Origin of the sequence: uncultured Hymenobacter sp. (assembly GCF_964242765.1) — a bacterium.
Taxonomy (GTDB): Bacteria; Bacteroidota; Bacteroidia; order Cytophagales; family Hymenobacteraceae; genus Hymenobacter.
Genome location: NZ_CAXTBM010000009.1, coordinates 1 through 57,671 on the forward strand (window position 1 = coordinate 1; position 57,671 = coordinate 57,671).

General features: G+C 54.3%; 46 protein-coding genes (1 of these 46 running past the window's edge). 29 read left to right on the top strand and 17 right to left on the bottom strand.

What is annotated here, in order from left to right; all coding sequences use genetic code 11:
* Positions 1-227: 227 nt before the first annotated feature.
* Together ACFE7X_RS05275 and dusB are read right to left on the bottom strand one after the other, a co-directional pair.
* Positions 228-1,187 (bottom strand): DMT family transporter, encoded by a 960-nt coding sequence (locus ACFE7X_RS05275; RefSeq protein ID WP_375434618.1) that lies wholly within the window; start codon positions 1,185-1,187, stop codon positions 228-230.
* A gap of 148 nt (positions 1,188-1,335) precedes the next feature.
* A complete protein-coding gene (gene dusB, locus ACFE7X_RS05280) occupies positions 1,336-2,325 on the bottom strand; it encodes a tRNA dihydrouridine synthase DusB (RefSeq protein WP_375434619.1) in 990 nt (329 codons plus the stop codon).
* 149 nt (positions 2,326-2,474) lie between these two features.
* Between dusB and ACFE7X_RS05285 the strand changes: the two genes are divergently transcribed.
* The 6 genes from ACFE7X_RS05285 (at position 2,475) to ACFE7X_RS05310 (ending at position 12,649) form a co-directional block, all read left to right on the top strand.
* Positions 2,475-3,524, top strand: coding sequence for a lysostaphin resistance A-like protein (locus ACFE7X_RS05285; protein WP_375434620.1), 1,050 nt, complete (start codon positions 2,475-2,477; stop codon positions 3,522-3,524).
* 151 nt (positions 3,525-3,675) lie between these two features.
* The gene (locus ACFE7X_RS05290) at positions 3,676-4,608 is read left to right on the top strand and encodes a phosphatidate cytidylyltransferase (protein ID WP_375434621.1); all 933 of its coding nucleotides are present in this window, start codon (positions 3,676-3,678) and stop codon (positions 4,606-4,608) included.
* A 271-nt stretch (positions 4,609-4,879) separates the two neighbouring features.
* On the top strand, positions 4,880-6,169 hold the full coding sequence (locus ACFE7X_RS05295) for a Glu/Leu/Phe/Val dehydrogenase (protein ID WP_375434622.1): 1,290 nt from the start codon (positions 4,880-4,882) through the stop codon (positions 6,167-6,169).
* Positions 6,170-6,452: 283 nt separating this feature from the next.
* Positions 6,453-7,133 carry a phosphatidylserine decarboxylase family protein gene (locus ACFE7X_RS05300; protein ID WP_375434623.1) on the top strand — a complete coding sequence of 227 codons (681 nt, stop codon included), beginning with the start codon at positions 6,453-6,455 and terminating at the stop codon, positions 7,131-7,133.
* A 757-nt stretch (positions 7,134-7,890) separates the two neighbouring features.
* Positions 7,891-11,112 (top strand): SusC/RagA family TonB-linked outer membrane protein, encoded by a 3,222-nt coding sequence (locus ACFE7X_RS05305; protein ID WP_375434624.1) that lies wholly within the window; start codon positions 7,891-7,893, stop codon positions 11,110-11,112.
* Between the two features lie 19 nt (positions 11,113-11,131).
* Complete coding sequence (locus ACFE7X_RS05310; RefSeq protein ID WP_375434625.1) at positions 11,132-12,649, top strand: RagB/SusD family nutrient uptake outer membrane protein; 1,518 nt, start codon at positions 11,132-11,134, stop codon at positions 12,647-12,649.
* A gap of 179 nt (positions 12,650-12,828) precedes the next feature.
* Here the strand turns inward: ACFE7X_RS05310 and ACFE7X_RS05315 are convergent, their stop codons facing one another.
* The 3 genes from ACFE7X_RS05315 to ribD all read right to left on the bottom strand — a co-directional run bounded on the left by ACFE7X_RS05315 (position 12,829) and on the right by ribD (position 15,130).
* Positions 12,829-13,353, bottom strand: coding sequence for a dihydrofolate reductase family protein (locus ACFE7X_RS05315; protein WP_375434626.1), 525 nt, complete (start codon positions 13,351-13,353; stop codon positions 12,829-12,831).
* Positions 13,354-13,382: 29 nt separating this feature from the next.
* On the bottom strand, positions 13,383-13,865 hold the full coding sequence (locus ACFE7X_RS05320; protein WP_375434627.1) for a GAF domain-containing protein: 483 nt from the start codon (positions 13,863-13,865) through the stop codon (positions 13,383-13,385).
* 227 nt (positions 13,866-14,092) lie between these two features.
* Entirely contained in the window at positions 14,093-15,130 is a 1,038-nt protein-coding gene (gene ribD / locus ACFE7X_RS05325; RefSeq protein ID WP_375434628.1) for a bifunctional diaminohydroxyphosphoribosylaminopyrimidine deaminase/5-amino-6-(5-phosphoribosylamino)uracil reductase RibD, read from the bottom strand.
* Between the two features lie 183 nt (positions 15,131-15,313).
* On the opposite strand from ribD, the gene prmC reads away from it, so the two are divergent.
* The 7 genes from prmC (at position 15,314) to rfbA (ending at position 22,734) form a co-directional block, all read left to right on the top strand.
* Positions 15,314-16,171: a peptide chain release factor N(5)-glutamine methyltransferase gene (gene prmC / locus ACFE7X_RS05330; protein ID WP_375434629.1), complete on the top strand. Its 858-nt coding sequence runs from the start codon at positions 15,314-15,316 to the stop codon at positions 16,169-16,171.
* Positions 16,172-16,480: 309 nt separating this feature from the next.
* Positions 16,481-17,074 carry an acyltransferase gene (locus ACFE7X_RS05335; RefSeq protein WP_375434630.1) on the top strand — a complete coding sequence of 198 codons (594 nt, stop codon included), beginning with the start codon at positions 16,481-16,483 and terminating at the stop codon, positions 17,072-17,074.
* A gap of 46 nt (positions 17,075-17,120) precedes the next feature.
* The gene (locus tag ACFE7X_RS05340) at positions 17,121-18,416 is read left to right on the top strand and encodes a nucleotide sugar dehydrogenase (protein ID WP_375434631.1); all 1,296 of its coding nucleotides are present in this window, start codon (positions 17,121-17,123) and stop codon (positions 18,414-18,416) included.
* 86 nt (positions 18,417-18,502) lie between these two features.
* Positions 18,503-19,525 (top strand): UDP-glucose 4-epimerase GalE, encoded by a 1,023-nt coding sequence (galE, locus tag ACFE7X_RS05345; protein ID WP_375434632.1) that lies wholly within the window; start codon positions 18,503-18,505, stop codon positions 19,523-19,525.
* Between the two features lie 71 nt (positions 19,526-19,596).
* On the top strand, positions 19,597-20,649 hold the full coding sequence (gene rfbB / locus ACFE7X_RS05350; RefSeq protein ID WP_375434633.1) for a dTDP-glucose 4,6-dehydratase: 1,053 nt from the start codon (positions 19,597-19,599) through the stop codon (positions 20,647-20,649).
* 108 nt (positions 20,650-20,757) lie between these two features.
* The gene (locus ACFE7X_RS05355) at positions 20,758-21,765 is read left to right on the top strand and encodes an SDR family oxidoreductase (protein ID WP_375434634.1); all 1,008 of its coding nucleotides are present in this window, start codon (positions 20,758-20,760) and stop codon (positions 21,763-21,765) included.
* A gap of 90 nt (positions 21,766-21,855) precedes the next feature.
* Positions 21,856-22,734, top strand: coding sequence for a glucose-1-phosphate thymidylyltransferase RfbA (gene rfbA, locus ACFE7X_RS05360; protein WP_375434635.1), 879 nt, complete (start codon positions 21,856-21,858; stop codon positions 22,732-22,734).
* Between the two features lie 89 nt (positions 22,735-22,823).
* Here rfbA and chrA read toward each other — a convergent pair whose 3' ends face one another.
* The gene (gene chrA, locus ACFE7X_RS05365) at positions 22,824-24,071 is read right to left on the bottom strand and encodes a chromate efflux transporter (protein WP_375434636.1); all 1,248 of its coding nucleotides are present in this window, start codon (positions 24,069-24,071) and stop codon (positions 22,824-22,826) included.
* A gap of 367 nt (positions 24,072-24,438) precedes the next feature.
* The gene (locus tag ACFE7X_RS05370; RefSeq protein ID WP_375434637.1) at positions 24,439-25,416 is read right to left on the bottom strand and encodes an isopenicillin N synthase family dioxygenase; all 978 of its coding nucleotides are present in this window, start codon (positions 25,414-25,416) and stop codon (positions 24,439-24,441) included.
* A gap of 145 nt (positions 25,417-25,561) precedes the next feature.
* Between ACFE7X_RS05370 and ACFE7X_RS05375 the strand changes: the two genes are divergently transcribed.
* From ACFE7X_RS05375 to ACFE7X_RS05400, 6 genes are all read left to right on the top strand, one after another.
* The gene (locus ACFE7X_RS05375; RefSeq protein WP_375434638.1) at positions 25,562-26,392 is read left to right on the top strand and encodes a hypothetical protein; all 831 of its coding nucleotides are present in this window, start codon (positions 25,562-25,564) and stop codon (positions 26,390-26,392) included.
* Positions 26,393-26,619: 227 nt separating this feature from the next.
* Positions 26,620-28,353, top strand: coding sequence for a circadian clock protein KaiC (gene kaiC, locus ACFE7X_RS05380; protein WP_375434639.1), 1,734 nt, complete (start codon positions 26,620-26,622; stop codon positions 28,351-28,353).
* 7 nt (positions 28,354-28,360) lie between these two features.
* Positions 28,361-28,693, top strand: a complete 333-nt coding sequence (locus ACFE7X_RS05385) for a circadian clock KaiB family protein (protein ID WP_375434640.1) — start codon at positions 28,361-28,363, stop codon at positions 28,691-28,693.
* Between the two features lies 1 nt (position 28,694).
* Complete coding sequence (locus tag ACFE7X_RS05390) at positions 28,695-29,021, top strand: circadian clock KaiB family protein (RefSeq protein WP_375434641.1); 327 nt, start codon at positions 28,695-28,697, stop codon at positions 29,019-29,021.
* Positions 29,014-30,720: an ATP-binding protein gene (locus ACFE7X_RS05395; RefSeq protein ID WP_375434642.1), complete on the top strand. Its 1,707-nt coding sequence runs from the start codon at positions 29,014-29,016 to the stop codon at positions 30,718-30,720. Before ACFE7X_RS05390 ends, ACFE7X_RS05395 begins: the two co-directional genes overlap by 8 nt.
* A gap of 145 nt (positions 30,721-30,865) precedes the next feature.
* The gene (locus ACFE7X_RS05400) at positions 30,866-31,288 is read left to right on the top strand and encodes a response regulator (RefSeq protein WP_375434643.1); all 423 of its coding nucleotides are present in this window, start codon (positions 30,866-30,868) and stop codon (positions 31,286-31,288) included.
* 135 nt (positions 31,289-31,423) lie between these two features.
* Here the strand turns inward: ACFE7X_RS05400 and ACFE7X_RS05405 are convergent, their stop codons facing one another.
* A complete protein-coding gene (locus tag ACFE7X_RS05405; protein ID WP_375434644.1) occupies positions 31,424-33,430 on the bottom strand; it encodes a hypothetical protein in 2,007 nt (668 codons plus the stop codon).
* A gap of 366 nt (positions 33,431-33,796) precedes the next feature.
* Here ACFE7X_RS05405 and ACFE7X_RS05410 point away from each other — a divergent pair, with 366 nt between their 5' ends.
* Positions 33,797-35,839, top strand: a complete 2,043-nt coding sequence (locus tag ACFE7X_RS05410) for an OmpA family protein (RefSeq protein WP_375434645.1) — start codon at positions 33,797-33,799, stop codon at positions 35,837-35,839.
* A 106-nt stretch (positions 35,840-35,945) separates the two neighbouring features.
* Here the strand turns inward: ACFE7X_RS05410 and floA are convergent, their stop codons facing one another.
* A complete protein-coding gene (floA, locus tag ACFE7X_RS05415) occupies positions 35,946-36,950 on the bottom strand; it encodes a flotillin-like protein FloA (protein ID WP_375434646.1) in 1,005 nt (334 codons plus the stop codon).
* 145 nt (positions 36,951-37,095) lie between these two features.
* Positions 37,096-37,602, bottom strand: coding sequence for an NfeD family protein (locus ACFE7X_RS05420; protein WP_375434647.1), 507 nt, complete (start codon positions 37,600-37,602; stop codon positions 37,096-37,098).
* A gap of 237 nt (positions 37,603-37,839) precedes the next feature.
* On the opposite strand from ACFE7X_RS05420, the gene ACFE7X_RS05425 reads away from it, so the two are divergent.
* Positions 37,840-38,085, top strand: a complete 246-nt coding sequence (locus ACFE7X_RS05425) for a hypothetical protein (protein ID WP_375434648.1) — start codon at positions 37,840-37,842, stop codon at positions 38,083-38,085.
* 78 nt (positions 38,086-38,163) lie between these two features.
* On the opposite strand, the gene proS is transcribed toward ACFE7X_RS05425, so the two are convergent.
* On the bottom strand, positions 38,164-39,639 hold the full coding sequence (gene proS, locus ACFE7X_RS05430; RefSeq protein ID WP_375434649.1) for a proline--tRNA ligase: 1,476 nt from the start codon (positions 39,637-39,639) through the stop codon (positions 38,164-38,166).
* Positions 39,640-39,840: 201 nt separating this feature from the next.
* Between proS and ACFE7X_RS05435 the strand changes: the two genes are divergently transcribed.
* Positions 39,841-41,217: a hypothetical protein gene (locus tag ACFE7X_RS05435; protein WP_375434650.1), complete on the top strand. Its 1,377-nt coding sequence runs from the start codon at positions 39,841-39,843 to the stop codon at positions 41,215-41,217.
* 59 nt (positions 41,218-41,276) lie between these two features.
* A complete protein-coding gene (locus tag ACFE7X_RS05440) occupies positions 41,277-42,812 on the top strand; it encodes an OmpP1/FadL family transporter (protein ID WP_375434651.1) in 1,536 nt (511 codons plus the stop codon).
* A gap of 119 nt (positions 42,813-42,931) precedes the next feature.
* Here ACFE7X_RS05440 and ACFE7X_RS05445 read toward each other — a convergent pair whose 3' ends face one another.
* Entirely contained in the window at positions 42,932-43,885 is a 954-nt protein-coding gene (locus ACFE7X_RS05445) for a hypothetical protein (protein WP_375434652.1), read from the bottom strand.
* A 534-nt stretch (positions 43,886-44,419) separates the two neighbouring features.
* Between ACFE7X_RS05445 and ACFE7X_RS05450 the strand changes: the two genes are divergently transcribed.
* On the top strand, positions 44,420-45,904 hold the full coding sequence (locus tag ACFE7X_RS05450) for an energy transducer TonB (RefSeq protein ID WP_375434653.1): 1,485 nt from the start codon (positions 44,420-44,422) through the stop codon (positions 45,902-45,904).
* Between the two features lie 82 nt (positions 45,905-45,986).
* Here ACFE7X_RS05450 and ACFE7X_RS05455 read toward each other — a convergent pair whose 3' ends face one another.
* On the bottom strand, positions 45,987-47,429 hold the full coding sequence (locus ACFE7X_RS05455) for an aldehyde dehydrogenase (protein WP_375434654.1): 1,443 nt from the start codon (positions 47,427-47,429) through the stop codon (positions 45,987-45,989).
* A gap of 120 nt (positions 47,430-47,549) precedes the next feature.
* On the opposite strand from ACFE7X_RS05455, the gene ACFE7X_RS05460 reads away from it, so the two are divergent.
* Complete coding sequence (locus tag ACFE7X_RS05460) at positions 47,550-49,295, top strand: hypothetical protein (protein ID WP_375434655.1); 1,746 nt, start codon at positions 47,550-47,552, stop codon at positions 49,293-49,295.
* Between the two features lie 31 nt (positions 49,296-49,326).
* Here ACFE7X_RS05460 and ACFE7X_RS05465 read toward each other — a convergent pair whose 3' ends face one another.
* The 4 genes from ACFE7X_RS05465 to ACFE7X_RS05480 all read right to left on the bottom strand — a co-directional run bounded on the left by ACFE7X_RS05465 (position 49,327) and on the right by ACFE7X_RS05480 (position 54,271).
* Positions 49,327-50,283 (bottom strand): glycosyltransferase family 2 protein, encoded by a 957-nt coding sequence (locus ACFE7X_RS05465; RefSeq protein ID WP_375434656.1) that lies wholly within the window; start codon positions 50,281-50,283, stop codon positions 49,327-49,329.
* A gap of 360 nt (positions 50,284-50,643) precedes the next feature.
* On the bottom strand, positions 50,644-51,384 hold the full coding sequence (locus ACFE7X_RS05470) for a class I SAM-dependent methyltransferase (protein WP_375434657.1): 741 nt from the start codon (positions 51,382-51,384) through the stop codon (positions 50,644-50,646).
* Positions 51,385-51,529: 145 nt separating this feature from the next.
* Positions 51,530-52,990, bottom strand: coding sequence for a hypothetical protein (locus ACFE7X_RS05475; protein WP_375434658.1), 1,461 nt, complete (start codon positions 52,988-52,990; stop codon positions 51,530-51,532).
* A gap of 744 nt (positions 52,991-53,734) precedes the next feature.
* The gene (locus tag ACFE7X_RS05480) at positions 53,735-54,271 is read right to left on the bottom strand and encodes a hypothetical protein (protein ID WP_375434659.1); all 537 of its coding nucleotides are present in this window, start codon (positions 54,269-54,271) and stop codon (positions 53,735-53,737) included.
* Between the two features lie 363 nt (positions 54,272-54,634).
* Between ACFE7X_RS05480 and ACFE7X_RS05485 the strand changes: the two genes are divergently transcribed.
* The 4 genes from ACFE7X_RS05485 to ACFE7X_RS05500 form a co-directional block, all read left to right on the top strand.
* Entirely contained in the window at positions 54,635-55,174 is a 540-nt protein-coding gene (locus tag ACFE7X_RS05485; protein ID WP_375434660.1) for a carbohydrate binding domain-containing protein, read from the top strand.
* 360 nt (positions 55,175-55,534) lie between these two features.
* Positions 55,535-56,038: a carbohydrate binding domain-containing protein gene (locus ACFE7X_RS05490; RefSeq protein ID WP_375434661.1), complete on the top strand. Its 504-nt coding sequence runs from the start codon at positions 55,535-55,537 to the stop codon at positions 56,036-56,038.
* A gap of 35 nt (positions 56,039-56,073) precedes the next feature.
* Entirely contained in the window at positions 56,074-57,390 is a 1,317-nt protein-coding gene (locus ACFE7X_RS05495) for a hypothetical protein (RefSeq protein WP_375434662.1), read from the top strand.
* A 29-nt stretch (positions 57,391-57,419) separates the two neighbouring features.
* Positions 57,420-57,671, top strand: the 5' end (the start) of a protein-coding gene (locus ACFE7X_RS05500) for a hypothetical protein (RefSeq protein ID WP_375434663.1). Its footprint extends 1,617 nt past the window's final position; only the first 252 of its 1,869 coding nucleotides appear in the window; the start codon lies at positions 57,420-57,422; its stop codon lies beyond the right edge, outside the window.

Consider the following 57,671-nt stretch of genomic DNA (forward strand, 5'->3'; position numbering starts at 1 on the left):
TGGCTACCGAAAGGCGCCATCGAGCACAACCAGAACGCTTACCTGCACAAGAAGAACGGCGCCGCTTTGACGGCGTAGCTCATGTAAAGGCCTGCTATGCTATAAAAAGACCGTCATGCGGAGGCGCAGCCGCAGCATCTTGCTAGAGTGGTAAATAACATTACTACACGAGCGAGATGCTGCAGCTGCGCCTCTGCATGACGGTCTTTTTCCTCGCAACCAACAACTTACTTAGCCCGGTGGATGATGGCCACGCTGACTAGAATAATCACCATGCCAAGTAGATGCCAGAGGTTGAAGTCCTCACCGTCGAGCAGGCCCCAACCTAGAGCGACTACCGGAATTAGATAGGTATTGGAGGATGCAAACAGGGCAGTGGAGCTTTGAATGAGCTTGTTGAAGAGCACCATTGCCACGGCTGTGCTCATGGTGGCTAGCAAGGCAATGTAGCCGAAGGCTGGCCAAGCACCCGGCACAGAAGCTAGCTTATGCAAGAAGCCAGTGCCGAATAGTAGGAATGCCAACGCCGGCCCACCAATGAAGAGCAGCAGCAAACTCGTGACGGCCAGCGCCGGAATACCGTGGAAGTGTTGCTTGATGATGTTCACACTCACGCCATAGCCCAGGGTAGCCAACACAATGTAGAGGCCGTACCACGCATTGCCTTCGCCGGTAGGCGTGGCCTCACCGCCGCTGCCGCCTAGCAGCATCAACACCACGGTGCCCACCAAGCCAAGCACAATGCCCAGCACCCGCAACCCCGTTAGTTTCTGCCCAAAAAAGGCCGCTCCTACTACCAGCGTAAACACTACGGTAAGCGCATTAAGCACGCCTGCTAATCCCGAGGCAAGCCGGGTTTCGGCGTAAGCAAACAGAAAAGCTGGAATCAGAGTGCCTACCACACCGCTGAGCAGCAGCCACTTAAAACGGCCTCGGTCTACTTTGCTGAGGTGCTTCAAGGCAAAAGGTAGCAACAGCAATGCGGCCACACTCACGCGGGCGGCCCCCAATTCCAGCGCCGAAAATACCACCAAGCCTTTCTTCATCAAGATGAAAGACGTGCCCCAAATGCTGGCCAGCACCACCAACAACCCCCAAGCCGAAGCTGGAATTCGGTGGGGTGGGGGAAGAGAAACGGTCGGCGAAGTAGGCGCCGTGGTAACGGCTGGGGCGGGAGAGGTGGGCATAGGGGAAGGGGAGGAACCTACAGGACGACCTGCTGAAGGTGCCGAAGCATCTGGCGTGCTATTGTCTGATCGGTAACTCAGCATCAGTACAGCAGATGCTTCGGCACCTTCAGCAGGTCGTTCCTTTATACTGATAGAAGACAATGACTTACCCCACCAAGACAGGCTCGGCAGCAATAATTTCATCGAGAATGGCGTGAACTTCTTCCACGGAGTCGGTTTCGACGAGGCGCATGCGCCAGCTTTTGGCGCCTTCGAGGCCGCGGAAGTATTGGGCATAGTGGCGGCGCATCTCGAAGATGCCCACCCGCTGGCCTTTCCACTCGATGCTTTTAGCGAAGTGCATACGGCACATATTCACGCGTTCCTCCACCGTGGGCGGAGCCAGCAACTCGCCGGTTGCCACGTAGTGCTTCACTTCCCGAAATATCCAAGGATAGCCAATGCTGGCCCGACCAATCATGACGCCGTCCACACCGTAGCGGTTTTTATACTCCACGGCCTTTTGGGGCGAGTCGATGTCGCCGTTGCCGAAGATAGGAATGCGGATGCGCGGATTTTCCTTGATTTTGGCAATCAGGCGCCAGTCGGCATCACCCTTGTACATCTGCACGCGGGTGCGGCCGTGTACAGTAAGCGCCTCGATGCCAATATCTTGCAACCGTTCGGCTACGTCTTCCACGTTCTTGGTCGAATCGTCCCAGCCAAGGCGTGTTTTCACCGTCACGGGTAAGTGCGTGGCGCGTACCACGGCCGAAGTCATTTCCACCATCTTCGGAATATCGCGCAGCAAGGCGGCACCAGCGCCGCGGCAGGCCACTTGCTTAACGGGGCAGCCATAATTGATGTCGATGAGGTCGGGGCCGGCCAGGGTGCTGATGCGGGCGCACTCGCCCATCGTCGCCACGTCGGAGCCGAATAGCTGAATCCCAATGGGCCGCTCGTAATCGAACACGTCAAGTTTTTTGCGGCTCTTGGCGGCGTCGCGGATCAGGCCTTCCGAGGAAATAAACTCGGTGTACATTAAATCGGCCCCGTTGGCTTTGCACACGGCCCGGAAGGGCGGGTCCGACACGTCCTCCATGGGCGCGAGCAACAACGGGAAATCGGGCAGAGCAAGGTCGCGGATGTGTACCACGGATAAAAAAGGTTAGCGGATTTTGCGCAAATTTACGACATATACACTGCGCAGAACTCAGGTCGTTTTTCGAGTAGTATCTAAACCGGACTCACGCAGCAGGCACTACCGGCGGCGTACCGAGCACAACGCACTAAGCACTAATAAAGATGAAAGGTTTCGTGTCCAGCCGTTTGCACCCCTTTGCCAACTTGCTGCTGCTAGTTGGGCTGATGCTGCTGGCCGCGTGTGTGGCAGGCTTTCTGATGGCGGTGTTCAGCAATCTGCTGTTCGGCGTGGGGCTGCTGGAAATTGGCAACGTAACCAACAAACCCGATACGTACGCCAATGGCTGGGGTGTTTCAATGCTTACGCAGGGCGTGTTCCTGTTTGTCTGTTTTGGCGGCGCGGCCTTGGCGCTGCCACTCCTAACGGGCTATTCCTGGAAGGATTATTTTGCGCCGCGCCGTCCGGTGCCATCTAAGTGGCTGTTGCTGGCAGCCGGTATCATCCTGCTGAGTGTACCGTTCATGTCGGGGCTGGTGGAATGGAATGCGAAAGCGCATTTTCCGGGCTTTTTACAGAGCTTCGAGAAAGATGCCCGCGAGTTAGAAGACCGGGCGCAGACGCTCACCAAATACCTGACCCAGTTCACTACGTTCGGGCGGTTTATGGTTGGTTTGCTCGTTATTGCGGTGGTGCCGGCCGTCAGCGAAGAACTGGTATTTCGGGGCGTGATTCAGCGCAACTTAGTGCAGTGGTTCAACTCCCGGCACGTAGGTGTATGGTTGGCAGCAACTATTTTCAGCGCTATTCACTTCCAGTTCTTTGGTTTTGTGCCCCGCTTTGTATTGGGCTTGGTGCTCGGGTACTTATATGAGTGGAGCGGTAATATTTTGGTGCCTATGGCGGCCCACTTCACCCAGAATGGCTTTCAGATCGTGCTGCTCTATTTGCAGCAGCGCCAGCTTTTAACCACTGCCACCTTCGACCCCGATTCCACCGAAGCTTTGCCTTGGTGGCTGCAACTGCTGTCGCTGCTCCTGACCGGAGCCCTGCTCTGGCAACTCTACCACGACACCCGGCGCCCCACTCCGGATCCGCTCCCTACTCAGTTGCGCACCCTTAGTGGTGGTGGCGTGGCCGCTCACACTGTTCGAACAACTCCTATCATTGGTCGCACCATCAACCACGAGGGGGTAGACGTAACTAAGAGTTAGTTTCGGGCTGCTTTTTGCTAGCTAGCGAGGAGCTCTAGCATACGTACTGTTTGCTTGCGTTGATTTCCAGTGCTTAGTCAACGGGCCGCTAACGCGTTTAGCGAGCAACCAGCAGCGAGCAATTTCAACCAACCCGCAACCTCGATTCCCCTTGTCCGAAATCTCCGCCCCTACTGCCTCCCCCGAACCCACCGCGCCGGGTAAAAAGCCCATGTCGAACCTCACTCAGCGAATCATCTTCGCGGCCATTGGAGCGGCGATGCTGCTGTTTTGCGTGTGGTACAGCGCCTGGACGTTCGCCCTGTTCTTTGGGCTCGTGCAGATGCGGATGTTGTGGGAGTTCTACCGCATGATGCGCGTGGCGGGCTACAAGCCAGCGGCTCTGCTAGGTGGCGGCATTAGTTTGCTGATTTTTGCAGGCGTATTCGGCAACACGTTGTTTGCTTATGTAGCTGATGGGGCAGTGCCGAAAGTTGCTCTTGAGTTTTTCCCGGCAAGATTCGTCGTAGTAGGCGTCGTTATTTTACTGCCTGTTATTCTGATTCTGCGTGAGATGTACGCGTGGCCCCGAAAAAATCAACAAATAAATCCTTTTACTAACGTTGGTATCAATCTGTTGGGGTTGTTCTATGTTAGTCTGCCCATGAGCTTTCTGAATCTAGTAGCTTGTGGGCCAACCGGCTACGATTACCGCCGCATCTTGGCCTTGCTGCTGCTGGTTTGGTCGTCTGACATTGGGGCTTACGCGGCCGGCAAGACGTTCGGTAAGCACAAATTGGCTCCTCAGATTTCGCCGGGCAAAACCTGGGAAGGCGCGGTGGGTGGCTTCCTGCTGACCTTGGCTATGGGGTGGGCCATGGGGTACTTGCTACCCGAACTTTCCGTTGCATACCGCCTAGTGGTAGCAGGTGCGGTAGCGGTGTTCGGTCCGCTCGGCGACTTAGCCGAGTCTATGCTTAAGCGCAGCACTGGGATAAAAGATTCGGGCAGAATTATGCCCGGCCATGGTGGATTGCTCGACCGGTTCGATGCCTTTTTGTTTATTCTGCCAGTACTGGCGCTGCTGCAACTGATGTTGAGATAAAAACGGGACGCCATAAATTTTTCAGCACGGTTCTTGGAGCCGGGCTAGCGGAATTGCTTTCTGTTTCAAAGCAGCCGCGGCCGTTTCGTTGAGTTTTATAGCACTTCATAGGACCTTAACAAGGGTTTCTTGCACCTCGGCGGTTCGCCTCTCGTATGTGCTAAACCCACTACCTTTGACCCGTTAAATCTCGCGCGCGGCTGTTGCATCCCACCGCTAATAGCTGCCGTTTTTATTTCTTCCCCACCCCCAACCCCTTACCCTTACACGTATGGCTGCCACCACGGTGTACAAAGAGCCGGCTCCCCTTGTGGACCGCGAAAATCCCCTCGAATCAATGATGTCACGTTTCAACGTGGCCACGGAAATTCTTGGTCTCGATGATGAAACCTATGAAGTGCTGAAAGCGCCTGACAAGCAGGTAATTGTGCACATTCCCGTTACGATGGACAACGGAAAGGTGCGTGTCTTTGAAGGCTACCGCGTCATTCACAACACCATCCTCGGGCCGTCGAAAGGTGGCATCCGCTACGATAAAAACGTGCACCTCGACGAGGTAAAGGCCCTAGCTGCCTGGATGACCTGGAAATGCGCTGTCGTGGATTTGCCTTACGGCGGCGCCAAAGGCGGCATCATCTGCGAGCCTACTACCATGAGTGCCGGGGAAATTGAGCGTCTGACCCGCGGCTATACCATGGCCATGAAAGACGTATTCGGTCCTGATAAAGACATTCCGGCACCCGACATGGGCACTGGCCCCCGCGAAATGGCGTGGCTGATGGACGAATTCTCGAAGACGGTAGGCGCCACGTCGCCGGCGGTCGTTACGGGTAAGCCGCTGGTAATGGGGGGCTCGTTGGGCCGCACCGAGGCTACGGGCCGCGGCGTAATGGTATCGGCGCTGGCGGCCATGAAGAAGCTCGGTATGGACCCCAAGCAAGCTTCGGCGGCCGTACAAGGGTTCGGCAACGTAGGTACTTGGGCCGCTAAGCTTCTCTCCGAGCAAGGCGTGCGCATCAAGTGCATCTCCGACATTAGCGGCGCTTACTGGAACGAGGCCGGCATCAACATCGACGATGCAGTAGCTTATAAAAACGCGCACAAAGGCCGTCTCGATGGCTTCACGGGCGCCGTTCTGATGGAAAACGCTGATGATCTGCTCACCACTGATGTAGACGTGTTGGTGCCCGCGGCCGTCGAGGACGTCATCACCGAGCACAACGCGCACGACATCAAAGCCAAGCTGATTGTGGAAGGCGCTAACGGACCCACTTCCGCTTCCGCCGACCCCATCATCAACGAGAAAGGCATTATGGTTGTGCCTGACATTCTAGCCAACTCCGGTGGCGTAACCGTTTCGTACTTCGAATGGGTGCAAAACCGCCAAGGCTTCAAGTGGACCGAGGAGATGGTAACCGAGCGCGCCGACCGAATTATGTCGGATGCTTTCGAGAAAGTATACGCTACGTCGCAGAAATATAAAGTGCCGATGCGTATTGCTGCCTACGTGGTGGCCATCGATAAAGTAGCACAGACGTATAAGTTCCGCGGCGGTTTCTAGCCTACTCGTTTGTTTGGTTGCAGCGTTGTTGGCAGCTAGCCGTTAGCGTTTCTGTGAACCCGCTATATTTGCTTGCCGATAGCCCGGGCCGGTGGCTCGGGCTATCTTTGTATAGTTCAGCAAGAGGTATGCCGGGCTCGATAACTAAGGAATTAAGGCTTGCAAGTTCATGTTCCCAACAAAGCGTCTGTACCAGCTACATCAAAACAATCAGCGCAAATCAGTGATTGAAAAGAGCGTCTGTATCAGCGAAGTCAAGAAATTCAGCGCAAATCAGTGATTTATGAAGATTCACAAAGAAGGCCGACGTATCCTGTTTTTCACGCTGCTAGGGTTGCTGGCTGTTAATCTGCTTTTGTTTCGCGTGAATGCACGTCACGTCACTTTCAACCAGATTTTTGCTGGCGTTTCGGTGATTGTATTCCTGACGCTGCTCCAGTTTTTCCGGAGCCCAGCCCGCCGCCTTTTCACCCACGAAGACCTGATTACGGCCCCCGCCGACGGCAAAGTGGTGGTGATAGAAAACGTACATGAGTCGGAGTATCTCGATGACGAGCGTAAGCAAATCAGCATTTTCATGTCGCCCATCAACGTGCACATCACCCGCAACCCGATTTCGGGAATCGTACGTTACTTTAAATATCATCCGGGCAACTATTTAGTGGCCTGGCACCCCAAGAGCAGCACCAAAAACGAGCGGACTACGGTGGTTGTGGAAAGCGAAGCGGGCCCGTTGGTATTGTTTCGCCAGATTGCCGGCGCCATGGCTCGGCGCATTGTGTGGTATGTGAACGAGGGCGACGAAGTAAGCCAAGGCGAAGAGTTCGGCTTCATCAAATTTGGCTCGCGCGTTGATATTTTCGTGCCCATCGATACAGAAATTAAGGTACAACTCGGCGAGAAAGTGAAGGGTGGCCAAACGGTTATTGCGCAGCTAAAAACCGAAGCACCGAGCCTGTTTTAGCAGCCTGTTAGCCTACAAAGTACAGGGAAGCACGCAACGCGTGCTTCTCTCTATTTCAAGCGTTTAGAGTTCAACAACAAAGGCCTGACAACTCATCACATGGTGGGTTGTCAGGCCTTTGTTGCTTTACCTCAACAGCCCGGGATAAGGATTTTGATATGAATACTAGCTCAAACGTGGCCTGACTTAAAGCCAATGAATTGCGAGGTTACTCTGTCTTGCCGTGATACTGAGTCTACTGCTGAGCTATTTCGAACGACAGGTTTGAACTAAGGAAGCATTGAAATCAGAATAGAATCTTTAACTGAAGAGCTTGGATAGTGCCGTGATAAATGGTTTCATTGGCGGATTGATAGAGTTATGGTGCACCTGCGTAGCCGTTGCAGTTGTAGGGTTTGATTGAGGTTGTGAACTCCTGGTGCTGTTAGGATTTTTAATGACGTAAAGACATAAGCCTCGAGGATTTATTCAATCGTTTGCACATGCTGCAAGCTGAGCGTTCCACACAGGTTATGCTATACTGGAAGAAAGGACGGAGTAGCCTCTCGTATTTACGTGGCGAGAGGTAAGTGCAGCAGATGGTTTAGTTGCAGTTTCCACCCCATTAGAACGCGGTTCATCACCATATGACAAAGAGGTTTAATGCTGGAATTACTGTTGTTTTCTCGATCGTCTGATTAAAGGTAGTATGTCATTAACCTGCTGTTTTTCAGCGAGGTATTTTCTCTTTTGCCCACAAAAATTACTGTAATTTTCTATGGCCAACTCTACTTTTCCTAAGTTGTTTTCGCTCTTGCTTGTCTGCATTCCCAAACCCGATTTGGTAGTTGCCGAAAGCTTGGTGCCAAATGCTTTGGCTCGAAGCCATGCCGAACGCCTGAGGGCAGAGGAAAGCCTATGCACTTTTGCACAATCGTTTGCTTTGGCGGAGACATTACCGGTCTACGATAATTCAACAGCAACGCCAGTGCCCGTACGAGGTCGTGTGGTTGGCCCGAACAATGAGCCGATTCCGGGGGCTACCGTGGTGGTAAAAGGCAGCACTGTAGGCACTGCTACCGACGCAACGGGCAGCTTCAGCCTCAATTTGCCTGATGGCAATGTTACGCTGGTGATTTCATCGATTGGATTCGCTAATCAGGAAGTGGCCGTAAATGGGCGTGCTGACCTCACCGTTACGCTGCAAAACGACACGGAGGCACTCGACGAAGTGGTGGTAGTGGGCTATGGCACCCAGCGCCGACAAGACGTAACCGGGGCTATTGCCACGGTGAAAGCCGAGGATATACGCACCCAAGGCACAAATACGGTGCAGAAGTCTCTTCAAGGCCGCATAGCAGGCGTACAAATCGAGTCGTCGGGAGGAAATCCGGGCTCGGGTGTGCGGGTGATTGTTCGGGGTGCGGGCTCACTCAACAACAACGATCCGCTTTATATCGTGGATGGGGTGCAGGTGGACAACATCAACAACCTTCAGCCCACGGATATTGCTTCGTTTGATATCCTGAAAGATGCTTCGGCAGCGGCCATCTACGGGTCACGTGCCGCTAATGGCGTGGTGCTGATTACGACCAAAGGCGGCAAGAAAGGCGAGAACAGAATCGACTTCAACGCCTACTACGGCGTGCAGCAAATAGCCAAGAAGATAGACGTGTTGAATGCTTCGGAGTGGGCCACCGTCAGCAACACGGCCCACGATGCTGCTGGCTTGCCCCGGCTGGATATTGCCCAGAATCCGGAGTCACTGGGCGCGGGCACCGATTGGCAAAAGGAAATTTACCAGACCGCGCCCATGCAGAACTACACGCTTGGGGCCAGTGGGGGCAGCGAAAACTTCACCTACAACTTGTCGGGCGGCTACCTCGACCAGCAGGGCATCGTGAAGAAGACTGATTACGACCGTTACAACTTGCGCTTGAAATCCGACTTCACCAAGGGCCGGGTGCGGATTGGGGAAACCATCATTCTAACCCGCGAGTACTGGCGCGGCATGGCCGGTGGCTGGGGTGGCCAAGGCGGCAACCCAGTGGGCTCGGCCCTGAAGATGATTCCGGTGTTCCAGGTATACGACCCAACCGCCGTGGGCGGCTATGGGGGCGCTTATGGGCAGGTAGTGAACATTGCCAGCCCCGTGGCGCAGTTGAATCTGGAGGTTCCGGAAACCAGAACTATCTCGGCTATTCTCAATGGCTATGCGGAAGTCTCGATAGTGGATGCCCTCAAGTATCGACTCAACCTGGGCTATACCAACACGTTCGGCTCCCACAACGATTACACCTTCCCCTACAAAGTAGGCGCGCTGTTCAACAATGCAGATGCGGACCTCTACCAGAGTAGAAGTCAGATAGAGTATTTTCTGCAGGAGCATACCTTGAGCTACAACAAAGAATTTGGTAAACATAACCTAAATGCCCTGGCTGGATTTACGTATCAGAACAGAAAGTTTGATGTGCAAAGTGGCTCGAAAAGTGGCATGCCTTCCGGTATTCAAGTACTAGATGCAGGCACTGCAAACATTGCCAGTGGCAGCAGCATGACTGAGAGTGCCTTGGTCTCAGTGCTAGGGCGCTTGGTATACTCCTACGATGACCGATACGTGGTGACTGGTACCTTCCGGCGGGACGGCTCTTCGCGCTTCAGCCCTGATTACCGGTACGGTAATTTCCCGGCCGTGGCCCTGGCCTGGAACGTGGTCAACGAATCCTTTTTCCAGCCGCTGCAAGGCGTCGTGAGCAATTTGAAACTGCGGACTAGCTATGGCGTTCTTGGTAACCAGGAGTTTGATAATTATCAATATGACCCGACGATTACGTCAAATGCCAATTATGTACTGGGGCAAGGCCAACTGCTGTGGCCAGGAGCTATTCAGACAACTTTTGCAACACCTAACATCAAGTGGGAAATATCGAAGACCTTCAACATTGGTACTGATTTAGGCTTTTTCGAAAACAAACTGGGGCTGTCGGCCGACTACTTTATCCGGCGCAACTCGGACATTCTGCTGCGAGTGCCCGTTCCGCTGACCACGGGCGCTAGTGCCAACGCGCCCTACATTAACGCCGGCCAGATTACCAACAAAGGGGTGGAGGCCGCCTTGTCGTACAACAACAAGGTGGGCGAATTCACCTACCAGGTCACGAGTACGTTCACGGCCATCGACAACAACGTAGACTTCCTGGGGACGGGTACGCAGCAAATTTCGGGCGGCCAGCCCACGCACCATGGTCAGTCGGCTACCATCACGCAGGCCGGTGGACCAGTGGGCGCTTTCTACCTGATTAAGGCGGACGGCATCTTCAACTCGCAAGAAGAAATTGACGCGCACAGCGTGGAAGGGCAGCTCATTCAGCCCGGCGCTAAGCCCGGCGACATTCGGTTTGTGGACTACAACGGCGACGGTACCATCAGCCAAGACGACCGGCAGTACTGCGGCAGCCCAAACCCCAAGTTCAGCTACGGGTTCGGGTCCAACTCTTCGTGGAAGAATTTCGACCTGAGCTTCTTCTTCCAGGGAACTTACGGCAACAAAATCTACAACGGGTTGCGCGAGGACTTGGAGGGTATGAACCTGGAGTTCAACTACTCGCCGGCCACGCTGAACGCCTGGACCCCAGATAACCCCACGGATTTCCCGCGCGCCGTCATCAACGACCCCAACCTGAATAGCCGGACCTCCAGCCGGTTTCTGGAAAGTGGCTCGTACCTGCGCCTGCGCACGTTGCAGCTCGGCTATACGCTCCCGAAAGGCGTGCTGTCGGCGGCTAAAATCAACAGCTGCCGCTTCTACATCAGCTTCGACAACTTGTTCACCGTCACCAACTACTCGGGCTTCAGTCCCGACTTGGGCCGCTACAACGGTACCGACCGGGATGGCCGGCAAGTGGCCGGCGGCGGCATCCTGGACCGCGGGGTGGACTTTCCGCACGTAGCGTATCCGCTGGCGCGCACTTCCTTGCTTGGTGTGCAACTGTCCTTCTAACGACCAAATTCCCACGATCATGAAAAGAATCCTCTATACCTGCTTCGTCGCGCTGAGCTTAACGGCCTGCACCGAAGAACTGGATCAAGTAAACCCCAACTCGGTAGTACTAACCAACTTCTGGAAAACCGACGCCGATTTTATGTCGGGCATAGCGGCGACCTACAAGGTTTTCCACGATGTGAACAACGGCTACTACGGCGTCCGGGGCATTGAGCTGACCAACGGTCGGGGCGACGATTTCTTTATTCGCAACGACGTGAAGGACTTATACCAGCTGTCTACCTTCACCAACAACCCCACCACGGGTACGCCTTCTTCTATTTTCACGGGCTTTTATACGGGCATCTTCCGGGCCAACCAAATAGTTGAGCAGGCACCGCTGGCTGCTGCCCTTTCCGATGAAGCCAAAAAGCAGTATGTAGCCGAAGCGCAATTCCTGCGGGGCGTCAATTACTTTTTGCTCGCCATTAACTTCGGGGATGTACCTATTGTGACGAAGGTGCCAACGTCGCGGACCGAATACTTTGTTGACAAGTCGCCGGAAGCGGATGTGTGGGCGCAGGCGGTGAGCGACTTGCAAGCGGCAGCAGCAGGTTTGCCCACTTCGTATCCGGCCGCTTCGATGGGCCGCGCCACCAAAGGAGCCGCTTTAGGCTACTTAGGCAAAGTGTATGTGTACCAGAAAAAATGGGCGGATGCCGAAGCTGCTTTCAAGCAGCTAGCCCAACCCGATGGCGCGGCTAAGGCCCCCTTCACGTATGCGCTGGTTTCCAATTTCGAAGACAACTTCAACAAGGCTACCGATAACAATGCCGAGTCGTTGTTCGAGATTCAGAACCAAAACGTAGGCGGTTCGCAGCCTTGGGCCGGGGAGAATGCCAACGAGGCGCTCGGCGTTACTACGGCGCAGGAATTTGCGCCTACCGAAGTGGCTGGCTGGTTCGAGGTTTCGCCGACCGACAAGATCTTCAACGAGTTCAAGAAGGAAAAAGCAGTTGGCGGGGATTTCGACGACCGGATGTACGCCACCCTGGTATGGGATTATCCGGGCGCTATGTACTACAACAAGCCCTTCAAAGACTTCAAGCTGGTGTTCGGCTACAGTTCCATGATTCGCAAGTACCAGAACTGGCGCGACAACAACGAGGGCATCTACATCTCGGAAATCAACGAAAAAGCACTGCGCTACGCTGATATTCTGCTTCTCTACGCCGAGGCCTTGGCCATGCAAAATCGCCAAGTGGAAGCCTATCCGTTGGTAAACCGCATCCGGGCGCGCGCTAAACTGGCGCCGCTGGCCGCTGGCTTGTCGAATCCCCAAATGATGGAGGAAATTCGCCACCAGCGCATGTTGGAGTTTTTCCGCGAAGGCCAGCGCTTCTATGACTTGAAGCGTTGGGGCATCTTGGAACAGGAAATCAAGAACAGCGACAAGGTTGGGCGAGAGTTTTTCACGGCCAAGCACGCGTACTTCCCCATTCCGCAGAACGAGCTGAACACCAACCCCAATATCAAGCAAAACGCTGGATGGTAACAGGTTGCAGCAGCCCGACTTTCGAGCAATGAGTAGGGAAATAAAAAAGCAGCGCTACTATTGAAGACAGTGACGCTGCTTTTTTACTAAGAGGCTGGGTAGTTCTCTGCTTGCGGTCAACTCAGAGCTCAAACAGAAGAGCAGCGCTATCGACTATCGGTAGCCAATTTGCATGCGTCTCAGACGAGGCTGTAGTGAAGCAACGTCATGCCGTCGGGCCAGGTATGAGTGCGCAGGAGTTTGAGCGGCTGCGGATGGCCCTGCTGGCCCCACAGTGGGATGCCAGTGCCTAATAGCCGAGGTACTACAAAAAGCATCACCTCATCTACTAGCCCGGCGGCTAGCAATGGGGCTGCCAGCATACTGCCGCCAACCAGCCAAATAGTGTTTCCCGCTTTCTGCCGCAGCTTCGCAACAAATTCAGCTGGATCTTCGACCACAAACTCAACGGATGCACTGGCAGTTTCTGGTGGCGGATTGTGGGTGAAGACGTAGCTGGTTAGCGCCGGGTAAGGCCACTCGCCAAAGGTGAGTACCTGGTCGTAAGTGGTGCGGCCAAGCAGAGTAGCATCAACGGAAGCCATAAAGTTGGTATAGCTGTAGTCCTCGCCCGGCGGCGGGACTGGTAGCCAATCCACCGAGCCATCGGGCGAGGCAATGTAGCCATCGAGGCTAGCCGCCACGTAGAAAACGACTTTGCGCATCTATCGTCAAGAAGCGAGAAGCAGGAAGGTTAAAACCAGCGCGCCGCTAGAGTCATCAACTGCTCCAATGCCTGCTGATCGTCGTGGTCGAAGTCGTTGAGTTGGTCGCTGTCCACGTCGAGCACCGCCACTACGCCGCCGTCTTTTAATACGGGCACTACAATCTCAGACTTCGACTCCGAGCTGCACGCAATGTGGCCAGGAAACTGCTCTACGTCGGGTACCACCAGCGTTTGGGCTTGGGCCCAACTGCTGCCGCATACGCCTTTGCCGTGCCGAATGCGGGTGCAGGCAATAGGGCCCTGAAACGGACCGAGTACTAGTTCGTTGTCTTTCACCACATAAAACCCAACCCAGAAAAAACCGAAGGCTTGCCGTAACGCTGCCACGGTGTTAGCTAGGTTGGCCACTAAGTCCGGCTCGCCGGTTGTCAGCGCTTCAATCTGAGGCAAAAGCTGGCGGTACTGCTCGGCTTTAGTGAGAGTGGTATCAAGCGTGAGTTCTTCGGCCATTGTATTTCAAGAATATTAGCTGAGGGTGAGGCTATTGGAAATTTTATCGTCCGTCCTGCTTCGACCAGCGGACGCCAGAACAAGCAGGATGGGCGAATAGAATATCCGAGCAGCTTCGCCGGGTACGTAGTTGGGAAGGTAGTGTAGCAATAAAGAACACAAAATAATGAGCGAGGGTTACAAAGGTTCCTTCGTATTGCTACCTCCACCTTATGGCTTCCTGACAGTTATTTATTCACATACACAAACAACTCGTCGTCGCCGAGCTGGCGGTGTTCGCGCAGGCCACTAAGACCGGGCTTCGGGGCCGGCACGCCGCCAGCTAGCCGCCCGGGGCTCCGCAGCACCCGAATTTCGTCCCACAGGCCATCTTTCAACAACGAGTTCAGTACCGTGGGACCACCTTCCACCAGCACCGACTGCACATTGCGCTGGTGAAGACTGCCCAGAATCTGCGGAAACAAGTCTTCGGCCTCTGACAGCATCACGTAATCAAGATGGGGTTTATTGGTCTTTTCGCGGTAGGTGTACACCACGGTTGGCTGCTTGCCATCGAAGAGATGGTGCGTAGGCGGCAAGCTTAGATTTTTGTCGATAACAACGCGCGTAGGATTAAGGCCGGGCCACTCGCGCACGTTCAGGTGCGGATTGTCGTGGAGGGCGGTGCGGGTACCAACCAGGATGGCTTGCTCTTCGGCCCGCCACTGGTGCACGGCTATCCGCGCGAGGTCTCCGCTGATGGGCACCGGCTGAAAATAGGGACCTGCTAAGTAGCCGTCCGCCGTTTCGGCCCACTTCAGGACCACGTAAGGCCGCTTTTTCTCTTGCGACGTGAAAAAGCGCCGGTTCAGCCAACGCCCTTCCGCTTCCAGCAAGCCTGTCTCGACGTGAATGCCGGCGGCGCGCAGCGTTGCAAGGCCGCGGCCGGCTACCAGCGGATTGGGGTCGAGGTTGCATACCACCACTTCGGCCACCCCTTTGGCCACCAGCAAATCGGCGCAGGGCGGCGTTTTGCCGTGGTGGGCGCAGGGCTCCAGCGTCACGTAGACGCGGCTCTGGGGTAGTAGCGCTTCATCGGCCACGGCAGCTAGCGCATTTACCTCGGCATGGGGGCCGCCGTATTGCCGGTGCCACCCCTCCCCGATAATACGGCCTTCGTGCGTTACAACGCAGCCTACCAAGGGGTTGGGCCGAGTATAGCCGGTGCCAAGCCGCGCCAAGTCGAGGGCGCGACGCATCATAAGGTAATCGAAGGGAGTGGGCATGGGGAGGGCGGGAGGATAGGACAAGCGAAAGTAACGTTAAGCGCTGGCTTGGCGTACTTGCGGAGCAAGTGTCGTGTGGTTTCCTATGGTTTTTTGTGGTTTCCGGTTCAGCATCAATTGGTGTTGCTGAGAACGGACGTCCCTGTGCTCGGTGCAGCACCTATTTCCCGCTACTTTCGCCTGATGTCTACGCTTCGCCAACTTTCTCTTACTCTTGCCTCGTCGCTGGAAGCCATTTATCCGGCGTCGGAAGCTAACAGCATTGCTGGTTTGGTGCTAGAGCATCTGCTTGGCGTCACGCCGTTGCAGCGCCGCATGCAAGCGCAGGAAGTAGTGCCGCAAGAAGTGCAAGAGCAGTTGCCCGCCTTAGAAGCCCGGCTGCTGCGCCACGAGCCGCTGCAATATGTGCTGGGGGAGGCTTGGTTTCTGGATATGGCCCTGGAGGTGACACCCGCCACGCTTATCCCGCGGCCCGAAACCGAAGAGCTGGTGCAACTCATCGTTCAGGAATGCAGCCAGGTGAATTCGGTGTTGGACGTGGGCACGGGCAGCGGCTGCATTCCATTGGCGCTGTGCCGCGCCTTGCAGCCTACGCAGGTTACCGCCGTGGATATTTCCAGCGAAGCGCTGGCCGTGGCACGCCGCAATGCCGTGCGCTACGGCTGCGAAATCGACTTTCAACAAGTCGATATTCTAAACGAAAGTCCGCGGGGAATAGCGGCGCACACCTTGGATGTACTGGTGAGCAACCCGCCGTACGTGCTGGAAAACGAACGGGCCCTGCTGCGTCCCAATGTGCTGAATTTCGAGCCCGCCACGGCCCTGTTCGTGCCCGACAACGACCCGCTGCTGTTCTACCGCCGCATTGCTATGCTAGGCACTACGCTCCTGAAGCTAGGAGGTAAGCTGTACTTTGAAATCAACGAGCAGTACGCCCCCGAGACCGTATGTCTTCTAACTGAATTGGGCTACACCGCCGTAGCAGCCCGCCCCGATATATTCGATAAAGCGCGAATGGTACGTGCTACCTGGCCTAACTGAGGAGCTGTTCGCCTTGATACCGATCGGGGTAGAGACACCTGCTTGCTTCTCGGCGGTGAACGACCGGACCCGAGCATGTGGCGCGCACGTCGAGACGCCAGTAGGCGTCTTTGCACTAGTAGGCGGCTAGTAGCGGAAATAGCACCTAAATAAGTAGCAATTGCCCCTTGAAAAGATAGACTCGAGAAATAGAAAAACTTAAGGCTGGTAAACGTTGAAAATCAGGAGAAAACTCAAAGAGTTTAACTCGATTTCCGCGGTAAACTTCTAAAAGCCCTACCTTTGCGGGCTGAAAACCAACGCCCGCCTATGCCCGATACGTTGCCTTACTTTGCGCATCCCACCGCCGTCCTCGACGACGGGTGCCGCATTGGGGCAGGTAGCCGCATCTGGCACTTTTGCCACCTCAGCCCTGGTGCTGAGCTAGGCGAAGGATGCAGCTTGGGTCAGAATGTGTTTGTGGCGGATGGGGTACGATTAGGGCGTAATGTGAAGGTGCAAAACAATGTAAGCTTGTACATGGGGGTGGAATGTGCCGACGACGTGTTTATCGGGCCTTCCGCCGTGTTTACTAACGTCCTCAATCCCCGCGCTGCTGTGGTGCGTCGGCACGAGTATCAGCCAACAACCATAGGGCGCGGAGCAAGCATTGGCGCCAATGCCACCATTGTGTGCGGGGTGCAGCTAGGCGAGTACGCCTTTGTGGGAGCTGGCTCGGTGGTTACCAAGGATGTGCAGGCGTACGCACTGGTGTATGGCAATCCGGCTCGTTGGCGCGGCTGGATGAGCGCCCACGGTCACCAGCTCGCCTTCAACGAAGCTGGCCGCGCTACTTGTCCCGAAAGCGGGGAGCAATATGTACTAGCCGACGGCCAGGTTGGTCGCGTCGGATCCGACTCGTGAAAGTTTCTGGAAAGAATATTAGTTTAAGATCCTAAGACCCTACTCTGTGTACGAGCAACTTATTCAGAAACAAGCAAAATTGGCCGTTATTGGTCTTGGATATGTGGGCTTGCCCATTGCCCTCGAATTTGCCCGTAAACTGCAAGTAATTGGTTTCGATATCAATGCCAAGCGCGTGGAGATGATGCGCAACCACATCGACCCGAGCGGCGAGTTGGAGCCCGAGGATTTCGAAGGCTGTGACATTACCTTCACCGACTCGCTGGAGGTGCTGCGGGAAGCCACCTTTTACGTGGTAGCCGTGCCTACGCCCATCGACGAGCACGCGCAGCCCGACCTCAAGCCGCTGCTTGGCGCATCCACTTCGGTAGGCAAAGTGCTGAAGAAAGGCGATTATGTGGTGTTTGAAAGCACCGTATACCCCGGCTGCACCGAAGACGATTGCATTCCGGTAATGGAAAAACTGTCAGGCCTGAAATTTCACGAAGACTTCAAGGTGGGCTACTCGCCCGAGCGCATCAACCCCGGCGACAAAGAGCATACGCTGTCCAGCATCGTGAAAGTGGTAGCGGGCTGCGACGACGAGTCGCTGGACTGCATTGCCAAAACTTACGAGCTGGTAGTGAAAGCCGGGGTGCACCGGGCCAGCAGCATCAAGGTGGCCGAAGCCGCCAAGATCATTGAAAACACCCAGCGCGACGTCAATATTGCGTTGATGAACGAGCTGTCGATGATTTTCGACCGAATGAACATCAACACCTACGAGGTGCTGGAAGCGGCCGGTACCAAGTGGAACTTCCTGAAGTTTTCGCCCGGCTTGGTGGGTGGACACTGCATCGGCGTCGACCCTTATTACTTGACATACAAGGCCAAAGAGTTGGGCTATGATGCCAAGGTTATTCTGAGCGGCCGCACCACCAACGACAACATGGGGGCCTATATAGCCCGCAAAACGGTGCAGATGATGATTCGGCAGGGTAAAGACGTAGCTCGTAGCCGCGTGCTGGTAATGGGGGCCACCTTCAAGGAAAACGTGGAAGACATTCGTAACTCGAAAGTGGCCGACGTCATCCAGGAGCTAAAAAACTTCTCCGTAAACGTCGATATTGTCGACCCGCATGCCAGCTCCGACGAGTTGCACCACGAGTACGGGTTCCGCCTCACGCCCGCCGCCGAAGTCCGTGATGATTACGATGGCGTCATTGTAGCCGTTAGCCACCAGCCGTATACTACCAAGGACGAGGCATATTTCAAGTCGATTACGTCGGAAAAAGCTGTGCTGGTAGATATTAAAGGTCTGTTCCGCGGCAAGATTCAGCAGATGCAGTACTGGAGTTTGTAAGGTTGAATTGTTGAATTGTTGAATTGTTGAATGGATGCCTGCTGAACGGCCAGCCATTTAACAATTAAACCATAAAACCCGAAAAAATGCGCACGAAGATATTGGTCACGGGGGGAGCGGGGTACATTGGCTCTCATGCCGTAGTGGAGTTGTATGAAGCTGGTTTTCAGCCCGTCATAGTCGACAACTTCAGCAATTCGCAAGAGTCGGTGTTGGATGGTATCGAATCTATTCTGGGTGTGCGGGTGCCAAGCCACAACATCGACTGCAACGATGAAGAAGCGTTGCGGGCCGTGTTTGCCGAAGAAGGCAACCTGCGCGGCGTAATTCACTTTGCGGCCTTTAAAGCGGTGGGTGAGTCGGTGCAGAAGCCGCTGGAATATTACCGCAACAACCTGAATTCGTTGCTGACGCTGGTGTCGGTGATGCGCGAATTTGGGGTAGAGGCGCTGGTGTTTTCTTCGTCGTGCACGGTGTATGGCATCCCCGATGCTTTGCCGGTTACCGAGCAGACCCCTACCAAAAAGGCTAGCTCGCCCTACGGTGCTACCAAGCAAATGTGCGAGGATATCCTCACCGACATTGCGGCGGCGCCTACCAACAAGCTCCGTACTATTCTGTTGCGCTACTTCAACCCAATCGGGGCCCACGCTTCCGCTAAAATTGGGGAATTGCCGCTCGGCGTGCCGCAAAACCTAGTGCCCTTTATCACCCAAACCGCCGCTGGTATTCGGGAGAAACTCACCATCTTCGGCGACACCTACGACACGCCCGATGGCACCAACATCCGGGATTATTTGCACGTCGTGGACCTCGCCAAAGCGCACGTAGTAGCCGTTCAGCGCCTGCTCGACCAGAAAGGCGAGACCCTCGAAACGTTCAACGTGGGAACGGGTCGGGGCAACAGTGTGCTAGAGGTAGTGCAGGCATTTGAGCGTGCCACGGGTGTTAAGCTGAACTACACCATCGGTCCGGCTCGGCCCGGCGACGTGCCCGCCATCTACGCCGACGTCAAGAAGGCCACCGAAGTGTTGGGTTTCCAAACCACTTCTTCTCTTGATGAGGCATTGGCTAGCGCCTGGAAGTGGCAGCAAAGCTTGAAAAGCTAAATAAATGAAGTGTTAAATAGCTACTAGAACAGTTAGCTATTTAACTACCAAACAAATTAACAATCAACAAGATGAAAATCATTATCACCGGCGGGGCTGGTTTCATTGGGTCGCATGTGGTGCGTTTGTTCGTGACCAAGTATCCAGCGTATCAGATCCTGAACCTCGATGCCCTCACGTATGCCGGCAACCTGGAAAACCTGCGTGATATTGAAGAGGCGCCCAATTACCGGTTGGTGAAAGGCGACATCACCGACCAGGCATTCGTGGATCAGCTTTTTGCCGTTGAAGAGCCGGATGCAGTTATCCACCTAGCCGCCGAAAGCCACGTCGACCGGAGTATCACCGACCCGCTGGCTTTCGTAAAGACCAACGTGCTGGGCACCGTTAACCTGTTGCAGGCCGCCAAAAACCTGTGGAAGCCGCTCGGCTACGAAGGCAAAACATTCTACCACGTCAGCACCGATGAAGTGTACGGCTCGTTGGACTTCGGCCCGGAGATGTTCACCGAAGAAACCTCCTACGATCCTCGCTCCCCGTATTCCGCTTCCAAGGCAGCTTCCGACCACTTTGTGCGCGCTTGGCACCATACCTATGGCTTGCCCATCAAGCTCAGTAACTGCTCCAACAACTACGGCCCGAACCACTTCCCCGAGAAGCTGATTCCGCTGGCTATTCACCGCATTCAGCACGGCCAGCCGGTACCCGTGTACGGTAAAGGCGAAAACGTGCGCGACTGGCTGTTCGTGAAAGACCACGCTATGGCCATCGACGCTGTGTTTCACAAAGGCAAAGTAGGGGATACCTACAACATCGGCGGCGTAAACGAGTGGACCAATATCAAACTCATTCACTTGCTCTGCGACACACTGGACGAGAAAACGGGCAAAGAGAAAGGCACTTCCCGCAAACTCATCACCTTCGTGACGGACCGGGCGGGCCACGATTTGCGCTACGCCATCGACAGCAGCAAAATCATGAACGAGCTAGGCTGGAAACCCTCGGTAACATTCGAAGAAGGCCTCTCCCAGACGGTGGACTGGTACTTGGAAAACGAGGCTTGGCTGCAAAACGTGACCAGCGGCGCCTATCAGGATTATTACCGCACGCAATACGCACGCTAGCACGCAATTAGAAATCGAGAATTAAAAATCAAGAATGCTGTCCAAGGTATATGATAGCTGTTTTGAAGCTTAATTCTCAGTTTTTAATTCTCAATTTCTAATTGAATAATGTACGACCTTCCTTTTCACGACCAGCCGCTCGACAATCTAGCTTTCTTGGTAACGGGCGGAGCCGGGTTCATTGGCTCCAATCTGGTGGAGTACCTGCTGAAACACGGCGCCAAAGAGGTGCGTGTACTCGACAACTATTCCAACGGCTTCCGCAAAAATGTAGCGCTGTTTGAAGGCAACCCGGCGCTGCGTGTCATTGAAGGCGACATTCGGGACCGGCAAACCTGCGTGGACGCCTGCCGCGGCATCGACATTGTGCTGCACCAAGCGGCTTTGGGCTCTGTCCCACGCTCCATCAACGACCCCATCACCACCAACGATGTGAATGTGGGCGGCTTCGTGAACATGCTGGTTGGGGCGAAAGAGGCAGGTATTAAGCGGTTTGTGTACGCCGCTTCCTCGTCCACTTACGGCGACCATAAAGCTCTACCCAAAGTAGAGGACCGGATTGGCAAGCCCCTCTCTCCGTACGCGGTTACCAAGTACGCCAACGAGCTATATGCCGATGTGTTTGGTAAAACGTACGGCATGGAAATTATCGGGCTGCGCTACTTCAACATCTTCGGCCCGCGCCAAGACCCCAACGGAGCCTACGCAGCCGTTATTCCGCTCTTCATTGATGCGGTGTTGGAAGGCAAGCCGCCACGTATGAACGGCGACGGGGGCCAGACCCGTGACTTCACCTTCGTGGAGAACTGCGTGCAAGCCAACATCAAGGCGGCCCTCGTGCAGAATCCGGAAGCAGTGAATCAAGTCTACAACATAGCCGTGGCCGACCGCACGTCCCTCAACGACCTGTTCAACATCCTGAAAGAGGAAGCCGGCTCTACCATCACCCCTGAGTACGGCCCCGACCGGCCCGGCGACATTCGTGATTCCTTGGCCGATATCAGTAAAGCACAAACACTGCTTGGGTACAATCCTGAAATTCGCATTCGGGAAGGACTGCAACAAACGCTAGCCTGGTTTAAGGCTAATGAGGAGTTTATAGCAGTCAGAAACTAGCTGTTAAATGGCAGAATAACTACCGAGTTAATTATTCGAGGGCTTTAAAGCTGCCTACCACTTAACGATTTAGCAATTCAACCACTCAACATGAAAGGCATCATCCTCGCCGGCGGCTCCGGTACTCGTTTGCACCCACTTACCCTAGCTGTGAGCAAGCAGCTCATGCCCGTCTACGACAAGCCGATGATTTATTATCCGCTTTCGATTCTGATGATGGCCGGCATCAAAGACATTCTCATTATCACCACGCCTCACGACCAGGCGCAGTTCCAGAAGCTGCTTGGTGACGGCAAAAATCTAGGGTGCAACTTCCAGTATACCATTCAAGAAGTGCCCAACGGCTTGGCCCAAGCCTTCGTGCTTGGCGCTGATTTTATTGGCGACGACAAGGTAGCGCTGGTGCTTGGCGACAATATCTTCCACGGCGAAGGCATGGAAGAACTGTTGAAATCCAATAACAGTCCGGACGGCGGCGTGGTGTACGCCTACCATGTGCACGACCCCGAGCGGTACGGCGTAGTGGAGTTTGACGCCGACAGAAAAGCCCTCAGCATCGAGGAAAAGCCCAAGCAGCCGAAAAGCAATTATGCGGTTCCAGGCCTCTACTTCTACGACAACGATGTCATTGAAATAGCCCGCGACTTGAAGCCGAGTCCGCGTGGGGAATACGAAATTACGGACGTCAACCAGGAATATTTGCGCCGGGGCAAGCTGAAAGTAGGTATCCTCGGCCGGGGCACCGCCTGGCTCGACACCGGCACATTTGAAAGCCTGATGCAAGCCGGTGAGTTCGTGCGGGTGTTAGAGCAGCGCCAGGGGTTGAAGGTAGGCTCTATCGAGGAGGCCGCTTACCGCCAGGGCTTTATCGACGCCGATCAGCTTCGCAAGATAGCCGAACCTCTGCGCAAGAGCGGCTACGGAGACTATCTGATGCAACTACCGGAGCACTTAGTGGTGCAGGAATAGCGCTTAAAGCACCCAACAGGGAGGCCCCAACGACAAGCTTGCTAATATTGAAAGCTTGTCGTTGGGGCCTCCCTGTTGGGTGTTACAGGCTAGTTGAATAAAGCACCTGCCAGCAGCCCCGCTGCTACTATGGCGTAAGAAGGTACTTTCTCCCAGAGCAAGAGCATAAAGGTAACGCCAATGAGGCCTAGGTTAATAGGGGTGTCGGGTAGGGGATGGTAGAGCAGGAATACCGCTGCGCACACCAGCCCGGCTGATACGGCATTCACGCCCTCCAAAGACGCCTTCACGACGCGGTACTGCTTGAGTTGGTCCCAGAACCGGATGAGAAAGAAGATAAGAAGCGTGCCCGGCATGAAAATACCAGCCGCCGCTACCAAGCCCCCTAGTATCTGACCCCCAAGCCCGTAGTCACGCATGGCCAGCGCCCCGATGTAAGAAGCGAAAGCAAAATTAGGCCCGGGCAACGCTTGGGTTAGGCCATACCCGGAAAGAAACTCGGGGGCAGTGAGATAATGCTTGAACTCTACGAACTCGGCAAATAGCAGCGGAGCCAGCACTTGCCCCCCCCCAAATACCAAGGAGCCGTTGCGGTAGAAATTCTCGAAGAGCAGTACGGGTAGCTCCCGCGTGTAATGTCCCAGCACGGCTGCGCCCACCAGCACGCCTATCCACAATATAAAGTTGGCCCATTCGATGCGTAGCGGCTGTTTGTCAACCACTGGCGTGAGCTTGCGGTAGCGGAAGGTAGTAACGAGCCCACCGCCTAATAGCAGCAGCGGCAGCACCGTTGGTAGCTGGAAACGATAGGCCAGCAGGGCCGCCGTCACCATCAGCGCCACCGAAGTCTTGGTGTGGATAACCTTTTCGGCAATCTTGTAAGCTGAGTAAGCCACAAAGCCTACGGCAATAGGCTGAATGTATTGCACCAGTCCGGCTACCTGCTCCTTGTCGAGGTAGCTCATGGCCATGCCGGCCGCCGTCATAATGGTGACGGCCGGCAGCATCCAGACGAACAGCGTGAGGTACGCTAGGTTGGGGCCTCCTAGCCGGAAGCCAATGGCCGTAATGGTTTGGGTGGAGGTCGGACCCGGTAGCAGTTGACACAGCGCCATGATTTCCAGCAGCTCAGCCGAGGTCAGATACCGGCGCTTGTCCACGAGCAGACGGAGCATCATGGCGGTGTGGGCTTGTGGCCCACCGAAAGCAGTGCAGGCCAGGGCGGCCACATCTTTCAGGAAAATAATACCCCGTACCCGACGAGTGCGTAGCCTGCGTCCGGGTGGCGGACTAAGCTTGACTTCGGTAGGTGGCGGCGCGGGTGGGGTGAAAAGCACTGGCGGAATGGCAGTTTCTGATGATCGTTTCGAGTTGTTCAACCGGGCTGGTATTGGTAAGTACGCGAAAAAACCATTGTCTACTTTCAAGAGCTACTTGTTTTTTAGCTGGAGTGAAGCTATCCATTTCCTGCAAACTCGAGTGTGTGCCAACGCGCGAAACGATAAAGTTAACGTGCCTGAATGACCTCTACATGGGGAAACTTCCTACGCTTTTGCCACCTGATTCTCGACAACGAAGGGTATTTCTCTGCTGTTTTTAGACGGATGCATTAGCGCAAAAGAAAACCCGTCGGCAAAGTGCCGACGGGTTTTCTTTTGCGCCACCAATTTTTTAGAAATCAAACAGGTGGCTTGTCTCGGAAAGCTACTTTTTCTTCAAGCCTAACTCAATCAGACGCTCGTTCAAGAATTCCCCAGCCGTGATGTCGGCTTCCTTCTTCGGGTTATCGGACGTAACGCAGCTTTCGAGAGCGGCGAGGCTCATTTCCGAGCGGGGGTGCATGAAGAACGGCACCGAGAAGCGCGAAGAGTTCATCTTCTCGCGGGGTGGGTTCACTACGCGGTGAATGGTGCTTTTCAGCACGCCGTTGGTGAGGCGCTGCAACATGTCGCCCACGTTCACCACAATCTGGTCGGGGAGAGCCGTAATGGGAATCCACTTGTCGTCGCGGCGCTTCACTTGCAAGCCGTCGGCGCTGGCGCCCATTAGCAGCGTAATCAGGTTGATGTCGCCGTGCTCGGCAGCGCGAACGGCATCGGCCGGTACAGCGTCCGGATTTTCGATGGGGAAGTAGTGAATAGGACGCAGAATACTGTTGCCGTTGCGCACCTTGTCGTCGAAGTAGTTTTCGGGCAGATTCAAGTACAAGGCAATAGCGCGAAGCACGTCTTTACCGGCAGCTTCCAAGGTGCGGTACGTGGTAAAAGTGCTTTTTTGGAAGGTCGGTACTTCCTCGGGCCAAATGTTGGCCGGATATTCCTTGCCAATCGGGTCGTCGGCATCTTCCACTTCCTGGCCGACGTGATAGAACTCCTTTAGGTCGCCGGTGTTGCGGCCTTTGGCGTGCTCTTTGCCCTTGCTGATGTAGCCGCGCTGACCAGCCAACTCCGGATTCTCATAACGCTGCTTACGCTCGTCAGGTAATGAAAAAAACGCTTTTACGTCAGCATAGAGAGCTTGGGTCTGCTCTTCGGTGAGGCCATGATTCTTGAGAGCCACAAAGCCAATGCTCTGGTAGGCTTCGCCGAGTTGCCGTACGAAGCGGGCTTTACGCTCAGAATCACCGGAACGGAAGTCTGCGAGGTCGAGGGAAGGAATTTCTTCCAGCAATTTGTCTGCCATCTTGGAAAATCACTATACTTTTGAACAATGAATGGGTGTTGCGCAAGGTACTCAAAAATCGAACGTCGTTTGGGCGTAGCTAGTTCTTCGAGTTTTACTATAACATAACAAGTCAGTTCTTACTTTTTCCTTCATTTTCTTTTCTATGCAAATTTCTACACGATTATTAAGTTCTCTTCTCTTGTTGGCGCTGGTAGCCTGCGACGCAGCCAAGCAAGTCACCGAAGCCACTTCGGTTGCCACCTCCTCCTCTGTGCCAACTACTATATCGGCCGCGAGTATGGAGAAAAATGGATTGCGCCTGACGCCCTTTTTTGACTCGCCCAAATTCCCAACGGCGCAACTGCGCATGAGCACACCTGCCACCGGTTCTACAGCGCCAAGTGGAGCAGTGCCTTTCAAGTACGAGATAACCAACTTCCTTTTAACCAAAATGAGTGGCGGCATGCACTCCGAGGAAATGGCTAACTCAATGAAGGGGCAGCACATTCACAATATCGTCGACAACGAGCCGTACACGGCGCACTACGAAACCGGCTTCACCAAGAATGTAGTCGATGGTCAGCACGTGGTGCTATCCTTCCTGTCGCGCTCCTACCACGAAAGTCTCAAGCACCGTGGAGCTTACGATTTGCGCCTCGTAACGGTAGGAAAAACGGCGCCCAGTACCCCCACCTTCGACTTGAAAGCACCCCATCTTTTCTACAGCCGCCCCAAAGACGTATACACCGGCAAAGACACGCAAAAGGTGATGTTGGATTTCTACCTCGTCAACACTACCATCGAGCCGGGTGGCACCCAAGTTCGAGCCACTATCAATGGCAACGAATTTATGCTCGATCAATGGGCCCCATACATGATGGAAGGTTTGCCTATGGGAGAGAATACGGTGAAGCTGGAACTGGTAGATGCTGGCGGAAAACTAATAGATGGCCCCTTCAATTCCGTTACGCGCAGCTTTTCGCTACAGCCTTAAATGGCGGGTGCTCATCGGTATTCTACAGAAAGAGGTTAAGTTTCGCGCCTGCTTGTTCCTCGTCTTAATAGGGAATGAGTGGGCGCAGGTCCGCTACAACGTCGTACCTTCGCTTGTCAGACGAGAGTGGATTTTGCTAAGTGAGTTGAACAGCTCGTCTAAATCAAGTTAAACTACGTAATATCGATACCTACAGTGCTTGCTGTGGGCCGCTACATTTTCTCTTTATGCAAGAAAATCTTACTGCTCCCTCCGGGCTTGTCATGTTGCCAAAGGCCCCCACGGGTATCGAGGGCCTCGATGAGATTACGGAAGGAGGGCTGCCCAAAGGACGACCCACACTGATTTGCGGTAGTGCTGGTTGCGGCAAAACCCTGATGGGCATCGAGTTTTTGGTGCGCGGTGCTCTTAGCTTTGGGGAACCCGGCGTTTTGATGGCTTTCGAAGAAACCGCCGAAGAACTGGCTGCCAACGTGGCCTCGCTCGGCTTCGACTTACCGGAGTTGCAAGCTCAAAAAATGTTGCGCGTCGACCATGTACACGTCGACCGGTCGGAGATAGAGGAAACCGGAGAGTACGATTTGGATGGCTTGTTTATTCGCTTAGGGTATGCCATTGATTCTATTGGGGCCAAGCGGGTTGTGCTCGACACAATTGAAGCTCTTTTTTCTGGGTTTCCCAACCAGGCAGTATTGCGCTCCGAGATTCGGCGCTTGTTTCGCTGGCTGAAAGACAAGGGCGTGACGACGGTAATTACGGCCGAGCGTGGCGAAGGCTCCCTCACCCGGCAAGGGTTGGAAGAATATGTGTCGGATTGCGTGATTCTGCTCGATAACCGCGTTATCGACCAAATTACCACCCGCCGGCTGCGCGTTGTGAAGTACCGCGGCAGCACCCACGGCACCAACGAGTATCCCTATCTGATAACCGAGGACGGAATTTCCGTTTTACCGGTCACGTCGCTCAAGCTCGAACATGAGGTTTCCGACCAGATCGTATCGACGGGCATTCCGGCCCTAGATGAAATGTTCGGCCGCAAGGGCTTCTACGAAGGCAGTAGCATCTTGCTGACGGGGACGGCTGGTACCGCCAAAACCACTTTAGCGGCTGCTTTTGCACAGGAAATTTGCCTTCAGGGCGGGCGCTGCCTCTACTTCGCGTTCGAGGAGTCGCCGCAGCAACTGGTGCGCAATATGCATTCTGTAAGTATCGATCTAAAGCCTCACCTGCAAGAAGGTCGGCTACTGATTGAAGCTTCCCGACCAACGCTCAACGGCCTAGAGCGGCACTTGGTCACGATCCATAAGTTGGTAGGGGAGTTTAAGCCTACTGCTGTCGTCATCGACCCCATTAGTAACCTTATCAATGTGGGTAATGTGACGGAGGTGCGAAGTATGCTCACGCGCCTCATCGATTTTCTGAAAGTCAACAATATCACCGCCCTGTTCACTTCCCTGATCAGCGGTAGCATGCAACTGGATACCACCGAGGAAGGGGTTTCTTCGCTGGTGGATACGTGGGTTAGTGTGCGGGACCTAGAGGGTATTGGCGAACGAAACCGGGGGCTGAGCATTCTGAAGTCGCGGGGTATGGCGCATTCCAACCAAGTGCGGGAATTCATTATCACCGACAAAGGCATTCAGTTGTTGGATGTGGTAGTGGGGCCGACGGGCATCGTGACGGGGGCTAGCCGGCTAGCTCGGCGGCTACAGGAACAGGCGCAGGTTGTGGCCGAGCAACAGGAACTGGAACGCAAAGACCGAGAGTTGGAGCGCCGCCGCCGGGTACTGGAAGCAACCATTGCTAACCTGCGCACCGAGTTTGAATCGGTGGAAGAAGAGTTTCGGCTAATTAACAGCCAAGAGCAAGGCCGTCAGCCGTCAACTGCCAAAGGAAAGTCAACCTCTGCCTCACCCGATGCTGACCGGCAGGAATTAACTGACCCGCAACCTACTACCTAGACCTCTCATGGATAATGAATCTGCTACCCCCGAGCCAGGTCACAACGATGACTATTGGGAACTGCGCTTGTACGTAGCCGGCCAAACCGCAAAATCAGTGGCAGCCATAGCCAATCTGAAAAAATACTGCACGCAACACTTAAAGGGCCGGTACCAGCTAGAGGTTATTGACTTGCTTGTGAACCCGCAATTGGCAGAAGGTGACCAGATTTTAGCTATTCCAACGCTGGTTCGGAAAGTGCCTGTTCCTATTCGCAAAATTATTGGTGACCTCTCCAATGAAGAACGAGTATTGGTAGGGCTTGATATAAAGCCAGCCGGAAACAAGGTTGGGCGTTAGCATGGAGGCAGATGAAAAACCGCCCGAGAGTGGTGCCGAATACGTGCTGCATCTCTACATCACTGGTGCTACGCCCAACTCGACGCGGGCCGTTCGTAACATCAAAGAAATTTGTGAGTTGTACCTGAAAGGCCGGCACGAGCTGCTGATTGTTGATATCTACCAGCAGCCCGAATTGGCCCAGGGAGAACAACTCATTGGTATTCCAACCCTGATTAAAAAGCGGCCTGGCCTCGTCCGGCGGTTGGTCGGCGACTTGTCGGACCGGGCGCGGGTACTGGCGGCCTTGGGGCTGCCCCTGCCGCCTAGTGACCCTACTCATGGCTGATTCTACTTGTTCTTTTTTGCTGGCCCTAAGTCGTGAAAACGAGGAACTGCGTCATCGGCTGCAAGAAGCCGAAGACCTAATTGATGCCGTGCGTACTGGGGCCGTAGATGCACTGGCCATTCAAAGCCCTGATGGCCCCCGTATTTTCACGCTGCAAGGCGCCGATGAAGGCTACCGTACCCTCGTTGAGCAGATGAATGAGGGAGCCATGCTGCTCAACCACGATGGCACCATTTTATACTGCAACGCTTGCTTGGCAGGTTGGTTGCAGCGAGGTCTGGAAGAAGTGATGGGTGGTTCATTTGCCAGCTTCGTGCCGGCAAGGTTTCAAGCATACTGGAGCGCACTACTGGCGCAAAGCTGGACTGGCTACGGCAAGGGCGAACTACCTGTGCAAACGAAAGAGGGCGCGCTACGGCCCCTCTCGTTGTCGTTGAAAGTGCTGTCCTTTAACGGGACACTGGTGGTGGCCGTTATCTTAACGGACCTTTCGGCGGAACGAGAAATTAGAATCATTCAGGCGCTGGTTACCGAGCAAAACGCGGTAATTGACCGCAAAAACGAGCAACTGAAGCTCCAAGAAGCAGCGCGCCTAGTGATAGAGCAGGCGGCGGCTGAGGCCAATAGAATGCTCGAAGGCATTCCCCAGATTGCCTGGACGGCAAACACCGAAGGAACAACCACCTACTTCAATCGTCGTTGGTTCGACTACACCGGGCAGCAAGCCGGGCTTGTGCAGCAGTATCAGTGGCAGCCGTATCAGCACCCCGCCGATGCTGCGTTTGCCCTGGAGCGCTGGCAGCACTGCTTGCGCACGGGAGACATATTTGAAGCGGAGTTTCGGCTTCGCGACAGGGCTGGTAATTACCGCTGGATGCTTAGCCGAGCGTTGCCTTCGCTCAACCAGCAGGGCCAGATCATCGAGTGGATAGGCACTTGTACCGACATTCATGAGCATAAGCTGGACCTAGAGCGTATTGACTTGGCACAGCAGCAGTTGCAGGAAAACAACACGCAACTCACCCGTGCCAACGTGGACCTGGATAACTTCATCTACACAGCCTCGCATGATTTAAAGGCGCCCATTACCAACATCGAAGGGCTATTGCACGCGCTGCTGTTGGAGCTGCCTGACAAAGGCCAGGAGGTGCGCCCCATCATGAACATGATGCAGGATTCGGTGGACCGGTTCAAGCGCACCATCGAGCACCTGACAACCATCACCAAGCTGCAGAAGGAAAACGACCAGCCTTCCGCTTCGGTCGACTTGGATCGGCTAATCGAGGAAGTGCGCCTGGATCTGTTGCCCCAAATCCAGGCTGCTGGGGCTTACTTGCAGGTGGATGTGCGGGATTTGCCCATGCTTTCCTTCACAGAAAAGAACCTGCGCAGCATTATCTACAATCTGATAAGCAATGCCGTGAAATACCGCGCCCCCGAGCGGGCGCCCGATGTGCGGATACAGTGCCGGCCAGATGGCGAGTATGCCGTCATTATGGTGCAGGACAACGGACTAGGTATGCGCTTGGCTAACAAGGAGAAGCTTTTCGCTATGTTCGAGCGGCTGCACGACCACGTGGAAGGCAGTGGTATGGGACTTTACATCGTCAAGAAAATAGTGGAAAACGCCGGGGGCCGCATCGAGGTGGAAAGCCAAGTGGATGTGGGCTCCACGTTTAGGGTATACCTGCGAAGGTGAAATAGAAACAAGAAAACAGGACGATTGAATACCTAGGCTTGAAACCTGATGTTGTCTGGTTTCAACCACTTCCTCTGAAGTTACCTCTAACCAATATGCCGCTTCCATATCCATGGGGGCTAGTCATTTTACGTCGGGTCTACCCATGTTCAAACTTAGCTGTGCCTTATTGGTCGACGACGACCAAACTACTAACTATTTAAATCAGCTGCTTTTGAAGCGGTTAAACGTGACGGACAAGCTATTGGTGGCGCTCAACGGGGCCGAAGCCTTGCAGCAGTTGCAACTCCATAGTCAAAACGCAAGTGAGGACCAGCCGATATTGGTTTTGCTGGATGTAAAGATGCCAGTCATGAACGGCTTCGAGTTTTTAGAAGCCTACGACCAATTGCCGCTACCCCGCAAGGAAGCAATAATTATTGTGATGCTAACCACTTCTCTGCATCCTCAGGATGTAAGTCGCCTGGAGAAACTTCCTATTGCTGGCTTCCTCAACAAACCACTAACCAAAGAAAAAGTAGATACTATCCTGCGCACTCATTTAGACCGGCAACTTCCTGGAGAATAAGTGTTTGTCGCGATTATTTCTATGAACGTGCTGCTTCAGGTATAGCGCAGCCGGGCTTGCTAGTTGTGGCTGTCTAGCAAGGCAATTCAACTTGCACTTCTATCACAGAGCAGACGGCACTTCATAAGTAGGTACCTACCATTGCCGCACTCGCCAGGCTAGTGCCACCTCGAAGTAAGGATAAAGCTGGCTGGTGGTTTGGGCTAAGTCGGCGGCAGTATAGCTAGTTCCGATGAAAGAGCCAGTGCCCGCACGATAACGGTAAAGCGTCCGTAGTTGCTGCAACCACATGCTAGCCGCAAGGGTCAGGTTGCCGGCCCGCCGCTCATACGCTATATCAGGGCCCTGCTGGCGGGTAAGAGCGCGCAGATAAATAAGCGAAGAGCCCCCAGCGTCTTGCACCAACCGCGCCCGGCCTTGGGTGCGTTGCTCTAAAAAGCGGTAGCCCAAGCGCAGGCTGTTGCTGGTGCGTTCCGGGCGGCGGCCACTCCAGCCGTAGCGTAAGTTCCCACTCAAGTCGTGGGTGATGGTGGTATCAAGGGGGCTTTCTTTGAACGCTGGCCACCGTAGCAAACCTACCCGGTTTTCGCGGCGCGCATAGTCCAGGGACGCCAATAGGCGCGGCTGGAGCTGATACGTAAGATGCTGCTGTTGCTCCAGTACCCGGCTGGCCCGGTTGCGGCTTTGCTCGCTGGCCCGGTCACGCACCTGGTAGCTCACCCACAGATGGTAGGTGCTTCGGATGCTGAACTTGCCGGGCGCCCACGTAAAGCCCGGCTCCCAGTGCAATAATCGGTCGGTGTAGCTCTCGGCACTCAGGGCAGCCCGGATAAACACAAACTGCCGATACTCGCCGGCCACTGCCAGCGTCGTGCGGAACGCCCCACGCCAGCGGCCAGTCCAAGTGAGTCGGAGGGCGTGCTGGGCCTCGTCGCGGTCCTGCTGGTTGTCTTTGCTAGGCGCCGTAACGCGCAGCAGTTGAGCTGATCCGGTAAGGGAGAGAGCATGACGCAGTGCCGGCAGCCAAGTAAACTCGCCCTGCCACTGTGTGGTTTGCTCCTTGATGTCCCGAATTCGCTCGCGGGCTAAGGCCAACTCGTATTTTGGTGGCGTCAGAAATCGGTTGTTGTCAAGGCCATAGGCCCGGTTACGCTCGCGGTATCCAAACAAGAGCACGGCTTGTACTTTCTTGCCGCCAAGCCGCAGTTCTTGCCGCGTGTCCAACTCCCGTTGGCGGTAGCCCAAGTTCTGGAGGGTATCAGCTTCGGCCCCCAATTGTCGGTAGCGGAAGGCGCGGCTTGGCAACGCCAGGGCATTATCAGAGCGAAACGAGACTTTCTCGGACAGGCGATACAGCCAAGTAACTTGCCCAGCTAGCGTGTCACTTTGGATGCGCTGCACGTTGCCGGGTACGTAGTCTTCGGCCCGATGCGCCCGGTAAGCAGCACGTACGCTACCACTGGAATACGCATCGAAGGTATGCTCGTGGAAGCCTTCGGCTAGTAGTCGTTGCCACACCCGCGGCCCTAGCTGAGCCCGCGTGCCTAATAAGCGCACTGCTAACGGCGACGCAGTAGCACCCTTCACAAACACCAGGGTAGAGAAATCCAGCCCGTACGCCAAGCCGGTATCCCGGCGGCCGTTGCGGGCATCTTGCACTGCCCCCGCAAACCCTACGTAGCGTACCACCGACAGCGAATCGTTGGGGCGGAAGTTAGCTAGGCCGTGCTCGTAGCCTAACCGGCCCAACCACAAGCCAGTGCGCGTGGCATTGGCCCGGCTCTGCTCGTAGCGGACAAACTGCCCAACGCGCCAGCCCCGGCCCATATCGATGGTGTGCAGAGCGTCGGCAGCATAATCCTCGCGCACAAACGGGGGCTCCCCCCGCGAATCATAAATCCATTCGCTCTGTAGTCGGTAGCGAAGCTGCTGTTGGTTGGAAAGGCGCAAGTAGCCGAGGGCATCGGTCCGTTGGGCGTAGGTGCTCACGCCTACGCGGCGTGCCCGAAACGAGAGCAGCAACAGTGAGTCGGGTGGGGCAACTACGGTGCGCGCTAATAGCGGTGTACTGCCTGCATCAACAAGGCTTTGGGTTTGTCCGGCAGCAGCGGCAAGCAGCAAGACCACGTTGATGCCTAGCACAAGGCAAACTCGCGGCGTTCCGGGCGGCCCGTTTCCTCTGGCAACTTCGTAGGCCGCCCTTGCGTCAGTAAAGATCAACTTCATAAGATGCAATTGCCAAGTTCGCTAAGCGAACTGATGCTAACGACATAGAACAGTGGACTGCTAGGTGATGACAAGCAAGTTACTTCAGCGCCCTCAGGACCGCAACCGTCGAGTAGAATCAGATATTAATCAAAATTTACATGCTGTAGCAACCGCTATTGCTACCTTTGTCCTCGCCTAATTAATAACCGAAACTCCGCGGCCCATTCCAACGTCTCTTTAGCTCCAATCATCTTCGTGGACTTAGACGTGGACACGGGCTACTGTTTTGCCAGTCAGCTTATGAAAGTAAAGAATGTATTGCTGTTGGTAGGGATAATGGCAGGAATTTCTGGGAGCGTACAGGCACAGCACGCCGTTTGGGCGGGCAAAGTGGTGGCTGTATCATCGCAGAAGGCAGAAGGAAAAGAAGACTTTTCCCCCGAGAAAGTATTGGGCGAGCCTAATGCGCAGCCACTAGGCCAAGTTAGCAACGAAGCCTGGATTCCAAGAAAGGAAAGTGGCAACGAATTTATTGAAGTGCGCTTCGGTAAGTCGCTTGTTGCCAAGCAGGTCACGGTAGTGGAAAACTTCAATCCGGGCTCCGTATCCAAAATTGAGTTGGTTGATACGAGAGGCCTGAAGCACGAAGTCTACCAAAACGAGAGCCCCGGTCCAATTCCTGAACAGTTTCGTTCTTTGCAAATCACATTTTCGCCGGGTACCTATCGTACGATTGGCGTGGTGGTGACCATGAACACCAAAGCCGTGAACGGGGTGAACCAGATCGACGCCATCGGTATTGCCGACGTGGCGGAAACCATGGTCAAAAAAGAGTTTAAAGGCGAAGTCGAAAGTGTGAAATTCGACTCGGCGATGGTGAACCTCGGACCCAACGTCAACTCCAAGTATGTCGATACGCATCCGGTCATCTCGCCCGATGGTCGCACGCTGTTCTTTGCCCGGCAGGAAAGCCCCCAGAACGTGGGCGGCGCCAACGATGTGCAAGACGTATGGTATTCGACCCAGGTCAATTCTAAAAACAACTCCTGGAACCCGGCCAAAAACATTGGCTCTCCTATCAATACGCCCGGTCCTAACGGCTTGACTTCGGTGTCGTCGGATGGAAACTCAGCTATACTTATCAACGTCTACAACGAAGATGGGTCCTTGGATCCCAAGGGGTTGAGCTTAACCAAACGAACCAAAACGGGTTGGAGCAAGCCACAGAAAATCCTGATTGATAATTTCTACAACGACGACCCCAATAACGTAGACTACTTTCTGGGCACCTCCGGCAAAGTATTGCTCATGGCGGTCCAGCGGAAGGATGGCCAGGGCGAGCAGGATATCTACGTAACGCTCCGCAAGCCAGACGGCACCACGTGGGGCCGTCCCATCAATCTTGGAGCCAGCATCAACACTAAAAAGCCGGAGTTCGCGCCCTTTCTGGCAGCCGATGGCAAAACGCTTTACTTCGCGTCGGAGGGGCACGGAGGCTATGGCAAGAGTGATATCTTTTACTCGAAACGTCTCGACGATAGTTGGACCAACTGGACCAAGCCCCGCAACCTGGGTCCCAGCGTAAACTCGCCCGATTTCGATGCCTATTACGTGGTGTCGGCGGCTGGCGAGGATGCTTATCTGGTATCCGCGCGTAATGGAACCGGCAGCTCCAAAGATATCTTTCGCATTAACCTGACGCCTCAGTTCAAACCCGAGGTGGTAACCCTGGTGCGCGGCCAAGTGCTTGATGCAGCCACCAAAAAGCCCGTTACGGCCACTATCCGCTACGAAAACCTGCTGACAGGCGAGGAAATAGGAGTGGCCGAGACCAGCCCCGTCGATGGCTCCTATACCATTGTGCTTCCCTCGGGTGTTCACTACGGCTACCGCGCCGAGTCGCCTAATTACTTGGCCGAGTCCGATAACCTCGACGTAACCGACCGTCAGAAGTACTCGGAGGTGAAGCAGGATTTGTATTTAGTGCCTTTCGCCGTAGGCCAGACTATCAAGCTGAACAACATCTTCTTCTCGCAGAGCAAGTATTACCTGCGTGAGAATTCCTATCCAGAATTGCAGCGCCTAATTCGTACGCTGAAAGAGTACACTACGGTTGAAATTAAGATTGAAGGCCACACCGACAACCAAGGCGACCCGGCCCTGAACCTCAAGTTGAGTCAGGACCGCGTAAATGAGGTAAAGAAGTACCTCGTTTCGAAAGGCGTATCCAGCCGCCGCATCACCACTGAGGGTTTCGGCGACACCAAGCCTATTGCCAACAACGACCAGGAAGAAACCCGTAAGCTCAACCGGCGCGTCGAGTTCCGGATTACCAAGAAGTAGGTGGTTTAACGGGTGTTCATAGCAAAATCAAAACGCAGAAGCCGGTTCCGTATGGAATCGGCTTCTGCGTTTCAGTGAACTGCCAACTATTTAATAATTAGGCCATTCAAGTCAGTCGTGTTTCGTCGCGGCCGGGCTTGCTGCTACTGCTTTGGTTGCTGGGATTGGCAATAGAGTCGCGCATGTCGGTATCGGACTGAATGTTACGCATCTTGTAGTAGTCCATGATGCCTAAGTTGCCGGAACGGAAAGCTTCGGCCATGGCTTTCGGTATTTCGGCTTCGGCTTCCACCACACGGGCTTTAGCTTCCTGCGTTTTGGCGCGGTTTTCCTGCTCTACGGCAACGGCCATGGCGCGGCGCTCTTCGGCTTTAGCTTCCGCTACTTTTAAGTCAGCGGTGGCCTGATCTATTTGAAGTTTGGCGCCAATGTTCTCTCCAATATCGATGTCGGCAATATCAATAGAGAGAATTTCAAAGGCAGTACCGGCATCGAGGCCTTTGCTGAGTACGAGCTTCGATATTTTGTCGGGGTTTTCGAGCACCTCTTTGTGCGACTTCGATGAGCCGATGCTCGTTACGATGCCTTCACCTACGCGGGCCAGAATCGTTTCTTCGCCGGCGCCGCCTACGAGCTGCGTGATGTTAGCGCGCACCGTGATGCGGGCTTTCGCGATAAGCTGAATCCCATCTTGCGCTACGGCCGCTACATTGGGCGTGTTGATTACTTTGGGATTGACGCTCGTTGTAACGGCTTCAAACACGTCGCGGCCGGCGAGGTCGATGGCAGTGGCTTGCTTGAAGGTGAGCGGAATGTTGGCTTTGTCGGCTGAAATCAAGGCCTTGATAACGCTCGGAATATTGCCGCCCGCTAAGTAATGCGTTTCCAAATCGTTGGCCGTCAGGGCCAAGCCGGCCTTGGTACTGGTTATCATGGAATTGACAATCAGGGAGGGCGGCACTTTCCGAACCCGCATAAACGCCAACTGAAACAAGCTCACTTTCACCCCCGAAAACAGCGCCGTAATCCAGAGGCTGATAGGAAAGAAATAGAGGAAGACCAACAAAATGATGGCTCCAATGATGAGCGGGAAGATGGGAAAGTCGTTCATGGAGGTAAGGTATGGAAAAGCCTGTCATGCTTGACCAAGCATCCACTTATTGAAGTTATTCCGCCCGCTTCGGTGAGGTTACCCCACGAGCGAGGGGTACCGGCTGCGCGGACGCTAAATCCAGCAGCACCATCTGTAAACTTGTTCAGCTATTCACACTTTCCACTACAATTCGATTTTGCTCGATGCGTAGCACGCGCACTTCAGTGCCAGCCGACACATATTCGCCGCGGGTGGTTACCTCTCGGCGGTCGTCTTCGAATAGCACCGTGCCCGCTGGCCGTAGCGCCGATAAGGTACGGCCGGTTGCTCCCGGCAATACATCGGGCAGCCGGGCATCTCGCACATGAGAATTGTTGACGTCGTTCAACGCTACACGAGCCATATTTTTCGGTCGCAAGCCGATGTAGACTAGCGTTCCGGTGACAACCAACGAAGCCACGAGCAAAATATGGCCGGTTGTGGAACCTAGGTCGCGGTAGCCAAACCAAACGCCGACTGCCAGCAACGCGAAGCCTATTAACCCGACCACTGTAGTTCCGGGAATAAAAATAACTTCAGCCACCAGAAACAGCAGGCCGAACAGGAGCAGTAAGGCAATGGTAAGCCAGTCCATAGGCAATGGCAGGCGAGTCCACATAAGCAGGTCCATGGCAGTAAGTGGTTGGAGGTGAAAAGATACGCAGAAAGATTGCGCAGAAGGCACGAATACAAAACCTTAGCTAGCATGCAGCTTTACTTGCACTCGGTTGAGGAATCAAGGCTTGACCGGCTTTACTGATGCCCGCAGCAAAGTCGGCAAACCTTGCTTCCTCAACTTCCGACTAACGAGAAAAAATATTACGGCAACGCCGCCTGACTTTCGCGCTCGTGGTCCGTAGGGAAGCCTATGATGAAGCAACGCGAAGTAACCGACCCGCACAACACCACCTGGACTTGCGTACAAGCCTACGCCGGCGTAAATAGTAATGCCGCCACGGAAGCCGTAAAGCGCAGCGAAACAGATACCGGCGACGTGCCTGTTGTGTGCACACCGAGCGGGGGAGCCCAAACAGTACGCCTAGAATTGCATAAAGACTGGCTTGACAATCTATCAGATGAAGAGTTAGCCAATGCTATTGCTGCCGCACAGTAATACGCCAGCTGCCACAAGAAAGCCCTGCTACAACTATTGCAGCAGGGCTTTCTTATACTGGTTGAAAACGGCAGTAGCCTAATAGGCCCGGGCAAAATGCACGCGGCGCTTCGAGGGCTTGCCGGTTAGCATGTCTACACCATCTTCGTCGGGCTCGGCGAGGGCCATGCAGCGAATAGTGGCCTTGGTTTCTTCCTTGATACGGTCTTCGGTTTCGGAAGTGCCATCCCAGTGTGCTACCACAAAGCCGCCTTCTCCTTCCAAGGCTTGTTTGAATTCTTCGTAGGTATCAACGCGGTGGGTGTGCGTTTCACGAAATTTATGGGCCTTGCGGTAGATGCTGGCTTGAATGTCGTCGAGTAGTGCAGCCACGTTGTTTACAATGTCGGCCAAGGGCATGTTCATTTTCTCCTTGGTGTCGCGGCGAGCTACTTCCACCGTGCCAGCATCCAGGTCGCGCATGCCGACGGCGAGGCGCACGGGTACCCCCTTTAGCTCCCACTCCGCGAATTTGAAGCCGGGACGTTCGGTATCCCGGTCATCTACTTTCACAGAGATGCCGCGTTCAATCAAACCCATTTGCATAGGTCGGATGCGCTCCAGCAACTCATCGAGTTGGCCGGTTTTGTAGATAGGCACAATCACCACCTGAATAGGAGCCAGTTTGGGCGGGAGCACCAAGCCCTCATCGTCGGAGTGGGCCATCACCAAGGCGCCCATCAAGCGGGTGCTTACGCCCCAACTCGTGCCCCACACATGTTCCAAGGCGCCTTCCTTGTTAGTGAATTGCACATCAAATGCCTTGGCGAAATTCTGGCCCAGGAAGTGAGAAGTACCTGCCTGTAAGGCTTTGCCATCTTGCATCAAGCCCTCGATGCAATACGTGTCTAAGGCGCCAGCGAACCGCTCGTTCTCGGTTTTTACACCTTTCACTACAGGCAGCGCCATCCATTCCTCGGCAAATTGGGCGTACACCTCCAGCATTTGGCGGGTTTCGGCAACGGCTTCTTCGGCGGTAGCGTGGGCGGTGTGCCCTTCCTGCCACAAAAACTCGGCAGTGCGCAGGAATAACCGGGTACGCATCTCCCAGCGCACCACGTTGGCCCACTGGTTGATGAGCAATGGCAGGTCGCGGTAGCTTTGAATCCAGTTTTTGTAGGTGCTCCAGATAATTGCTTCCGACGTGGGACGCACAATCAGCTCTTCCTCTAGACGGGCGTTGGGGTCGACGCGCAGCTTGCCCGGATTGTCGGGGTCGGTTTGGAGGCGGTAGTGCGTTACCACGGCGCACTCTTTGGCGAAGCCTTCGGCGTTCTTTTCCTCGGCTTCAAACAAGCTTTTGGGGACAAAAAGCGGGAAGTATGCGTTCTGATGGCCAGTGCGCTTGAACATATCGTCGAGGGTGCGCTGCATCTTTTCCCAGATGGCATAGCCATAGGGTTTGATGACCATGCAGCCCCGCACGGCGGAGTTTTCGGCAAGGCCGGCGCGCTTCACCAACTCATTGTACCACAGTGAGTAATCTTCACTCCGTTTGGGCAAACCTTTGCTCATGTTTTAAGGTATCTTTGGTCAGGTTGAAATGTTCCGGTTTGGCCTAAAATTTGTCATATCCAAAACGGCACCGTTTCGGTGCCAAATTACGTTAATAAATAAACTGAAGCCTGACCTTATGGAATGTTTGCTACTCCAAACAACCTTTCGTCGCTTCACTTGCTCTTTACTTCGCCAGCCTTCCTTTTCACGCAAGCAGCCATGAAAAATCTCTTTTCCTCCTTATTGCCCGCTTTGGCCCTGCTTACGTTGGGTGGTTGCGCTGGCACTAGCGCCCTCTCCACTACGGAGAATGACGGCGTTTATTATTCGTCTCAAGATCGTACTACACAGAATGCTACGGCATCGGTAGCTGGCACTACGCCCGCTACGGAAGCAGAATCAGGCGACGAGATTTCCAATCCGGATTACGCGAGTGATGGCGCGCGGAGCTCTACCGTAACCGAGTCGACGGAGTATTACGACGACGACTATGCGTATTCTTCCCGTATTCGTCGCTTTCATCAGCCGTACTACCGGGGCTTCGGCTATGGCTACAACGACTTTGTGTATGCTGACCCCTTCTGGTATGGGGGCTCTCCATATTATGGCAATTCCTTCTATGATCCGTTCTACGGTCCTAGCTATGGTTACGGCGGATTTGGGAGCTACGCTAATATCGGTATCAATATTGGTTTCGGCAGTCCTTGGGGTTGGGGCTACAACCCTTGGCGGTATGGCCGGGGTTACAGTGTCTTCGATAACTACTATGGTGGTGGCTACGGCTACGGCGGCTATGGTTACAACAACTATTACAACGTCAACAACTACTATGGTAGCGGCGTAGGCTCTACGCGTAACGTGCGCTATGGCCCACGCAATAGCCGTAGTGCCGATGCTGGTATGGCAGGCCGCACTAGCACAGGTACGGGCAATGTGACGGGTTCACGAAGCCGGGCAACTGATGGTGGCGTCGCGTCGCCCACGGGTGGACGTAGTTCTACGGGTGGTGTCACGGATAACGGTACGCCACAGTCTTCGGGCCGTGGCCGTTCACGGTCGGCAGATGCCGGTACATTAGGAGGTGTTGCACCTGAAGGCACTTCAGGTGGTCGTGAGACCGGGACATTGACGGACCAGCAAGTGAGCGGCCGCAATGCAAGATACAGCCAGAACCCAAACGTAGCAGAGCAGATCAATAATGGAGGCAATGATACTCAGCCTTCGTATGAGAGCCGGGGCCGCCGGCGTGCCACAGAAGCAGTTGGCACCGTAAACGATGCCGCCACTCAGCAGCAACCTGCACAACCACAGTATTCGCAGCCGCGTCGGACGCGGTTCAGCGAGTTGAATTCCAACCAGAACAGTGGCGGCCAGAGCGCTGATCAACCCGTACGTCGTCAGCGGACATATGAGGCCCCTCAGCGCACGTATGAAGCTCCCCAGCGGACCTACGAGCAGCCTAGCCGTTCGTATGAAGCGCCGCAACGCTCTTATTCCGAACCATCACGCAGTTCAATGCCCTCGAATAGTGGTGGGGGAAGCAACAGTGGTGGCGGTAACAGTGGCGGCGGTGGCCGTGGTCGTGGGCGCGACTAATACGTTGTTCGGAACCTGATTTGTGACCGGCCCGAGAGGGTCACCTTCTCTTTCCTCAAATGAAAAACTTGAAATACTGGCTTGCTGTGGCTCTGTTGAGCCCGGCTAGCTATAGCTTTGCCCAATATTCAACGGACGCACTGCGCTTTTCACAAACCCAACCCTCTGGTACTGCTCGCTCGCTAGGCAGTGGCGGCGCCAACGTAGCCGTAGGTTCCGATTTGGGTAACCTCGTTACGAACCCTGCCGGTTTGGGCCTTTTCCAACGCTCAGAGGTTAGCTTGACTCCCGGTGTTGGTATTGGTAACACCAACAGCCAAGTATTCGGTACTACCACTACCGATGGGCGAAACAGCGTGCACGTTGCCAACTTCGGAGTTGCTTTCACCAATCGTCGTCCTGACAGCGACAATAGCCCTTGGCGGAGTGGCACGTTGGCTATCGGTTTGAACCGCGTCAACGATTTCAACCAGAGCTTCCGGTATCGGGGCTCCTTTGCCGGTGGACCATCAGGTGGCGGCAGCAACATTCTGAATTACTTTGATCGGGGAATCACGGTTGCACAGGCCAACGACTTCGATGACTTGGCCTATGAAGCTTTCCTAACGGACGACGATGCGCAGGGCCGATATGTTCCGGGCACCGACTTCGGCCGGTCGCTTGATGGAGCACTTAATCAGGAGGAAACGGTATTGACTACCGGCTCCCAAACCCAATTTGATATTGGGTACGGCGCTAGTTACCGCGACCGACTCTACATTGGAGGAGCCATTGGTATTGTGAGCACCCGCTTCAACTCAACCAGTGTATTGACGGCCACCGATCCATCGCCGGTTGATGCGAGCGTGAGAGGTTCTAGTTTTGGCAGTCTTACATACCGGGAAGCATTGGACACTCGGGGAAGCGGAATCAATGCTCGAATTGGTGCCATCTATCGAGTGACTGACGCGGTGCGGGTGGGGGCTTCTGTGCAAACGCCAACCTTGCATAGCTTGTCGGAAACGTACTCTTCTTCTTTAAACGTGGTATATGACACGCCTATCACAATTGAAGGCACAAACTATTCCTCGAGCAACGCAGCTACTGACCCCGGAGCGTTCGACTATGTGCTAACTTCTCCTTTCCGAGCTTCGGGAGGCGCAGCCGTCGTAGTAGGCAAGCATGGCTTCTTGAGCGGCGACGTGGAGTATGTGAACTACAGCCAGTCTCGCCTTAGCAACGACAACACCAACGACCCAGGTGGAAGCAGTGGCTATGATTTCGACCGCGACAACGATGATGTCAAGAGCTTATATCAGTCGGCGGTAAACCTGCGGTTAGGGGGCGAGCTGCGTTACGACATCTTCCGGTTCCGGGTAGGGTTTGCGCGCTACGGTGACCCGTACAAAGACAGTGCCCGCGACCGGTCACAGAATTATTACACGGGTGGAATAGGCTTACGTCAAAAGAACTTTTTCCTGGATTTGGCTGGTGTTTATAATACGGCTAAGCGCTATTACAACCCTTACGTTATGCCCAACTTAGCAGACACGCCCGAAGTTGTGGTAGACGCTAATCGTTTCACTACCACCTTCACAGCGGGCTTTCTATTCTAAATGCTTAATTCAGTAAGCTGGCACTGAAGCTGTATCATAAAATGAATAAAGCAAAAGCCCCCTTTCACTTGAAAGGAGGCTTTTGCTTTGTAAGACTACGGGGTGCACACACTTCCGCTTTATTTCGTGATGCGTACCTGCATCTTGATAGCTGGAGTGGGCGCAGTGAGAAAGGATTGAATGAAGATAAGTCCATACCTAGCCGAGCCTTCATCGGTCTTGAATGCTAACACTCGTCCTATCCCTCTAGCCCTTAGAGCCTCAGTGCGAGTGCCGGATGGCAAGATTTGACCATCGTTGAAAGCATTTTGGAATGCCTCCGTCGTAGTAGCGTTAGCGAAACGAGCAGAATCCCAATCAGTGCCGCGTAGTGAAGTGTGTCGGCGTTTCAACCAATTGCTTGCGTTAAACAAGGCATTGGTGCGCATAAGTTGCGCATCATTAGGGGCTGCTAGTGCCCGCTCCCCATCGGCTAGTGGCAGATACGCCAGGTCGATAAGCTCTTGGTTTTCGGGCCGGCCGCGCAAGGCATTCGGTGGTAGGGCTAGACCCGGCAACAGCGCTAAGCTGCTGCGCGAATAAGGGGTAGTAGGGGCCGGCAACAGGATGGTATAACGATGATACGCCGCAACGCGGAGGGAGTCGCTGTTGCGCAGAACCAGTGTGAAGCTGCGTTCCTTCTTTTTGTTATCTGCATCGTAAGCTGTAAAAACCCACTTTTCTCGTCCCGAGGTGGTGCGTGTATTGGCTGTGAACTGAAAAGCCACTGACTGACGCTGCTGACGGGTCAGGGTTGTGTCTAAATACACAATGGAAGCAGGTTCTTTGGGTATATCATTGGGGTTGAAAGCAGTAGTGGTCGGGTAGACATAAGGATAGGGCGTAGGCGAATATTCCACCGCAATAACCAGGCGGTTCAGCTCGGCACCATCGTCTTGTCTTTCGGCAAAGACGCGGGTCGTGAATGTATCAGCGAGGGCAGCAGTGTTAGAAGCCGTAGTAACCGTCCGGCTAGCGGACAGAAAGCGGGAGCCACCAACCAAGTCAACACGCGGGCCAGATTCATCTTCCAAATTGCAGGAAGTTAGCAGGGCAGATGCTACTAGAGATAAAAGTAGGTAAAGACGCATAGTATCGGCAAAGGTCGGAATTTGCAGTTGACGCTAAATTGAATGCTGAAAACAATGTGCACTATAAGTGTCGAAATCAGCACAGTAAAGAGTGCTTAGGTCCAAACCGTATCCGTAAGATAACTGGCTTTGGAAGGTCCTTCGTAACGCTCGACCAGGTGATTATGACATTGCTTTCCTGCTACAATAAGAAAGCGGCACTGTGCTTCTAAGCGTAACCACTTAATAAAGAGAAGTATACTTCTAAAAATAGTTGGCTTGTTACAGGGTAGTATTCTCGTAAAGACTTAGCAACAAGATTCAGTATGTGCAAGCTGGCCAACTTTTACTACTTGCTGTAGTAAGCGCCGAGCGGTACGGTTGTGTAAGGGTAAAAATCTTGGTTAAAACAGGTTAGCGAAATTATTTTTTACATATGAGTATAAGAAAGATGCAAAACAGGAGCAGCCCTCATAAAATTTTGCCGTAGTTCGCGGTATGCCCACATTCCGGACACTAAACCGCCTTTTCACAGGTATCTGCCTATTAACTGCTATAAACAGTTGCCAGCCCGATAACCCTGGCCGTACCGAACAAATTCCCCCAGCCCTTGCCGACACGCTTACGTTTGATTCGCTGGCGAATCCTGTTGGTGCTACCGATACCACTCCTATCCGGCGCGATTGGCACCACCTCAGCAAGCCTACCAATTCGCGGGCCCCGCTTGCAGTGTACCGAAGCGCACAGCGGGCCCCAACCGGACTCCATCCTGATCTGCCTCCTGGTGAAGCCACCTTACTGGACCTGACCCGCAAGGCCAGCGAATATTTTCAGATCGACCCTAGTAAGGCTGCCGAGGTGCGGGGGCGTACCGGTACAGTGTTGCGGTTAGCGGCTAACACCCTAGTAGATGCTAACCAGCGTCCAGCTACGGGCCCCGTGTGGGTGGAGCTAAAAGAGTGCTATACGCCCGCCGAAATGGTGCTTACCAATCTCACCACGCTTACCACCGACGCCGAGCCACTGCAAACGGCTGGTATGGTGCTGGTACGAGCTACGGCCGCCGGACAACCCTTGCAGGTAGCTACCGGCCGTACCATGCGCTTGGAAATGCTGGCGCTTCAAGGCAAACTACTTTCAAACATGAGCCTCTACTACGGCCAAGGCGCTACGCCTGTCCGTTGGGTTGCCGCCCCCGAAGCGGCAACGCCGGCGTCCCTAGAAACCATCTTCACCGATGCCAGCCCGATGCCAACGTACGGCAGCGGCCCAGTTGACATCAACCGCTTGGTTCGCTACCCGCACGAAGCACTGGTTAGCCAGACGCAGGGAGTGGTATTTGCTTCGTTTGTGGTCGATGAAAGCGGCCGGGTGCAGAAGCCACACATCCTGCGGGGTCTCGGCCACGGCTGCGACGAAGAAGTGCTGCGGGTACTGCGTCAAACTTCGGGCCATTGGACGCCAGGCCAGCGCGCCGGGGAGTTCGTGAAAGTGAAAATGGTGTTGCCTATCCGTTTCTCGTTCCAGCCCGGCCAACTCAGCACCGATACCACCCGCCTCAACTTAACGGCCAGCACGGCGCCATCGTCCGAACCAATAGCCACTACCGAAGAGCCCGCCGAAGCGACTCCCATTGACCGGTACGTATTCCACTGCTCACAGCTAGGCTGGCTTAACATAGATCGTCCTCTGAGTGGCAGCAGCACCACGCTCGTGGCCGCTACTCCCGACGAAAGTACCACGGTACGCCTGGTAGTGTTGGGTGCCACGCCTGCTGTGTTAGCGGGCGAGGCAGTGGAAGGGGGCTACCAGTTCAGTAAGCTGCCGGCTGGCCGCCGCGCCGTGGTGGTTGGTCTGCGTTACCAGGGTGGAGTGCCGTACCTGGCCTGGCAGGAAACCACCACTGGCCAAAGCACCACGGCCCCGTTGGAATTTCGCGAAACCACCTTGGAAGAATTGGAACGGCAACTGGAACGGCTCTAACTTGAAGGCAGCTTAAGCTTAAAACAAGGAGGCGGAGGCCAGCAACCAAGTTTTCGCGCGGCTTGCTGGCTAAAGGGCAGGCTTATAGTTTCAGCGTGATACTCTGTGGTTCCGTGAAGAAGCGCAACACTTCCAAGCCTCCCTCGCGTCCGACTCCGGAGTTCTTCACGCCGCCAAAAGGGGTGCGCAGGTCGCGGTGCAGCCAGGTGTTGATCCAGACGATGCCGCTGTGCAGAGCATGGGCCACGCGGTGGGCTCGGTTCAAGTCGCTGGTCCAAATGGTGGCAGCCAAGCCGTATTCGGTGCTGTTTGCCCAACGCAGAACTTCTTCTTCGGTGTCAAATGGTGTGAGGGTGACGACAGGGCCAAATATTTCCTCTTGATTTACGCGGCAGTTAGGGGGCAAGCCTTCGAATACAGTGGGTTGCAGAAAGTAACCACCGGCGCAACGGCCATCCAACTGTACGCGCTGCCCACCAGCCAGTAGGGTGCCGCCTTCTTCGTGCGCTAAGGCTATGTAGCCCAGTATTTTTTGCAAATGCGCCTCACTCACCAATGCCCCTTGCTGGCTGCCTGCGTCCTGCGGGTCGCCGATGGTGAGGCCCGCTACTCCATTTAAGAACTCGGTTTTGAATACCTCATAAATAGAGCGCTCAATGAAAATCCGTGAGCCGCACAAGCAAATCTGGCCCTGATTGGAAAAGCTACTGCGCAAGCTCGTGCGCACGGCTTCAATCCGGTTGCAATCAGCGAAGATGATGTTCGGGTTTTTGCCGCCCAGCTCCAAGGAAAGTTTCTTGAACAGCGGCGCGGCTGTGCGAGCAATATGCGCCCCGGTAGTGGTTCCGCCCGTGAAACTGATAGCCTTGATGGCGGGGTGCTCTACAATGGCTTGCCCCGCGCGTGGCCCGGTACCGTGCACGATGTTGAGTACGCCCGCCGGCAGCTTGGCTTCCAGGCACAATTCGCTCAGCAAGAAGGCCGTGTACGGGGTAAGCTCTGAAGGTTTTGCCACAACGCAGCAACCGGCGGCCAAAGCCGGGGCTATCTTCCAAGTAAACAGGTATAGCGGCAGGTTCCAGGGTGAAATGCAGCCAACCACGCCCAACGGGTGGCGCACGGTGTAGTTGAGTGCCACTCCTTCCTGGAAGTGAGTTTCAGAAGAAAAGTGCTGGGCCGCCGTACCGAAGAAGGCGAAGTTGCTGGCGGCCCGCGGAATATCAACGGTGCGTGCCAGGCTTACCGGCTTGCCATTGTCCTGGCTTTCGGCCTGCGCCAATCGTTCTAGGTCTCGCTCAAGCAGCTCCGCTATTCGTACCAGCAGGCGGCCCCGTTCCTCGGCTGGCAAAGCGCGCCAGGCCGGCAAGGCAGCTTCTGCTGCGGCAACTGCTTGCGCCACATCAGCCCCCGTCGAGTCCGGAACTTGGGCGTATACCTGGCCGGTGGCGGGCTCGATAGTGGGCAAGTAAATGCCGGTAGCGGGTGGCACAAACTGACCGTTGATGTAGTTTTGGAGGTGCAACATAGCGGGAGGGAAGGCGAGGTCCACGGCAAGGTAAAAAAGCCAACTTGATTGAATAGTTACTTTTGCCGGAAGCTAACGCCCACTGCGTAGCGGCTCTTTGCCTGATTCTGCTTGTTTTCTATGAAAAATTGGTTGCGCCTGATGCTGGTCACAGGCTTCTATGCGCTACTATTCGTGCTGTTTACCTGGCCCTTGGCCGCCCACTTCACAACGGCTTTTCCCACCGTACCGGGGCGCGATTCCCTGCTCTACGCCTGGAATTTCTGGTACTTCCGCGAAGCCGTTGTAAGTGGCCACAATCCATTCTACACCGACTGGCTGTTGTATCCGTGGGGTGCGTCGCTGATTATGCACGCTTACATGCCGCTACTGGGCGTATTGAATTTGGCGCTTGACAATGCGCCGCTTACTATCAACATTGGGTTGCTGCTGAGTTATGCGCTTTCCGGTACGGGGGCTTACGTGCTATGCCGCCGCTGGGTACGAAATCCGGTGCTGTGCCTGCTGGCCGGCGTCATCTTTGCCTATTCGCCTTACAAGCTCATTCGCCTGCCCGAGCACTACAATCTGGTGCTGACGGCAACCGTGCCGTTCTACGTCATGGCATTTCTCGATGCCTTTGCTTTTCGACCGAGGAAATTACTGCCGCAGGTGCGCAGCCGTCGGGCGGTGGGGTGGTGCTTTGTGCTAGGGTTAATAACCTTACTCTGCGACTATTATGTCACGTTTGGGCTGCTCTACTTTTCGTTGGCCTACGCGCTGTGGTACTGGCTGCAATTGGGCGAGCTGAACCGGCGGCGTTGGCAAAGCTGGCTGGGCGTGGCAAGCGTGTTGCTGATTAGTCACATCTTCCTCAAGCTGTTGCGCATCGTGCAAGTGCCCGACAATGACGGACCTTGGTGGGGTGGTGACGTCGTGAGCTACTTTATGCCCCCGCCCACCAGCCGTTTTCTGGACTTCGAGTGGGCGCAGGACTTGTATCTGAACCCGGACGTGTTCAACATGCCCGGCTCGCTGGAAATGATTCTCTTTGTTGGCTACTCGGTGCTGGCGCTAGGGCTGGTAGTGGCCTTGTGGCCGCACCGCCCAGCTTCCGTGCGGCACCTCGACCCAACCGGGCGGCCCCTGGCGTGGGTGCTGCTCTTCTTCGTGATGCTCACGCTGCCTACATTGCGCCTAAATGGCCAGGAAACCCTTCATCTTCCTACCAGCGCGCTGCACTTCGTTCCCTTCCTCAACAACATCCGCTGTCCTACCCGGTGGGTGATGATGGTGGGTTTGTTTTTGCCCCTCGTGGTGTTCAGTGGGCTGGAGGCGCTGTGGCAGTCCCGGTTGCGACCCACGCAACAAACTATGCTAAGTCTGGCCTTGCTTGCTCTGATGCTGTTTGAATATTGGCCGAAGCCCATGCACCTTACCACCACCGACGTTCCTATCGTGTACGACGAGGTGGCCAAGCTGCCCGGAACGACGCTTTTCCCGATTCCTTTCGGCATTATTGATGGCTACCGCAAAATTGGGGAAGTACAGACCGAGCAGTTCTTTTACCAGACGCGCCATCGAAAGAAATTGCCCATTGGATACTTTTCCCGCATCAAGCCCGAAATCTTCACCGCTTTTCAGCAGGATACCGTGCTCAAGCGCCTCCTCACGCTCCAAACCGACCCCAATACGATACTACCAACCCAACCAACGCCAAGCCAAACGGCGACCTTCCTGCGGACGTATCAGCCCGCCGCCTTTGTCGTCGACCCCACGTACCGAGACACCCCCGTGCACCTTTACTTGCGCCAACTTTTGCAGCCCTACGGCTACCGCGAACAAGTAATAGGCGACTATGTATTGCTTGCCCCACCAGCCAAATAAGGCGCAAGTCCAGCATTAGCAAGTGTTTCCGCTACCGCAATTGCTCGGTTGGGTGCGGTACTTTCTTGGTGATGTTGGTGTCGGAAATAATATAGAGGGGGCGCTGGCGCACGTTGGCGGATAGCCGGGCAATATATTCGCCAATAATACCCACTGAAATAAGCTGTACGCCACCCAAAAACAGGATGCTCATCATAAGCGAAGGCCACCCTGGTTCGTATTCGCCGGTTACAAAGCGGGCATACAACGTGTAGAGCAAAACCAGAAACGCCACCCCCGATACCACGAACCCGCTGATCGTTGCCGCTTTAAGGGGGGCGTCGGAAAAGCCCGTAATACCGTCCAGCGCCAGCCGAATCATCTTGCTGTAGGTGTAGCCTGTTTCGCCGCCGGCGCGCTCGGCCCGGTCGTATTCCACGTAGGTTTGGCGGTAGCCAATCCAGGAAATCTGACCCCGGATGAACTTGCTTTGCTCGGGCATGAGCTTGAGCGCATCCACTACCTTCCGCGAAATAATGCGGAAGTCGCCGGTATCAACCGGGATGGAGATGTGCGTGATGCTTGCCAAAAGCCGATAGAAAAGTTTGGCCGTGAACTTCTTGGCTGCGCTTTCGCCCTTGCGCGAACGACGCTTAGCGTACACCACCTCGTAGCCCTGGTGTAGCTTTTGGTACAGCGGCACAATCAACTCGGGCGGGTCCTGCAAGTCGGCGTCGATGATAACAACGGCTTCGCCCACCGACAAATCCAGTCCAGCAGTTACGGCTATCTGGTGACCGAAATTGCGGCTGAAATCAATGTATCGAACCCGTTCGTCGCGCAGTGCCAAGTCCTGTACCAGCGCCAGTGACCTATCCCGCGAACCATCGTTGACGAAGATGAACTCGTAAGTCAACTCCATAGGGTCAATTACTTCGCGCAAACGCTTATGCAACGACGGTATATTCTCTTCTTCGTTATAGATGGGAATAACAACGGAAAGGTCCATAGAAGTGATAGTGAGTTAAAGCAAAGATACCGCTGTCTGGAAGAAGACAAGAATCCCACTTACCAGTGGATTCTTCGCCGCCTATGTTCCACTTAGTAAACCTTTTGTGTTAGGAAAAAGTGTGCGTCTACGCTAAAGGCTCCGGCCATCTGGCTCCCACTCAATTGACGCTAGCGTTACATGGCAGGCTTAACGTAAGCACAGCAAAGAGTTTCCCTTAGTAAGGAGTGAAAAGCGGAAACACCATTTTGCTTTGGCAGCAAAATGGTGTTTCCATTTCTGTGGTTCCTTACCGCTGCCCTCTTTGTTCTGGCTTCTTAGTAGCCGGAACCAACAACGTTAGCGGGCGAGATAAACAGGTTAAGGCTTCTTGGCCAGTGCAAATACACTCACGCCTACCGGTGCATTAATACGTTGCAGCAAGCGGTTTTCAGCCTTGATAAAACCGGTTAGCAGCGTATTAACTAGGGGAGGAGCTGCGAAAAGATCATCAGAAGCCGGTTTGTTGTCCTTGGGCAGGAAACGCTTAAATAGGCGCACAGCAGCAGTCGGGAAAAACAGGCTCACGTTCCAGTAGGAGCTGCGGCTCACCTTTAAGCCTGCGCCACGCATGGCCGTTGCCAACTGATCGGCGGTGTAGCGCCGGAAATGTTGGTTGATGACATCGTGCTTGCCCCACAGGAACTGGAAAGCGGGCACAAACACCAAAAGCTGTCCGCCGGGCCGCAACACGCGGGTCCACTCTCGCAAAGCCTGCGCTTCGTTCTGGATATGCTCCAACACATCGGACGCTACCACCAAGTCGAATGATGCGTCTGGGAAAGTTAGGTTGGCGCCATCCATGCACGACACGTTAGGGATGCCGCGGCGTTCGGCTACTGCTATGCCGGCTTCGCTTACATCAATGCCCGTGAGGTTGGTGTAGCCAGCGCTGCGCAAGCGTTGCAGTAGCGGACCACCCGAGCAGCCGATTTCCAAAATTGGGGCATCGGTAGCCAGCTTCGCGTCTTGCACCAGGCGGAAAACCATATCGCGCCGGGCCTGAAACCACCAATAGCTTTCTTCTATTTGGTGATATTTTACTTCGTATTCAATGTTCATTAGCCTCAAAAGTAAGCAACCCAACGCAAAATTAGCTAAAGCATTTCGGGCTGCTAGATGAAAGGAGGTTGTTAGGTTATCGGTTGATAATGAATCAGCTAGAAACGTAGTATGCTATACCTAACTGACTCGGTGCCGTCGTGAGTTAGGGTGTTGGTGGGTATTGGTAGTATCGTTCGGTGTGCTTGGTTACCCGCCAATACTGCAACATTTTAGCGTGCTGCCTCGATTCGTCCGGGTTGGTCATCAAGCCCCAGGCCAGCACGTAGCAATAGTTGGAAACGTTGATAAGCGGTTCTGTTGATTGCGCCATCTGGTCTAAGGCCCACTGTTCACACCCGTTGTTTGGGGGGATGTTGGTCTTCTTGTCAACATAAATAAAGGTAGCCGACAGCAAGAGCACCGCCGTCAGATAGCCACCAAACACGACGCCTCGCAACTGAAACAGCAGGAAGTAGGTGGAGAGGCCATAGGCAAAGATAAACCCTAGCAAAACCGGCAATATAGAATCGTTGCGAACCAGTAGCGGGCGGTAAGGCCGGTAGCCACCAAACGGCAGCAACAGCATGTATACGACCGTAAACAAAGTTATCAGCCCCATGATGCGCAGTATTCGCCGCCGCTCTGGGGAGGCGGGCACCAGAAAGAAAATCAACAGCACGTTGATGGCCAGTACCAAGAGCAACATGCGCAGTCCCCAATCCAGCATCAACTCCTGGTCGATGCCTTTAGGCAGAAGTTCATAGAGTTCACCGAGCGTATGCGTGTGCGCATTCTCGGAGTTGTAGCGGCCGATGTAAAGGGAATACAAGCACAAACCTGCGAGTATGGCAAGCAGCAAGATGGCTTGCCCGGAAAGCCAATTATTGTCGGCTAGCCGCAAGGACAGCAGGCGAGGCGAATGCCGTAGCTTATGCCAGAGCCAGTAGCACGCAATTCCGGCTAGTACAATAGCTATTACGGCCACCGGAATGGGGCCGTTGAACGCTATTACAATCATGAGCAGCACCAGCAACAACGCCTGAAACGGGCGCAGCCGCAGGGGCTGCTGCTCGTGCGCCGCTTTATAAAACGGCCAGAGCAATACTAGCAGCAAGGCGGTGGGAAAGGCATAAAAGGAAGTGTACGTAATGGCTTGATTGATAATACCCATTTGCTCGTAGAACCCGTAGGTTTGAAACATGGGTATCAGCAGCGCAGCCGCTATCCAAAAACCATAGGCCCCTCCTTCCCCGGCGCCGCTTAACCGCACATAAGCCGCCAGTGTAAAAATAAGTAGCGCAACCGTCAGGGTAGTGAACAGGGCACTGGTTGCGTAAAGGCTGCTGATTGGACTGATAACCGTTTGGAGCAGAAGCGGCACTTTGTTCCAGTAATAGAACATGGTGGCATGCGCAAAAAAACGGTTGGTTGCAGGATACGTTTTGTTTTCAGTTAATATCCCCCACCCAAAAGGGTCATGAAGTACGTGCGCGTATTGTGGAGCAGGTAATACAACGGGTACCAAGTCACCGTCCAGCGGAATCTGATAGTTCTGCCAGTAAGTAGATGCCAGGTTCACCATCACAAATACTATCAGTAAACCAAGCAAATATCTCTTCTTCATCCGTCTTGCTATCTATTGTTGGGTGGCAAATTATCGTCAAAATAAAGGCTTAATCGTTGCTGGCTCTCACGCAGCCTACCAAATCAATCGAAGGCGGCAATTACTAGCAGCAGCTTAGTGGGCGTTCCGTTCAAGCTGAGCGGTAGCCTTCCGACGGCATAACTCACTTGGTGAGCTAACCACGTTTATTTTCCTGGCAAAGCAGTGGGCTTACAAGCAGCCCCAATAGTTCAGGAATGAACGCTTGTAGTTTAAGATGATTGTTTGTTCTACTAGTACTAGGTTAACTTTAGTAGGAGTGCAATTGCGAAATAGCGAGCGGAGAGTAAGTGCAAGCCCTCAATAGTGAAGTCGGGCAGCGGCAGCGAAGCGGCTTTGCCAGGCGGTGCAAGTTATTTACCGGCAGTGGTGCGCGCTTGCTACGTGAGGTAGCTGATGAGTTGCCTCACTGCTTGCTTACGGGCTACACGCAATAGGAGCCAAGAGCGTGAAGCTCTTGGCTCCTTGCTTTGGTCATACAGCGCTAGGCAGCCTTTCAAAGTAGAGAAAACAGATTTACGCTGATTGATAGGCTGGCTTTGGTGGTAAACGAAAACGCGTCGGCTACTACAACAAGCCCAACCCAGCCAAAGCCTGCCACCACTACCGGACCGCACAAAATACTATGTCACAATCTGTTACTGGGCTCGGTCAAGACTCGTCTGCACTTGTTCCCTCAACCCGGACCGACGCCCTGCTCTACCACTACTCTTTGATACTAACCTTCAAATCATCAATCAAGACAGCATCCGTCGCATCAGCACGCCACAAGGAAAGCCGCATGTGTTGGGTGGCATTGATGTTGGGTGGCAGAGCGAATTCCTTGCTGACCTGCACCCACTTTTTGTAAGATTTAACTACTTCGCCGAGCTTAATACCATCGCCATACACCTGCTGCCCAGTTGCGGGGTCCACTATCTGAATACCTAATATCCCGGTAGATCTTTCGCTTGGCAGATAAGCCCAGGCTTCCAAGACAATGGTCTTAAACTTTTTCTGGCTGACCAGCATCAGGGGCGAATCAAAGGTCAAGCTGAACTCACGGTTGTTGTCCACCTTGATAGCATACTGTCCGGAATGAGCACGGCCGCGGTCGAGCGCGGCCGGATCGTTGTTCCAGCCTGCCAAGGATTCGAAGTCGTTGGCTGTAATGGTGTTTTCGTCAACCTTCAGGCCCGATTCATTGTCCGACGAGCAAGATCCGAGCAAGGCTAAGCCGAGCAAATAAAGGTAAGTTTTCATCAATAGGTTGAATCGAGTTTTACTTTAAGCAGCAAAGATATACGCTTTGTAAAAGAACTACATGCTGACTTTTAAACTAGGTAGCAGACTTCCAAGACCAGAAAACAGCACGGATTTTCCTTGCTCTTTGCTTGCTAGCTGCTACCATTAGTTGCGCTGCTAGGCCGTCCAATCTTGCCATGTACCACATCCAAGGCGCGCTTCCGGCTTGGTTGACGAGGTTCTCTACCGCCGCAGAAGTTGCTTTTGATTTCTGCTTGCCAGTAGGTTAAGCTGTTGCCTGCATCCGGCGTAGTTGCTGGCGAGTTGACGATTTTCTCCTAGTTTTGGGGTTACAACCAACTACTTCTTCGCCTCCCCTTTATGAAGAAACTGCTCTACATACTATTGGCAGTCAGCACAGTTTCCTGCGACGGGAAGCTAGAGGAAATTCCCGCCAATCAGCTAGCAAGCAACGATTTTGAATCAGTTGATGGCTGGATGGGAGATAACACCCCCCCTTCTCTGACCAAAGAGAAAGCGCATTCCGGCCGCTATGCCCTCAAGGTGGGGCCGGGAGTGGAATACAGCATGGGCTACAACAACCTACTAAGCAAGCTCAGCGCTAGTAAGGTCACTAAATTAAAAGTGCGTGCTTGGATCAATCTCCCCAATGGAACTTCGCAGCCTGTATTAGTAACAGCTATAACAGATCCCAATAACCCAGGGGCCAAGCCGCTTGTGTGGGAGGGACTGAAGTTGTCGGATCAGGTGAAATCCTTCAATAAATGGGTGGAAGTAGAGAAAACAATAACGTTTCCTGCTACCGTCAACTACACCAACAAAATCAATGTGTACCTGTGGCGCACCGGCGCCGTGGAAACAGCTTTACTCGACGATTTAATCATCGAAAAAGTAGAGTAGCAATACTACGTAGCACTAGTATCGTGCGCGCAATGGCAGTGGAGGACCGTTGCTGGCAATAGGTTGTTGGCAGACCAGCGAGACAGCACCGTTTCCTCGTCTGCTTCAACTTAGCAGGTATAAGCAAGTCCAACTTTAATGGCGGGATAGGGTAGGTGCTGTTTTTGGGTTGTTACTCGCTTGATAAGTAAGGAGTCCCTGCCACTATGGACCTCAATAGAAAAGCTAAACTTTGGCGCTTTCTAGGGGCAATCATTCACCTGTATGGGATCAAGCGTAAGGATGGGCGTCGCGGAAGTTGTTGGCCGGAAAGTGTACAGGAAGTTAAGCTGGGTAGGTTGCTTGCTTATGCTTTGCGCATTGGCACTAACTTCCTGTTCTTCCAACTCCGACCAAGGACAGTGGATAGGAGACTACGTTACGACCAACGATTTCGAGTCGGTGATGGGCTGGGGCAGCGACGCGAGCAGCCTAACGCGTGACCACGCGCATTCTGGCCGCTACGCCGTGCAAGTTGGCCCAGACCACGAGTACGGTTTAACGTATGATTTGCCCCTCAACCAAGCCAGTGTGCATCAGCTTAAGGGGGTTGAGGTCGATGCCTGGGTCTATCTTCCTAGTGCTCAGGCATCGGGTATGCTGGCGCTCCAGATCATTGATGCCGGCAGCGGCAAAGCAGTGCATACCGAATATCTTCCGCTGACCGAACAGGTGCAGGTATATAAGGAGTGGCGCCCCGTGCACAAACGGTTTCTGCTACCAACCGGCCTCTCCAACGGCTTTCATTTGCGCCTCTACCTATGGCGCAACAACAGCCCGGAAACGGTTTACTTAGATGACCTGAGCGTGAAGGCCTTGGAATAGTTCTTCCGTTTAGTCTTTGATACAACAGCCCTGTGGTGAATCTCTTCAATCAGTACGGCAATCCATCTACGCGGCACTGGTTATGGCTGCTAGGCACTAGCGTAGCTTTTGGGGTCGAGGTGCTCTTTTTTACGATTTTGCGTGGGTATTTTGGTCCCTATTACAGTCCGATCTGGTTTTACCTCGCGTCGGTGCTGCTGTGCGTGTGTGCCCTGTTGACGCAACTCGATCAGCCAGTAAGCAAGCCGGGGCCTCGTGCCGGCTGGCACTTTGCCGTGTACGGGGCCGTGCTGCTGTTCGGTGGCGCGGTGGCAGCAGCAATACAGTACCCTGTTATTGCGGCCAACCCCATCGACGTTGCACAGTCCGACGTTATTCCGATTCTGCAAAACTACGTGGGCCGGTTTCGGAGTGGCGAAATTGTATACCGCTACATCACCAACCTGCCCTACCCGCTGTTTCCCAACCATTTGCCTCTGCAATGGTTGCCCTACGTGCCGGCCGATAAGTTAAGCATCGACTACCGCTGGTGGTCTTTGGGTATTTTGGTGTTGGGAGGCTTCGGGGCTTATTTGGCTTTTCTGAACCGCCAGGCGCTAAGGTGGATACACTTTGTGCTGCTGGTTGGGCTGCCTTGGCTGCTGCTCTGCTTCCTGATTGTGACGGGCAGCTATATGTTTTCGCACACCGTTGAGTTTACCATCATCGCCTATTATTGCTTGCTAACCGCTTCAATTTTCATTCGCTCTGCCTGGTTGCGGGCCGCCGCTTTGGTATTGTGCCTGCTCTCGCGCTACTCCGTGATTTTTTGGGTGCCGCTTTTCCTCTGGATACTATGGCGGGAAACCGGCCGCCGGCACGCTGTGGCCGTGGCCTTGTTAACGGGCTTGGGCATTGTGCTGGTGTATGTTGTGCCCTTCCTGTCCAAGGACTGGACCATCTTCACGCATGCCCTCAACGAGTACCGCGTAGCTACACTAGGCGAGTGGACCCGTACCGATGCTACCAACGAGGGCGGACCCGTGCACCTGTTTTCGGGACTAGGTTTTGCGTCCTTCTTTTATACGTACGGCCACGGCGAAATTGCCGACCGTATTAGCTTGCTGCAAAAGGTACACGTACTGGTTTCGCTAGCCGCAGTAACTGTCAGCGGCTTCGTCTATTGGAAACTGCGTCGGCGCGTCGATTATCGGGTGCTGGCGCTAATTGCTTTGAAATTCTACCTGGCCACGTTCTACGCTTTCCTCCAGATTCCTTACGCGTATCTGACGTCGATGGGGCTGTTTATTTCGGTCTTTGTCGTGGTCGTAGCTTTTCGGGAACCGAAACGGGCCGTAGTGCCAAGCGCATAAATTTCCTGCTGATTTTATCTTTTCCGTTTATGCAAAGGCCCTCTTTCCAGCGTCCGTATTCCTTGCTGGCGGTCCTGATCCTATTCGTGCTTATGGTGCAGGTCCGGCTGTGGGCGCCGCGCTGGGATACCCACAACGTGCTGGCCGTGTTGAGCTGGGACGTTATGGGGTATTACCTCTATTTGCCTGCTAGTTTCATCTACGACGACTTATCGTACCTGCGCTTCGTGCCCGACATCATGCGCGAATATGGGCCCAGCACCAGCTTCTACCAAGCTTTT

Coding starts and splice junctions, on each gene's coding strand:
- ACFE7X_RS05275 (WP_375434618.1), bottom strand. CDS start 1,187: ATGCCCACCTCTCCCGCCCCAGCCGTTACCACGGCGCCTACTTCGCCG.
- ACFE7X_RS05285 (WP_375434620.1), top strand. CDS start 2,475: ATGAAAGGTTTCGTGTCCAGCCGTTTGCACCCCTTTGCCAACTTGCTG.
- ACFE7X_RS05295 (WP_375434622.1), top strand. CDS start 4,880: ATGGCTGCCACCACGGTGTACAAAGAGCCGGCTCCCCTTGTGGACCGC.
- ACFE7X_RS05300 (WP_375434623.1), top strand. CDS start 6,453: ATGAAGATTCACAAAGAAGGCCGACGTATCCTGTTTTTCACGCTGCTA.
- ACFE7X_RS05305 (WP_375434624.1), top strand. CDS start 7,891: ATGGCCAACTCTACTTTTCCTAAGTTGTTTTCGCTCTTGCTTGTCTGC.
- ACFE7X_RS05310 (WP_375434625.1), top strand. CDS start 11,132: ATGAAAAGAATCCTCTATACCTGCTTCGTCGCGCTGAGCTTAACGGCC.
- ACFE7X_RS05315 (WP_375434626.1), bottom strand. CDS start 13,353: ATGCGCAAAGTCGTTTTCTACGTGGCGGCTAGCCTCGATGGCTACATT.
- ACFE7X_RS05320 (WP_375434627.1), bottom strand. CDS start 13,865: ATGGCCGAAGAACTCACGCTTGATACCACTCTCACTAAAGCCGAGCAG.
- ribD (WP_375434628.1), bottom strand. CDS start 15,130: ATGCCCACTCCCTTCGATTACCTTATGATGCGTCGCGCCCTCGACTTG.
- prmC (WP_375434629.1), top strand. CDS start 15,314: ATGTCTACGCTTCGCCAACTTTCTCTTACTCTTGCCTCGTCGCTGGAA.
- ACFE7X_RS05335 (WP_375434630.1), top strand. CDS start 16,481: ATGCCCGATACGTTGCCTTACTTTGCGCATCCCACCGCCGTCCTCGAC.
- galE (WP_375434632.1), top strand. CDS start 18,503: ATGCGCACGAAGATATTGGTCACGGGGGGAGCGGGGTACATTGGCTCT.
- rfbB (WP_375434633.1), top strand. CDS start 19,597: ATGAAAATCATTATCACCGGCGGGGCTGGTTTCATTGGGTCGCATGTG.
- ACFE7X_RS05355 (WP_375434634.1), top strand. CDS start 20,758: ATGTACGACCTTCCTTTTCACGACCAGCCGCTCGACAATCTAGCTTTC.
- rfbA (WP_375434635.1), top strand. CDS start 21,856: ATGAAAGGCATCATCCTCGCCGGCGGCTCCGGTACTCGTTTGCACCCA.
- ACFE7X_RS05370 (WP_375434637.1), bottom strand. CDS start 25,416: ATGGCAGACAAATTGCTGGAAGAAATTCCTTCCCTCGACCTCGCAGAC.
- ACFE7X_RS05375 (WP_375434638.1), top strand. CDS start 25,562: ATGCAAATTTCTACACGATTATTAAGTTCTCTTCTCTTGTTGGCGCTG.
- kaiC (WP_375434639.1), top strand. CDS start 26,620: ATGCAAGAAAATCTTACTGCTCCCTCCGGGCTTGTCATGTTGCCAAAG.
- ACFE7X_RS05385 (WP_375434640.1), top strand. CDS start 28,361: ATGGATAATGAATCTGCTACCCCCGAGCCAGGTCACAACGATGACTAT.
- ACFE7X_RS05390 (WP_375434641.1), top strand. CDS start 28,695: ATGGAGGCAGATGAAAAACCGCCCGAGAGTGGTGCCGAATACGTGCTG.
- ACFE7X_RS05395 (WP_375434642.1), top strand. CDS start 29,014: ATGGCTGATTCTACTTGTTCTTTTTTGCTGGCCCTAAGTCGTGAAAAC.
- ACFE7X_RS05400 (WP_375434643.1), top strand. CDS start 30,866: ATGTTCAAACTTAGCTGTGCCTTATTGGTCGACGACGACCAAACTACT.
- ACFE7X_RS05410 (WP_375434645.1), top strand. CDS start 33,797: ATGAAAGTAAAGAATGTATTGCTGTTGGTAGGGATAATGGCAGGAATT.
- floA (WP_375434646.1), bottom strand. CDS start 36,950: ATGAACGACTTTCCCATCTTCCCGCTCATCATTGGAGCCATCATTTTG.
- ACFE7X_RS05420 (WP_375434647.1), bottom strand. CDS start 37,602: ATGGACCTGCTTATGTGGACTCGCCTGCCATTGCCTATGGACTGGCTT.
- ACFE7X_RS05425 (WP_375434648.1), top strand. CDS start 37,840: ATGATGAAGCAACGCGAAGTAACCGACCCGCACAACACCACCTGGACT.
- proS (WP_375434649.1), bottom strand. CDS start 39,639: ATGAGCAAAGGTTTGCCCAAACGGAGTGAAGATTACTCACTGTGGTAC.
- ACFE7X_RS05435 (WP_375434650.1), top strand. CDS start 39,841: ATGAAAAATCTCTTTTCCTCCTTATTGCCCGCTTTGGCCCTGCTTACG.
- ACFE7X_RS05440 (WP_375434651.1), top strand. CDS start 41,277: ATGAAAAACTTGAAATACTGGCTTGCTGTGGCTCTGTTGAGCCCGGCT.
- ACFE7X_RS05450 (WP_375434653.1), top strand. CDS start 44,420: ATGCCCACATTCCGGACACTAAACCGCCTTTTCACAGGTATCTGCCTA.
- ACFE7X_RS05455 (WP_375434654.1), bottom strand. CDS start 47,429: ATGTTGCACCTCCAAAACTACATCAACGGTCAGTTTGTGCCACCCGCT.
- ACFE7X_RS05460 (WP_375434655.1), top strand. CDS start 47,550: ATGAAAAATTGGTTGCGCCTGATGCTGGTCACAGGCTTCTATGCGCTA.
- ACFE7X_RS05465 (WP_375434656.1), bottom strand. CDS start 50,283: ATGGACCTTTCCGTTGTTATTCCCATCTATAACGAAGAAGAGAATATA.
- ACFE7X_RS05470 (WP_375434657.1), bottom strand. CDS start 51,384: ATGAACATTGAATACGAAGTAAAATATCACCAAATAGAAGAAAGCTAT.
- ACFE7X_RS05475 (WP_375434658.1), bottom strand. CDS start 52,990: ATGAAGAAGAGATATTTGCTTGGTTTACTGATAGTATTTGTGATGGTG.
- ACFE7X_RS05480 (WP_375434659.1), bottom strand. CDS start 54,271: ATGAAAACTTACCTTTATTTGCTCGGCTTAGCCTTGCTCGGATCTTGC.
- ACFE7X_RS05485 (WP_375434660.1), top strand. CDS start 54,635: ATGAAGAAACTGCTCTACATACTATTGGCAGTCAGCACAGTTTCCTGC.